We start from the raw sequence: 56,299 nt of genomic DNA, 5'->3' as shown, positions 1-56,299 counted from the left end.
GCGAGAGCGAGGACGACCTGCGCCTGCGCCGCGGCAAGTAGCGCCGCCGGCGGCGCGGGGTCGCCGCCCCGTCGCTGCCCCCTTATCGGGGGGCGCAGCCGATGCAGATGCTGCGCATGAGCTTGTCGTTCTCCGCCTCGCGCGGCGTCCGCACGCGCCGGTCGTCCGGCGTCTCGGCACCGGCGCCGCGGCTCGGCGGCATGACGCGGCCGACCGACGAGGTGTTGGGGGCGGTCGCCGTGGAGGCGGGGCCGCCGCCGGTGCCGGTCTGGGCCTGAGCCAGCGCGGGGCCGGTCGCCTGGACCGGCAGGAGGATCGCGAGGCCGAGGGCGGTGAGGGGGCGGGTCATAGGTGCGGAACTCCGTGCCGGGCCATAACGCGGGTGTGACCGTCCGGTTCGATCGGGCCGCGCGATCCCCACCTTTGTTCGCCTTTGCAGAAGCGATGCGGCGCCGTATCAGGGGCCGCGTTCCCGCCGCCGCCATCCTGATGCGTCGAAACTCGGAGCCGCCGCGACGATGCGGGACCCCAACGCGATCGACTTCTGGCGCGGCTTCGCCCTGATCACGATCTTCATCAACCACATCCCGGGCAACACCTTCGAGCGCTACACCTTCTCGCAGTACGGCATCTCGGACGCGGCCGAGCTGTTCGTGTTCCTGGCCGGCTGGTCGATCGGGATCGCCACCCGCGGGCGCGACGGCAACCCGGAGCCGCCGGGCCGGAGCGTGGTGCGGCTCCTCGCCCGCACGGTCGAGGTCTACCGGGCGCAGCTGACCGTGATGCTCCTGGCGCTCGCGATCATCGCGGGGGCGGCGCTGCTGCTCGACAACCCCCTGATCCTCGAGTGGCACAATGCCGGCGGCTTCTTCGCGGACCCGATCCAGTCGGTCTGCGGGATGGCGCTGCTGACCTACCAGCTCGGCTACTTCAACATCCTGCCGCTCTACGTGCTGCTGATCGGCATCGCGCCCGTCTTCGTCCTGGTCGGCCGCTTCAGCCTGCTCGGGGCCCTGGGCCTGTCCGTGAGCGTCTATCTGGCGAGCCTCGTCTTCGGGTGGAACGTCCCGTCCTGGCCGGGCGAGGGCGACTGGTTCTTCGATCCGCTCTGCTGGCAGCTCCTGCTCGTCCTGGGCTTCGTCCTGCAGGGCTGGAACCTCCGCTCCGACGCCCTGCGCCGCTGGTCGCGGCGCCTGATCCCGGCGGGCGTCGTGATCGTTCTCCTCGGGATCGTGCTCGCCGTGACGGAGATCCGCCCGGATCCGATGCTCGTTCCGGAGCCGCGCCTGCTGTTCACGTTCGAGAAGACTTACCTGACCCCGGCGCGACTGGTTCATTTCCTGGGGGTATTGTTAGCGTTTGCACCGCTTTACGCGGTGCTCGCCCCCCGAATCGGCCGCGTCGTCGGTTATCTGAGTCAGATGGGCCGGAATTCACTGGCTGTCTTCTCGATGGGCTCGATCCTGAGCCTGATCGGACAGCTCGTGCGTTTCCAGACGGGCGGCGGCGCGCTGATCGATATGCTGGTCGCCGGCTCGGGCCTCGTCGGGCTGGGGTTTACGGCATGGTTCGTCGAATGGCGCAGCCGCAGCAGATCGTCGCGACCCCGCGCATGACGCGGGCCCGGCTCGCCGCGGCGCTGGCCGCGCTCCTGCTGTCGGGCCCTTCCGGCGGCGCGACCGCGGCCGAGCAGGCCGCCGGCCCCGTGGCGGACGATCCGGCCCTGTCGCAGGAATGCCGGGTCCCGGGGGCGCAGCTCTACAGCGTCGCCCAGCTCGGCGCCGTCAAGGCGGCGCTGGCGGAGAACCGACCGCTCAAGATCCTGGCGATCGGCGGCAGCGCGGCGCCGGGCGCCTCGGCCTCCTACCCGGCCAAGCTCGAGGCCGCGCTGGAACACGCCCTGCCGAAGGTCGACGTCGTGATCGACCACCGCGGCCTGCCGGGCGAGATCGCCTCCGGGGCCGCCGAGCGCCTGCGCACCATGGTGGCCGAGGCCGAGCCCGACCTCGTCGTCTGGCAGGTCGGCACCCACGACGCCATCGCCCGCGTCGACGTGGACGCCTTCGCGAGCGCGCTGGCCGAGGCCGTGGGCTGGATGCGGTCGCACGGGATCGACGTGGTGCTGGTCGACCCGATCTACACGGCCAGCATGGCGGCCGACGTCGACTACAACCGGATCGTCGAGGCCGTCCGGAGCGTCGCGACCCAGCAGGGCGTGCCGCTGGTCCGGCGCTACGAGGCCCTGCAGTACCTGTCGCGCCGCAGCGACAAGGGCGAGGGTCACATGCTCGGCCGCCAGTTCCGGCTCAACGACCTCGGCCTGCGCTGCATGGCCGAGCACGTGGCGCTGACGATCGCCACCTCGCTGATGCGGACGGAGGCGCCCAAGGAGCCCAAGGCGGCCCCGGCCCAGCCGCCCTTAACCGAGCCGCAACGCGCCCCGGGCTAGACCGGACGGCCAGAGATCGGCCTCCCGCCGAGTTCGGGACCGGCGCGGAGCGCGTAGTGTCAGCCACGGCCCTCCCTGTCCTCGCGCTCCGGCACCTCCGGGCGCTGCGCAGCGGCCCGCAGCGGGCGGCCCTGACGGTCTTCGCGATCCGCGTGGGATCGGCCGGCTTCGCCTACGGCGCCCAGGTGCTCGCGGCGCGGCTGATGGGCTGGGACGCCTACGGGATCTTCGCGTCGGTCTGGGTCTGGACCGCGATGCTGGGCCACACCCTGACCCTCGGCCTGTCGCAGGGCGCGTGCCGGTTCGTGCCGGGCGACCAGGCGCAGGGCGACCTCGACCTCGCGCGCGGCTACATCCGGGCCGGCGCCCTCGTGACCGGCGGAGCGGCGCTCGCCGTCGCCTGCCTCGGCGCGGCGCTGCTCGTGCTCGAGCCGAACCTGTTCGCCCCCGCCTACTGGGCACCGATCCTGGTCGCGCTCTGCGTGATGCCGCTCTTCGCGCTCCAGGACTACCTCGAGGGCGTGGCGCGCAGCCAGAACTGGGTCGGGCTCGCCATCGCGCCGCCCTACCTGCTGCGCCAGACCCTGATGATGGCCTGCATGGTCGCGGCGATCCTGCTCGGCGCGCCGCCCCGGGCCGAGGTCGCGATGGCCTGCATGCTGGTCGCCGCCGCGGTCGCGACCGCCCTGCAGGCCGCCCTCCTCGCCGCGCGGCTCCGGCGGGAGCTGCCGGCCGGGCCGCACCGCTACCGGTGGCGCACGTGGCTCGGCACGGGCCTGCCGATCGCCGCGATCGACCTCGCCAATGCCGGCTTCACCTTCGTCGACGTGATCGTGCTCGGCGCCCTGGTGAGCCCGGCCGAGGTCGGGATCTACTTCGCGGCGACCCGCATCCAGCAATTCGTGGTGTTCGTGCACTACGCGGTCAGCGCGGCGACGCTCCAGCGCTACAGCGCCGCCCGGGCGCAGGCCAACCGCTTCCTCCTCGCCGAGCTGGTCCGGCGCCAGGGCCGCCTGACGGCGGCCGCGACCCTCGTGGTCGGCGGCGCGATCCTGGCCGTCAGCCCCCTGCTGCTGGCCATGTTCGGATCGGGGCTCGGCGACAGCGTGCCGATCCTGGGCATCCTGATCGCCGGCAGCGTCGGGGCCAGCCTGTTCGGCCCGGGCGAGGATCTCCTGACCATGCTGGGCGGCGAGCGCCTCTGCGCCGGCATCACGGCGGGAAGCCTCCTCGCCGCCGCCGGCCTGTGCCTCGCCCTGGTCCCGGCCCTCGGGACGCTCGGCGCGGCCGTGGCGGTCGCGGTGGCGAGCGTGGGCCGGGCCGCCCTGCTGGCGCGCGCCGCGGGGCGGATCCACGGGCTGCCGACCCCGGTCTGGGCCGCCGGAGCGGTCCGATGATCGCCGCGAGCCCCCTCCGCGCGCCGTCCGGAGCCGTCGTCACCCTCGGCGACGCGCCGGAGCCGGAGGCCTGGGACGCGCTGGTCGCGGCGGGCGCCGCGGCGCACCCGCACTTCTCCCGGCACGTCATCGAGGCCCATCGGACCGCCGGGCTGCTGCCGGCGGCCCTCCGCTACGTCACGGTCCGCGCGGGCGACCGTCTCGTCGGGCTGCTCCCGTACCGTGAGGCCCGGGACCTGACGGGCCTCGGCGGCCGGGTCCTGCGGCCCTTCCTCTCGCCCTACGTGACCGCCACGGCTCCCCTGGTCGCCGAGGGTCCGGACCGGGCCGCGCACGCGCAGGCCCTGGTGGCCGGCCTCGAGGCCGCCTCCGGCGGATGCCCCTGGCGCTGGCCGCTGCTGCCGACCGGGGAGGGCGCCGTGCCGGAGATGCTCGCGGCGATGCGCGCGCGCGGCTGGGCCATCGGCACGGTGACGGGCTTCGACCGCCCGGTCATGGACCGGCGCGCCGACCACGCGGCGTTCCTCGCCGACCATCCCGGCCGGGCGCGCTTCAAGGATCTGCGCCGCCGGGCGCGCCGCCTGTCGGAGACCGGAACCGTCGCCCACGCGTGCGCCACGGGCGGATCGGACCTCGCCCGCCTCGTCGCGGCCTTCCTCGACCTGGAGCGCGCCGGCTGGAAGGGGCAGGCCGGCACCGCCATGGCCTGCCGGCCCGAGAGCGCCGCGCTGGCCAGGGCGCTGTTCAGCGCGGTTCCGGGCCCGGTCGCCGTCCGGGCCGACGCGCTGACCCTCGACGGCCGGCCTGTCGCCGTCAGCCTCGCCCTGGTCAGCGACGGCACCGCGACCCTGCTGAAGACTGCCTACGACGAGGATCTGCGCGGCCACGCCCCGGGCCTGCTGCTCGAGGCCGAGATCGTGCGGGCCTGCCACGAGACCGGCTTCGCCGACCGGCTCGACTCGGCGACGCTGGAAGGATCGGCGCTGGAAGGTCTCTACCGCGACCGGGTTCCGGTCGCCGAGATCATCGCGGTCCCGCCCGGTCGACAGGTGATCTCGCTGGAGCGGCGCCTCCGGCTCGCCCGGTTCGAGCGGGACGCGCGCGCGGCCGCGAAGCGGGCCCTGCGGCGGCGCTAGGGCCGGTCCCGGTCGGGTTCGAGAGCCTGGACGGAGCCGCTGATCCCGGTCGAGACATCCGCGCCGTGCCCCTCTCCAGCACGGGAGAGGGGTATCGCGCCTCGCTCGGCGCTGGCCCGATCATCGCCGCCGTCGCGCATCGGGCGTGAGCGGGACTACCGGCCCCGGTACAGACTGTCGCCCTGCACCCGATCGTAGACGCCGTGCCCGGTCCGGGCACGATAGGCGCGGCCGGCGATCGCGCCGGGGGTCGGCGGCGTGCCGGGCTGCGCGAAGCTCGTCTCGGGCCGGTAGGCCGGCCCCCAGCCGATCTCCTCGTCGCCCGCGGGATCCTTGCCCGGGAAACCCGTGACGTAGCCCGTGCTCTGCGCGAGCGCGGGCCCGGCGGCGAGCCCGAGCAGGAGCGCAAGCGTGCAGCGGTACGTTGTCCTGGATCGCATCGGCCGTATCCTCCAGTCCGGTCCGCCGGGCGGACCACCTGCGGGGCAAACCCGGATCCGGAACGGAGGGTTTTCCGGCGTGTACTCATGCCGCGGGCGAGACGGCGGGCGGGCTGTTGGGAATTCCGGCCGGCCGCGGGGGCGGGCGATGATCGCGGAGGCGGGCGTCATGGACGACTGGAAGGCGGGGCTCCGGGCGGAAATGCGGGCCATCGACATCGCCACGGGCGAGGCGGCCTCGGCGCAGTTGCCGGACCTGCTGCGACGCCTGAGCCGGCATCAGGCCGGTCTCGGCGGCAACCCGGTCCTGTCGCTGTACCGGCGCTGGCGCATCCGGCGCCTGGCACGCGCCGTGGCGGACGCGCGCTGGCACGCGGAACAGGGCCGCCTCGCACGCCGCGGCGGGCTCGATCCGCGTCCGTGAACGGCCCCGCTCAGGCGGCGGAACGGCCCGCCCGCGGCGCCTCGCGCCTGACAATCGTGGAATCGGCCGTCGCGGAAGGGGCCGAGCCGGCCGGAACGCCGGCCTCCGGGCGCTCGGCCGGCGTGGCCGGCAGGCGGACGAGTACGATGGTGCCCACCGTCTCCTCGGAGCGGATCCGGAGCGAGCCGCCGTGGAGCTCGACCATCGAGCGGGTGATGGCGAGGCCCAGGCCCGAACCCTTGTGGCACCGGGTCATCTGCCGCTCGACCTGCGTGAAGGGCCGGCCGAGGCGGGCGAGGTCGGAAGTCGGGATGCCGATGCCGTTGTCCTCGATATAGAGGTGGGTGCACGCGCCGGCGCGGCGGCCCCGGACGGCGACGCGGCCGCCGGCGGGCGTGAACTTCACGGCGTTCTGCACGAGGTTGGCGAGGATCTGCCGGATCGCCTGCGGATCGGCCAGCAGCTCGAGGCCGGGCACGACGTCGACGCTGACGGTGATCGCCTTCTCGCGGGCGGCCGCCTCGACGGGCGCGAGGGCCGCGCTGATCGCGGTCTCGGCGGAGATCGCCCTGGGGCTCAGGCGCACGCGCCGGGCCTCTAGCCGGGCCATGTCGAGGATGTCGTCGATCATGGACAGCAGGTGCGAACCGCTCTCGCGGATGTCACGGCAATACTCGGTGTAGCGCGGGGTGCCGAGCGGCCCGAGAACCGCGTTCTCCATCACGTCGGCGAAGCCGATGATGGCGTTGAGCGGGGTGCGCAGCTCGTGGCTCATATTGGCCAGGAACTCGGCCTTGGCCTGGTTGGCCGCCTCGGCGGCCGCCTTCTGATCGAGGTAGCGCTCGGCGAGATCCGCGAGCTGCTGGGTCTGGAGTTCGAGGGTGCGGCGGGACCGTTTGAGGTCCTTGACGGTCTCGATCAGCTCGCGCTCGGAGGCGAGGAGCTGCTCCTGATTGCGCTTCAGGCTGGTGATGTCGGTCCCGACCGACACGTAGCCCCCGTCCTTCGTGCGCCGCTCGCTGATCTGCAGCCAGCGGCCGTCGGCGAGCTCCGCCTCGAAGGTGCGGGCGGCCATGCCGGTCAGCGCCATCCCGGCCTCGGGCGATTCCCGCCGGACCTGGGGCAGCACGCCGCGGCCCATCACGTCCGTGTAGCTCCGGCCCGCCTGCGCATCCTCGGGACTCAGGGCGTGGAGGTGGCGGAATTTCGAATTGCACAGGACCAGGCGGTTGCCGGTATCCCAGAGCACGAAGGCTTCCGAGATCGCCTCGACGGCGTCGCGCAGGCGCATGTCGGCCGCGGCGTTGGTCTCCTCCAGGGCCCGCTGCTCGCTGATGTCGTTGGCGATGCCGACGAGGTGGCGGCCGCCGTCGGCGGCGTCGGCCACGACCTCCGCGCGGGCGCGCAGCCAGACGTAGGCCCCGTCGGCGCCGCGCATGCGGAAGGCGTGGTCGATATGCGTCTGGTTGGCCGCGAGCCCCCGGGCGAGGCTGTACAGGTCGCCGTCGTCGGGATGGACCAGGCCGTTGACGTCCCCGAACGAGAGGTACTCGTGCTGCCGCCTGTAGCCGAGCAGCGTGTACATCGAATCGGACCAGTAGATCCGGCCGCGCGCGATGTCCCAGTCCCACAACCCGCAGGCGCCCCGGCGCAGGGCGGTCTCCAGGCGGCCGCGGATCTGCTCGCGGGCCCGGTCGGCGCGGGCGGCCTGGCGGGTCTGCAGGCCGTAGGCCAGTCCGACTCCGACGATCACGATCGCGGCGGCGGCGATCAGGACGATCTGGTCGCGGGTCCGGGCGCTCCAGCCGCGCAGCAGCGGCTCGATGGGCTGGAGCACCGCCACCTGTCCCGCGCCGCCGGGCAGGCTGTGCACCGCGGCGAGCACGCTCTCGCCGCCGGGAAGCTCGAGGGCCATCGCGCCGGCGCGCTCGCCGAGGCCGGAGAGCGGCTCGCTCTCGCCGAGCACCGCCGAGAGGGTCGTGCGGTCGGCCGGCAGCGGCGGATGGGCGGCGACGATGCGGGTGTCGGGGCGGACCACCAGCAGGCGGCGGCCGGGATGCCGCTCGCTCTCGGGCATCAGGGCGCGCAGGTCCTCCGCCACGGTGCCGGCCGGATCCACCGTCCGCGCGGCCAGACGGGCGAAGCCTTCGACCTCGGCCTTCGCGCCCGCCAGGATCTCGGCACGCTGGCCCTGGATATGGAGGGTGGCGAGCCCGACGAGGCAGGCCAGGAACACCGCGAGCGTTCCCGGCACGGCGTAGCGCAGCCAGCGCTCGGCCTGGCCGAGCCGCGGATCCCGGCTCCGCATGGGCCACGAGATCGTGAGACTCGAATCCGCACGCGCGGAGAAGGAAGCGGAAGCCGCCTCCGGCATGGCCGAACCTCGCCCGTGGGAACTGTGATCCGGTGTGGGCACCCGGCCCCCGAAGGCCCCCCGAATCTGACTGAATACAATCACTTCGGGGGGCAGTTTGTCCACGGATTTTTTACCATAAGGGCTTGACGGAACCCAGGTGTTGCCCGGGAGCCCGAGAATCGATTTCTACCGCAGGTTCAGACGGTTAGCCGCCTCCGAGGGTGCGCGCGAGGATGTCGGCGGTGTCCCGGGAAAGCCCCGGGATCGCCTTGATCCCATTCAGCATTTCGACCGCTTTGGCGCCGCGTGATTTTTCCAGCCGGCGCCAGGATCCGAAGGCCGTGAGGAGCCGCGCGGCCACCTGTGGGTTGGTCGAATCGAGCGCCGCGACCGTCTCGGTCACGCGGGCGAATCCCGCCCCGTCCGGTCGGGCGAACTGGGTCGGGTTGCCGAACGCGAAGCTCCCGATCAGCGCCCGCACGCGGTTCGGGTTGGTCATGGTGAAGGCCGGGTGTTCCTGCAGCCGCGCGATCCGGTCGAGGGTGCCGGGCTCCGGGATCTGGGCCTGGAGGGCGAACCACTTGTCGAGGACCAGGGGCTCGTCGGCGTAGCGGGCCGCGAACTCCGCGAAGGCGGCCTCGCGGGTCTCTCCCGGGATCAGCGCCAGCGTGCCGAGGGCGGCGAGCCGGTCGGTCATGTTGGTGGCCTCGGCCAGCCGCGCGGCGGCGCGGGCGGCCCCCTCCCGGGGATCGCCGGCGGCGACCAGGTCGAGGGACGCGTTGCGGAGCGACCGGCGCCCCGCCGAGGCGGCGTCGGGGCTGTAGGGCGCACCGGCCACCGGCGCGAGCGCCGCGTCGATCGATTCGAGCCGCGGCCGCAGGGCCTGGCCCAGACGCGCCCGCAGGTTGAATCGCGCCCGGTGGATCGCGTCGGGATCCACGTCGGCCGGCACCGCGTCGGCGGCCTCGCCCTCGCTCGGCAGCGCCAGGACCAGGGCCGCGAAGGCCGGGTCGGCCAGGGCCTCGTCTTCGAGGAACTGGCCGAGTGCCGCGGCGAACGCCTCCGTCCGATCGGCGTCTGGCTCGAGGATCAGCCGCAAAGCGACGTCCTGCGCGGCCTGCCAGCGGTTGAACGGGTCGCTGTCCTGCGCGAGGAGCCGCATCCGCTCCGCGTCGGTCAGGGCGAGGTCGAGCCGGACCGGGGCGGAGAAGTCGCGCAGGAGCGAGGGGACCGGTTCCTCGGCGACCGCGTCGAACACGATCTCGGCCTCGGGGCGGTCGAGCACGTAGACGCCGTCCGGCACGTCCGGGCAGGTCGCGCCCACCAGCGGCCCGGACGCCCCGACGAGACCGAGGGCCACGGGGATCACCAGGGGCGGCCCGCCGGGCTCCGCGCCGCCGCCGGGCAGGCTCTGGGCGAACCGGAGGGTGTAGCGGGCGGCGGCCGGATCGTACGCGGCCGCGACGGCGAGGCGGGGCGTGCCGGGACGCTCGTACCAGCGGGCGAAGGCGCCGAGATCGCGCCCGGTCACCGCCGCGAAGGCCGCCAGGAAGTCGTCGACGGTGGCGGCGCGGCCGTCATTGTCGGCGTAATACCGGTCCATGCCGGCCCGGAAGGCCTCGGGACCGATCAGCGTCCGCAGCATCCGGACGATCTCGGCGCCCTTGTCGTAGACGGTCGCCGTGTAGAAGTTGTTGATCTCCGCGTAGGCCCGCGGCCGCACCGGGTGCCGCAGCGGCCCGGCATCCTCGGGGAACTGGCGCGCCCGCAGGGAGCGCACCTCGGCGATGCGGTGCACCGGCCGGGAGCGCATGTCGGAGGAGAATTCCTGGTCTCGGAAGACCGTGAGGCCCTCCTTCAGGCAGAGCTGGAACCAGTCCCGGCACGTGACGCGGTTGCCGGACCAGTTGTGGAAGTACTCGTGCGCGATGATCGCCTCGATCGCCGCGTAGTCGCCGTCGGTCGCGGTCTCGGGACTCGCCAGGACGTATTTGTCGTTGAAGATGTTGAGGCCCTTGTTCTCCATGGCGCCCATGTTGAAGTCGGACACCGCGACGACGTTGAACACGTCGAGGTCGTAGGCGCGGCCGAAGGCGGTCTCGTCCCAGGCCATGGAGCGGATGACGGCGTCGAGGGCGTAGCCCGCCCGGTCCTCCTTGCCGGGCTCGACGTAGACCGCGCAGGTGACGGGGCGGCCCTCCATCGTGGTGAAGCGCGTCTCGACCTTCCCGAGCCGGCCGCCCACGAGGGCGAACAGGTAGGCGGGCTTCGGGTGGGGATCGTGCCAGATCGCGAAGTGGCGGTCCGGCCCGGCCGCGCCGGTCTCGACGGGATTGCCGTTGCCGAGCAGGACCGGCGCCTCGGCCCGGTCGGCCTCGATGCGCGTGGTGTAGACCGACAGCACGTCCGGCCGATCGAGGAAGTAGGTGATCCGGCGGAAGCCGTCCGCCTCGCACTGGGTGCAGTAGACGCCGTTCGACCGGTAGAGGCCCATCAGCTTCGTGTTGGCGGTCGGATCCACCTCCGTGACGAGACGCAGCGCGAAGGGCCGCTGCGGCGGATCGCGGAGGATCAGTCCGGACGGCGTCGCCGCGTAGGCGTCGGGCGCCAGCGGCGCGCCGTCGAGCGCGACCGAGACCAGCCGGAGATCGTCGCCGTCGAGGGTGAGCGGCGCCGCCGGCACGCCGGCGGGGTTCGGCCGCAGCGTCAGCGTCGCGTCGATGCGGGTCGCGTGCGGGTCGAGACGGATGTCGAGGTCGACGCGATCGATCAGGTAGTCGCTGGGCCGGTATTCCTCGAGGCGGATCAGCGGCGGCGTCTCGGTGCGCATTCGGCTCACTCCGGGTGCGGGGCGGGCCCGTTCTGGTCCCTCGGAGCGCGCGGCGCAACGATCGGAGCCGTCGAAACGGCCGGCGTGGCGCGGTCCTCGCCCGGCTCAGAGCCCCGGGGCGGGGCGGCCCTCCGCGCGGAGCGGCCGCTCGAGGCCGACCCTGTCGAGCGTGGCGGACAGGCGGGCGCGGACGAACGGCTCGGCCCAGCGCATCACGGCGTAGCTCAGCAGGAGCATGGCGCAGCACGCGGCCACGAGCGCCGCGTAGGGCGGAACCCCGCCGCCGCCGAGGCGGTGGATCAGGGCGGCACCGTTGACGTTGTGCAGGAGGTAGAGCGGGTAGGTCATCAGTCCGATCCGTCGGGCCAGCGCGCAGCCCCGCTCGCCGAGCCGCACGCGGAGCCACGCGTTGCCGCGCACGCTGGCCACGATCATCAGGACGCAGCCCGCGAAGACGAGGCGCGGGAGGAGCGGATCCTCGCTGCGGCCCATCTGGAACAGGAACGACCCGGCCGCGTCACCGATCTCGACGAGCGCCCCGACGGCGCAGACGGCGATCACGCAGAGCCGACCGGCCGTCGGCCCCTTGACGAGCGACAACCACAGGAAGACGCCGAGCGCGAAGAAGCAGCCGTGGCGCAGGAGCGTCAGCTCGGCCACGCGGTTCGCCGCCAGGGCGGGGAGGTTCGGCGCGGCCAAGGTCGCGACCCAGAAGAGGGTGCTCACACCGCCGACCACGGCGCAGACCGGGCCGATGCTCCGGAATCGCCCGAGCCGCAGCAGCGCGAAGACGAGTGCGTAGAAGGCGATCTCCACGCCGAGGGTCCAGTAGACGCCGTCCAGCCACGGCTCGACCGGAACGAACAGGACGCAGTCGAGATAGGCCCGCAGCACGTGCCGACCGGACCCCATGCGGCCGATGGCGAGCGAGACCAGGGCGGTGAGCGTGGCGCAGATCCAGACCGCCGGCACGAGGCGCAGGATGCGGCTGCGCAGGAAGGCGCGCGCGGTCGCGTGCTCGGCCGAGTAGGCGATCACGAAGCCCGAGATGACGAAGAACAACTCGACCCCGATCCATCCGAACCACGTCCAGGCGAACAGGCCGGGGTAAGCTGCGGCGGAGTCGAAGGCGCGCCCGGCCGTCGAGAGCGGCGCCTGCCACGCGTAGGCGCCGAGATGAAAGACCATGACCAGCATTGCGGCTAGGAAGCGTGCCGCATCGAGACCGATCATCTGTGCATCATGCCTGCCGCCCTCGGATCCCTGCGTCCTCATCACGGCCCCCGACGTTCGAAACCGCTCTCATCATCCCACCGAGTAAGACGAATCCGTCGCAGCCGGGCTACATCTTGCTGGGTAAGACGCGCCCATACTTTCGGCCGAAGGGTCTCTCTTCCGGCGGATCGGGAGTTCGCGGCGGGGCCGACGGGACGCACGCGGCGCAAGGCCCGCCGCCGGGCCGAGGATGCCGGGGGCTGCCGAAACGCCCGCCCGGTCGGCTCGACGGGGCCCGACCGCGCGAACGCCCGGGCCCGATTGTCCCAAGTCTGTATCGGACGGCCTTCTCACCGCCGGAGCGGCCGCTAGCTAGCGGGGCGAGTCAGCCGGAGCGGGCCGGTGGCCCGTCTTCGAAGAGGACAGGACAGGATCCGATGGAATTTCTGCACACTATGGTCCGGGTCGCCGACCTCGACCGGGCACTCGCCTTCTACGTCGACACGTTCGGCCTGAAGGAGGTGCGCCGCGTCGAGAACGAGAAGGGCCGCTTCACCCTCGTCTTCCTCGCCGCGCCCGGCGATGTTGAGCGGGCCTCGGCGACCAAGTCGCCCCTGATCGAGCTCACCTACAACTGGGATCCGGAAACCTACTCGGGCGGGCGCAATTTCGGCCATCTCGCCTATCAGGTCGACGACATCTACGGCTTCTGCGCCAAGTTGCAGGAGAAGGGCGTCACCATCAACCGGCCGCCGCGCGACGGCTACATGGCCTTCGTGAAGTCGCCGGACGGCATCTCCATCGAGATCCTCCAGAAGGGCGGCGCCAAGGAGCCGCAGGAGCCGTGGAAGTCGATGGAGAACACCGGCACCTGGTAGCGGGCCCGCGCCCTTGACCCGGACGGCCCCGCGGGCGCATCTGCCCGCGGATCAGCCGGCCGGGCAGCCGCTCCGGACGCGCGAGCGTTCGGGGAGGAAAGTCCGGGCTCCATGGAGAGACGGTGCCGGATAACCTCCGGCGGGGGCGACCCCAGGGACAGTGCCACAGAGAGCAGACCGCCCCGGATCCGTCCGGGGTCAGGGTGAAAGGGTGCGGTAAGAGCGCACCGCGGACGCGGCAACGCGGACGGCACGGCAAACCCCACCGGGAGCAAGACCGAATAGGGGCGGCGCGCCCTTCGCGAGAAGGGCAGGCCCGCTCTCCAGGCCAGTCGCCCGGGTTGGTTGCTCGAGGCGATCGGCGACGATCGTCCCAGAGGAATGGCTGCCACGCCGGCGCGCGCGAGCGCTCCGGCCCTACAGAACCCGGCTTACAGGCCGGCTGATCCACTTCCCGATAAGACTTGCACCTGCAAGGCTTTATCGCCCCGCCGGCGTTCCCGCGCGGACGGCCGGCGCGCCGAAGATTCCGCGGCGGTAAAAACCTTCGGTTAACCTTGCCGGGTTCAGATCGGTCCGCGCGGCAGTGCCAAGCTTGTGCGTTGACGATCCTCCGAGGCCCATGATACCCGGCATCCTCCCGTCAACGGCGTGTATCGGATCGCCGGGCGCACCCTGCCATCGCGCAGGTCCCGTCCGTGCGCGGCGTCTTGCGCGCTCCGCATCCGGTGCCGTTCCCGTCACGCGCGCCGCGCTCGCGCGGCCCGGCACAGGGCACCATGAGACGCACGAGCCGCATCCGCGCCCGGGTTTCCGGGACGCGCCGACAATCCGCCCATCCGCGCGTGCCACGGCCCGCCGCCGAGTGGAGGCGGCCATGAGCCGGCGCCGCCCCTCTCCCGAGAGTCCGCCCCGCCACGACGGCGCCGAGGCGCCGTCCGAGCCGCACGTCCCCGTCCTCCTCGCGGAAGTCGTCGACGCGCTCGGCACCGCGGGCGGGATCGCGGTCGACGGCACGTTCGGTGCCGGCGGCTACACCCGCGCGCTCCTCGCGGCGGATCCGGCCCTGCAGGTCGTCGCGATCGATCGTGATCCCACGGCCATCGCGGGCGGACAGGCGCTCGTCGCGGAGTCCGGCGGGCGCCTGCGCCTCCTCTCCGGCCGCTTCGGCGACCTCGACAGCCTCCTCGCGGAGGCCGGCATCGCGCAGGTCGACCGGGTCGTCCTCGATATCGGCGTCTCGTCGATGCAGCTCGACGCGCCGGAGCGGGGCTTCTCGTTCCGCAGCGACGGCCCCCTCGACATGCGCATGGCCTGCGACGGGCCGAGCGCCGCCGACCTCGTGAACGAGGCCGACGAGACCGTTCTGGCCGACATCATCTACCATTTCGGCGAGGAGCGGCGCTCGCGCGCGGTCGCCCGGACCATCCTCGAGGCGCGCCGCCGCGGGCGGATCGAGACCACCGCGCAGCTGGCCGAACTCGTCGCCGGCGTGGTCCGGACCGAGCCCGGCAGCCACATCCACCCGGCGACGCGGACCTTCCAGGGCCTGCGGATCGCCGTGAACGATGAGCTCGGCGAGTTGGTCCGTGCCCTGCACGCGGCCGAGCGCGTGCTCAGGCCCGGCGGCCGGCTCGCCGTCGTGACGTTCCACTCGCTCGAGGACCGCATCGTCAAGCAGTTCTTCGCGGCACGCAGCGGCCGCTCCGCGCAGGGCTCCCGCCATCTGCCCGGGGGCCCGGTCGAGACCGTCCGCAGCTTCCGTCCCGTCACGAAGGGCCCGGTCCTGCCGGGCGAGGCCGAGACCGCCCGCAACCCGCGCGCGCGCTCGGCCAAGCTCCGGGCCGCGGAGCGCACCGAATCCGACGTTCCCGAGCCGCTGGCCGCGCTGACCGCGCTGGCGAGCCTGCCCGACGCGGCCCGCGGAGGCCATCGCCGATGATCCGCCTCCTGAACCTGCTGGCGGTGGCCGGCCTCGTCGCCTCGGCGATCTACGCCTACTCGATCAAGTACGACACGCTCTACCAGGGCGGTCAGGTCTCGAAGCTCCAGACCGCCCTGCACAAGGAGCGGCAGGCGATCGCCGTGCTGCGCGCCGAGTGGCAGCTCCTGACGCGGCCCGACCGGCTCCAGGCGGCCGTCGACAAGCATCTCGCCCTGGAGCCGATCGGCACCAGCCACCTGGCGCGCCTCTCGGATCTGCCCGCCCGGCCGGAGCGCGGCGACGAGATCGGCCGTCTGCTCGCCGCCACGGCGACGCCCAAGGACAAGGGCGCGATCGAGCCGCGCACGACCGGCTCGATCACCCGCATCGTCACTACGACCCGCACCCCGACGACGGCTTCGAGGTAAACCCCCGTGTCCGATCACGCCGACGAGACCCTAGACCCGGCGGTCGAACCCGCCGTGTCGGACCACGAGGCGGCGCTGCTCGAAGCCGCCGCGCTGGCGCATGCCGCCGGCGCGCCGCGCCCCTTGGAGGAGGAGGCGCGCGAGCCCGAGCCGCGCGCCGACCGCGCCAAGGCGCTCCTGCGCAGCATGTTCCGGCTGGCGATCGAGCGCTCCCACCTGCGGGTCGCGATGGTCGGGCTGGTCTTCGTCGGCGTGTTCGGGACGATCTCGGCCAAGCTCCTGATGATGGCGATCTTCGGGGAGCCGCCCAGCCAGGAACACCGGGTCGCGGCCGCGTCCTCGACCGCCTTCCGGCCCGACATCATCGACCGCAACGGCGAGATCCTGGCCACCGACATCCGCACGGTCTCGGTCTTCGCCGAGCCGGGCAACATCTACGACAAGGACGAGGCGGTCGAGCTGCTCACCGCCGTCCTGCCGGAACTCGACGCCTCCGAGCTGCGCGCCAAGCTGACGCAGCGCAAGGACAAGAAGGGCGCGGGCTTCGTCTGGGTGAAGCGCGAGCTGACCCCGAAGCAGCAGGCCGAGGTCCACCGGCTCGGCATCCCCGGCATCGGCTTCCTGCCCGACCACAAGCGGGTCTACCCGAACGGCGTCGCGGCAGCCCATATCCTGGGCGCGACGAACCTCGACGGCATCGGCATCGCCGGCATGGAGAAGTACATCGACTCCACCGGGCTGCAGGCCCTCAACAGCTTCGGGCTGATCAACAAGCAGGCCGACCTGAAGCCGGTGCAGCTCTCGCTCGACCTGCGCGCGCAGTTCGCCGTGCGCGACGAGCTGGCCTGGGGCATCGACCACTTCAAGGCCAAGGCCGGCGCCTCGATGATCCTCGACGTGAAGACCGGCGAGGTCATCGCGCTCGTCTCCATGCCGGATTTCGACCCGAACGACCCCAAGGACGCGCTCTCGCCCGACCGCATCAACCGGATGAATGTCGGCGTCTACGAGATGGGCTCGACCTTCAAGGCGATGACGCTCGCCATGGCGCTCGATTCCGGCAAGTACAACGTCAACTCGACCTTCGACACCCGGGGCGGCGTGCTGAACTGGGGCCGGCAGAAGATCCACGAGTACCACGGCACGAACCGCGTCATCACCATGCCGGAGGTGTTCACCCACTCCTCCAACATCGGCTCCGCCAAGATGGCGCTCGGCGTCGGCGTGCCCGGCCACAAGGCCTTCCTGAAGAAGATGGGCCTGCTCGACCGGCTGCGCACCGAGCTGCCGGAGAGCGCGGCGCCGATCGTCCCGTCCCGCTGGACCGAGATCAACACCATCACCATCGCGTTCGGCCACGGCATCGCGGTGGCGCCGATCCAGGCCGCGGCCGCGGTGGCGGCCATCGCCAACGGCGGCGACCTGATGACGCCCACGTTCCTCAAGACGACACCGGAGGCGGCGCGGGCGCGGGCCACGCACGTCCTCTCGGGCCAGACCTCCGAGGCGATGCGCTACATCATGCGGCTCAACGCGGCCGAGGGCTCGGCCAAGAAGGCGGCGGTCCCGTACTACTTCGTGGGCGGCAAGACCGGCACCGCCGAGAAGGTTATCGGCGGCCGCTACATCCACAACCGCCTGTTCACGACCTTCATGGCGGCGGCGCCGATGAACGATCCGAAGTACCTGTTCGTCACGATCATGGACGAGCCGCAGGGCCTGCCGGAATCGGGCGGCTACGCCACGGCGGCCTGGAATTCCGGCGTGGTCACCGGCAAGGTGATCGAGCGCGTCGCGCCGATCCTCGGCCTGCCGCCGCAATTCGAGCCGCCGGTGAGGCCGTTCCCGCAGATGGTCAAGCTCAACGCCTACCACGTCAACCAGCTGGGCGGCCCGTGAGATCGGATCGATGAGGGTGCAGCGATGAGCGCGCGGCTCGCCGACCTCTTCCCCGAGGCTGCTGGCCCCGCCGCGGACCTGACCGTCTCGGACCTCACGGCCGACAGCCGGCAGGTCGCGACCGGCACGGTGTTCGTCGCCGTTCCCGGCACGAAGGCCGACGGCCGACGTTTCGCCGCGCAGGCCGCGCAGCGCGGCGCCGCCGCGGTCGCGGGGGAGGGGACTCGTCCCGCCGACCTGCCCGACGCGGTCGCCTGGATCCCGGTCGCCGACGCGCGCCGGTCGCTCGCCCTCGCGGCGGCCCGCCTCGCGGGCCCGCAGCCCGAGACCGTGGTGGCGGTCACCGGCACCGCCGGGAAGAGCTCGGTGGCCGACTTCGTCCGCCAGATCCTGGCGCGCCTCGGCCGCGACTCCGCGAGCCTCGGCACCGTCGGCATCGTCACCAATCGCGGCGCGCAGTACGGCTCCCTCACGACCCCGGACCCCGTGACGCTGCACCGGACGCTGGCGCAACTCGCCGCGGACGGCGTCACCGATCTCGCCATGGAGGCGTCCTCCCACGGGATCGAGCAGCGCCGGCTCGACGGCGTGCGCCTCGACGCGGCCGGCTTCACCAATCTCGGCCGGGACCATCTCGACTATCACGCGAGCCTCGAGGAGTACCTCGCGGCCAAGCTACGCCTCTTCACGGAGCTACTCCCGCCGGGCGGCCCGGCCATCGTCAACGCCGACGGCGCCTACGCCGAGCGCGTCATCGCCGCCGCCGAGGCCGCCGGCCGGCCGGTCCGCACGGTCGGGCGGGGCGGCCGGGACCTGCGGGTCGAGGCGGTCCGCACGGAGGGGTTCGCACAGGTCGCCCGGATCCTGTTCGCGGGCCGGACCCGGGAGCTGCGCCTGCCGCTCGTCGGCGAGTTCCAGGTCGAGAACGCCCTGGTGGCGGCCGGCCTCGCGCTGGCTACCCCGGCGGGGGCGGCCGATCCCGACGGCGTCCTCGCGGCCCTCGACCATCTCACCGGCGTCCCGGGCCGCATGGAGCGGATCGGCGAGGCGCGGGGCGGCCTCTGCCTCGTCGACTACGCGCACAAGCCCGAGGCCCTGGAGAGCGTGCTCGCCGCGCTTCGCCCCTTCGCGTCGGGCCGGCTGATCGCGGTGTTCGGCTGCGGCGGCGACCGCGACCGGGGCAAGCGGCCGCTGATGGGCGCCATCGCGCAGCGGCTCGCCGACGTCGTCATCGTCACGGACGACAACCCGCGCACCGAGGACGCGGCCGCCATCCGCCGGGCCATCCTGGACGCGGCACCGGGCGCCGAGGAGATCGGCGACCGGTCGGAGGCGATTCACAGCGCCGTCGACCGGCTCGGGCCGGGCGACGTGCTGGTCGTGGCCGGCAAGGGTCATGAAACCGGCCAGATCGTGGGAGATCGCACGCTGCCGTTCTCGGACCACGCGGTCCTGCGCGCCGCGATCGCCGCGGCGGCCTGAGGACGACGGGGGACCGACGATGACCGCACTCTGGACGCGGGAGGAGCTGGAATCCGCGACGGGCGGCCGGTTGGCCGGCGCCGGGCGCGCGATCGGCGGCGCCTCGATCGACACCCGCACGCTCCAGCCCGGCGACCTGTTCTTCGCGATCCGCGGCGACACCCGCGACGGCCACGACTTCGTCCCCGACGCCCTGGGGCGCGGCGCCGGCGCCGCCGTGGTGAGCGCCGCGCGCGCCGAGGCGCTCGCGGTCCACGGCCCCGTCCTGGCGGTGCCCGAGGGGGGCGCCGACCCGGTTCTCACCGCGATGGTGCGCCTCGGTGCCGCCGCCCGGGCCCGGACGCGCGCGCAGGTCGTGGCGGTCACGGGCTCGGTCGGCAAGACCGGGACCAAGGAGGCCCTGCGCCACGTCCTGTCCGAGCAGGGCGAGACCCACGCCTCGGCGGCCTCCTACAACAACCACTGGGGCGTGCCCCTGACCCTGACGCGGATGCCGCGCTCCGCGCGCTACGGCGTGTTCGAGATCGGCATGAACCACGGCGCCGAGATCGTGCCGCTGACCGCGCAGGTCCGGCCGGACATCGCGCTGATCACCACGATCGCGCCCGCCCATATCGAGCATTTCGCCTCGCTGGCCGCGATCGCGGACGCGAAGGGCGAGATCTTCTCCGGGCTCCAGCCCGGCGGCGTCGCCATCCTGAACCGCGACGCCCCGCATTTCGACCGCCTGGCCGCCCACGCCCAGGCCTCCCGGGCGGGCCGGGTGGTGACCTTCGGCGAGCACGCGGATGCCGACGTCCGCGCCCTGAGGATCGTGCTGCGGCCCGACCTGTCGGTGATCGACGCGGTGGTGATGGGCCAGCCCGTCACTTACAAGCTCGGCACCGCCGGCCGGCACGCGGCGCTGAACTCGCTGGGCGTCATGGCGGTGGTCCACAGCCTCGGGGTCGACCTCGCCCGCGCGGCCCTGTCGCTCGGCGGCCTGACGCCGCCGGCGGGACGCGGCGAGCGCACCGCCCTCGAGATCGGCGGCGGCACCGCCTACCTCGTGGACGAGAGCTACAACGCCAATCCCGTCGCCGTCCGCGCGGCGCTGGCGACCCTGGCGGGGATCGAGACCGGGCCCCGCGGCCGCCGGATCGCGGTGCTGGGCGACATGCTCGAGCTCGGCGCCGCCGCGCCCGACCTGCATCGCGGCCTGGCGGAGGCGATCGAGGCGGCCCGGGTCGACCTCGTCTTCACGGCCGGTCCGCTGATGCGCCACCTGTTCGAGGCCCTGCCGGTGAGCCGCCGCGGCGCGGTGGCCGACACCGCGGCCGACCTGCTCGAGCCGCTCGCCCGGACCCTGCGGTCCGGCGACGCCGTCATGGTGAAGGGCTCGAACGGCAGCCGCATGGGCCGGATTGTCGAGGCGCTGAAAGCCCGCTACGCGGTCGATCCGACCCGGCGGACCCAGGCCGTCCCGTGACCGGCACGCCTGCGCGTGCGGCGCCGTCCCCCGAAACCTGAGCCTGAACAAGGGGGCCGAGCGCCCGGATGCTGTACCTTCTCTCGGACCTGAGCAGCAGCTTCACGCCGCTCAACGTGTTCCGCTACATCACCTTCCGCACCGGCGGCGCGCTGTTCACGGCGGGCCTGTTCGTGTTCTGGTTCGGGCCCTGGATCATCTCGCTGCTGCGGATCCGCCAGGGCAAGGGCCAGCCGATCCGCGAGGACGGGCCGCAGACCCATCTGCTGACCAAGCGCGGCACGCCGACCATGGGCGGCCTGATGATCCTGGCCGGCGCCGTCGTGGCGATCCTGCTCTGGGCCAACCCGCGCAACCACTACGTCTGGGTGACGCTGACCGTCACCCTCGGCTTCGGCGCGATCGGCTTCTACGACGATTACCTCAAGGTCACGAAGCAGTCGCACAAGGGCTTCTCGGGCAAGTTCCGCCTCGCCCTCGAGGCGCTGATTGCCATGGCGGCCTGCGTGACCATCGCGGTCTACTCGCCCGCCGCGCTCCAGAACCAGCTCGCGTTCCCGGTGTTCAAGGACGCGCTCCTGAACCTCGGCTGGTTCTACCCGCTGTTCGGCGCCTTCGTGATCGTCGGGGCGGGCAATTCCGTGAACATGACCGACGGCCTCGACGGCCTCGCGATCGTGCCGGTGATGATCGCCTGCGGCACGTTCGGCTTCATCGCCTACCTCGTCGGCAACTCGTTCACCGCCAGCTACCTGCAGGTGAACTACGTCCGCGACACGGGCGAGCTCGCCGTCGTCTGCGGCGCGGTCATCGGCGCCGGGCTCGGCTTCCTCTGGTTCAACGCGCCGCCGGCCCAGATCTTCATGGGCGATACCGGCTCCCTGGCGCTGGGCGGCCTGCTGGGCTCGATCGCGGTGGCGACGAAGCACGAGATCGTCCTGGCGATCGTCGGCGGCCTCTTCGTGCTGGAGATGATGTCGGTGATCATCCAGGTCGCGTCGTTCAAGCTCACGGGCAAGCGCGTCTTCCGCATGGCGCCGATCCACCACCATTTCGAGCAGAAGGGCTGGAAGGAGCCGCAAGTCGTGATCCGGTTCTGGATCATCGCGGTGATCCTGGCGATGGCCGGCCTGGCGACGCTGAAGCTGCGCTGAGAAATCGTGCTAGAGGGGCGACCTGAGAGGTCGATCCGATCCTCGCCCTCGTCCTGAGGCGCGGCCGCGGAGGGGAGCCTCGAAGGAGGCTTCCGGCCGGCCGCGCGATCCCGGGAGCCCGCCTTCGGGGTCGCCGATGCGGGGCGCCCGGGAGGAGGGTCCGCTTCGGGTCGGCCGGGTCCGGTCGCCGCATCCAGAGTTCCGCATGACACCCGTCACCGTCTTCCAGGACAAGACCGTCGCTCTGTTCGGGCTCGGCGGCTCGGGGCTCGCCACGGCGCTGGCGCTGAAGGCCGGTGGCGCGGGCGTGCAGGCCTGGGACGACAATGCCGACAGCCTCGCCCGCGCGCGGGAGGCCGGCATCGAGACGCGGGACCTGCGCGCGGCCGACTGGTCCGCGTTCGCCGCCTTCGTGCTGAGCCCGGGCGTGCCGCTGACCCATCCCGAGCCGCACTGGAGCGTCCGGCTCGCCCGGGGTGCCGGCGTCGAGATCATCGGCGACATCGAGCTGTTCTGCCGGGAGCGGCGGGCGCAGGCGCCGGGGGCGCCGTTCGTGGCGATCACCGGGACCAACGGCAAGTCGACCACTACGGCGCTGATCGCCCACGTGCTCGCGCAGGGGGGCCGCGACGTGCAGATGGGCGGCAACATCGGCACCGCGATCCTGTCGCTGGAGCCGCCGGCCGCCGGCCGCGTCCACGTGATCGAGATGTCGTCGTTCCAGATCGACCTGACGCCGAGCCTCGACCCGAGCGTCGGCGTGCTGATGAACATCACGCCGGACCATCTCGACCGGCACGGCACGATGGAGCAGTACGCGGCCATCAAGGAGCGCCTGATCCAGGGCGCCGACCTCGCGGTGGTCGGCGTCGACGACGCCCCGAGCCGCGCCATCGCGGACCGCCGCGGCGCCGACCTCGTGCGCGTCCACGTGCCCCACGGCGACGTGCTGTGCACCGACGCGCTGACGGTGCGCGACGGGATCGTCCGGGAGCCGGACGGGACGGCCCTCGCCGACACCAACGGGATCGGCTCGCTGCGGGGGGCGCACAACTGGCAGAACGCCGCGGTGGCGGTGGCCGTCGCGCGGGCCCTCGACCTGTCGCCGGAGCAGATCCAGGCTGGCCTGACCTCGTTCCCGGGCCTGCCGCACCGGATGGAGGAGGTCGGGCGGCGCGGCCACGTGCTGTTCGTCAACGATTCCAAGGCGACGAACGCGGATTCTACCGAGAAGGCCCTCACCGCCTTCCGGGACATCCACTGGATCCTCGGCGGCAAGGCCAAGGAGGGCGGGATCTTCCCGCTGGTGCCGTATTTCGAGCGGGTCGCGCACGCCTACCTGATCGGCGCGGCGTCGGACGCCTTCGCGGCGACCCTGGAGGGCGCCGTGCCCTACACGCGCTGCGAGACCCTCGAGAACGCCGTCCCGAAGGCCGCCGAGAACGCCGCCGCCTCGGGCGCACCGGAGCCGGTGGTGCTCCTGTCGCCGGCCTGCGCGTCCTACGACCAGTTCCGGAACTTCGAGATCCGCGGCAACCGCTTCCGCGAGCTGGTGCAGGCGCTGCCCTGAGGCAGCGCCACTTCAGCGCGCCGGAACCTCAGCGCGCCAGAACCTTGGCGGCGTCGCGGGTGGTGTCGACCGCATGCGAGACGTTGGCCACCGACTGGACGATCGCCCCGATGTTGCCGGTGATCTCCGTGACGGCCCCCGCGGCGCTCTGCATGCTCTCGGCCAGATCCCGGGTCACGGCACTCTGCTCCTCGATGGCGGCCGCGGTGGCCACCACGGTCTCGCGCATCACCGAGACCGAGGACCCGATCGAGCTGAGAGCCTGCACGACCTCCTGCGAGACGCGCTGCACGCTGGCGATCTCGCCGTTGATCTGACCGGTGGCGCGCGCCGCCTGGTCGGCCAGCGCCTTAACCTCGGAGGCGACGACCGCGAAGCCGCGGCCCGCCGCGCCCGCGCGGGCGGCCTCGATGGTGGCGTTCAGCGCCAGCAGGTTGATCTGGCCGGCGATGTCCTGGATCAGGCCGACGATGCCGGTCATGGCGGTGGCGGTCTCGGCCAGCCGCTTGGTGTGGCCGTCCGCGTCCTGAACGCAGGCATAGGCGGTGTCGGTGGCGCTCTGGGAGCGCACGATGCTCTGGGACATCTCCGCCACCGAGGCCGCCAGCTCCTCGGCGGCGGCCGCCACGGTCTGGACGTTCCCGGAGGTCGAGTCCGCCGCCGATGAGGCCAGCGAGGCCGCCGTGGTCGAGTGCGTCACCGCCTGCTCGATCTCGCCGAAGTTCTGATCGATCAGGGTCCGCAGGTTGGCGAACAGCCGGACCTGATCGCTGATGTCGGTGGCGAATTTCACCACCTTGTAGGGCCGGCCGGCGGCGTCGAGGATCGGGTTGTAGGAGGCCTGGATCCAGACTTCGCGCCCGTCCTTGCCGATCCGCCGGAACTGGGCCGCCTGATAGGTGCCGTTCCGCAGGGCCGCCCAGAAGGCCCGGTAGGCCTCGCTCTCCCGGTAGGCGGGCTCCACGAACAGGCTGTGATGCTGCCCGAGCACCTCGGCGCGGCTGTAGCCCATCGCGGCGAGGAAATTGTCGTTCACCGCGATCACCGTGCCGTCGAGGTCGAAGGCGATGACCGCCTGCACCTTGTCGATCGCGGCGATCTGCCCGGCGCGGTCGGCCTCCTCGGTGCGCTGCTGCGTGATGTCGGTGGCGAACTTCACCACCTTATAGGGCCGGCCGCGGACGTCGAGCATCGGGTTGTAGGAGGCCTGGATCCAGATCGACCGGCCGCCCCGGCCGACCCGCTGGAACTGGCCCGACTCGAAGGTGCCGGAGCGCAGGCGTTCCCAGAAGGCCCGGTAGTCCGGCGCGTCCCGCTGGGCGGGCTCCATGAACATGCTGTGGTGCTGGCCGACGATCTCCGGCAGCGTGTACCCGACGACGTCGAGGAAATTCCGGTTCGCCGACAGGATCCGCCCCGCCAGGTCGAACTCGATCACGCCCTGAACCCGGTCGAGGGCCGCGAGCTTGGCATGCGCTTCACGGACGTTCAGGGCAGAGAACATGGCGCGTCGGCTTCCGCTGGGCGGATCGGGCGCGGCGCACCGCGACCCGCCGGTTCGATACATCCGAAAGTTGCAATGGGAAGATTAACATAGAGTGTCTTTTTACTAGTATTGCGCCGTCCTAATACAGCATCCCAGGGGCCGCCGGCTGCGTGGCCGGCGCGTCCCGACGCGTCCTGACGTGCCCCGACGCGCCCCGACGCGCCCCGACCTGTCGGTCATAAGGCTCCGTTTACCATTCCTGCCGAGGATCCCGGCCGACCCGCGCGGATCGGCATCCGCGCGGCCTGGAGTCGTTGCCCGGCATGATGTCACGCGCGGAACGCACCCCCCTGACGGACTGGTGGTGGACGGTGGACCGCGGCCTGCTCGCGGCGCTGTTCGCGCTGATGGTCGCGGGCCTCGTCTTCCTGATGGGCGGCGGCCCGCCCGTGGCCGAGCGGATCGGCCTGCCGACCTTCTACTTCCTCAACCGGCAGGCGATGTACCTCGCGCCGACCATCGTGCTGATCTGCGCGGTCTCGTTCCTGTCGCTGCGCGGCATCCGGCGGCTCGCGCTCGTCACGTGGATCCTGGGCGTCATCCTGTGCCTGCTCGCCGGCAAGTTCGGGCCCGAGATCAAGGGCGCGCATCGCTGGATCCAGTTCGGCTCCTTCGGCCTGCAGCCCTCGGAGTTCGTGAAGCCGGCCTTCGTGGTCGTCGCCGCCTGGGCCTTCTCGGAGGGCGCCCAGCGCCGCGACATGCCGGGCGGCATCCTGGCGCTGCTACTGCTGCCGATCACCATCGTGCCGCTGCTGCTCCAGCCCGATTTCGGCCAGACCATGCTGATTACCATGGTGTGGTGCGCGCTGTTCTTCGTGGCCGGCCTCCACCTGATCTGGGTGGCCGTCCTCGGCGTGCTGGGCCTCGGAGGTGTGTTCGCTGCCTACCTGTTCTTCCACCACGTGCGCGAGCGCTTCAACAAGTTCCTCGACCGGGATTCCGGCGGCGGCTTCCAGGATTTCTGGTCGCGCGAATCGTTCCGCTCGGGCGGCTGGTTCGGCACCGGGCCGGGGGAGGGCGTGGCCAAGCGCCACCTGCCGGACGCGCATACCGACTTCATCTTCTCGGTCACCGGCGAGGAGTTCGGCGTGATCGTCTGCCTCTGCCTCGTGGCGCTGTTCGCCTTCATCGTCCTGCGCGGCCTCAAGCTCGCGCGGCGCACCGACGACACCTTCTCGCGGCTGGCGATCACCGGCCTGACCACGCTGTTCGGCCTGCAGGCCTGCATCAACATGGCGGTGAACACTCAGCTGATGCCGGCCAAGGGTATGACGCTGCCGTTCGTCTCCTACGGCGGCTCCTCGCTGATCTCGCTGGCGCTCGGCACCGGCTTCCTCGTCGCCCTGACCCGCAAGCGGCCCCGCACCGTCATGCTCAGCCAGAAGCCCCCCGGCACCGCGCCCGCCACCGTCGCCGGGGTGATGCGGTGACCGTCTTCACGCCCACGATCCTGCTCTGCGCGGGCGGCACCGGCGGCCACCTGTTCCCGGCCGAGAGCCTCGCCCACGCCCTGCGCGCCCGCGGCATCCGGGTGGCGCTCGCCACCGACGCCCGGGTCGATGCCATCGCGTCCGAGTTCCCGGCCTCCGAGGTGGTGACCATCGCCTCGGCGACGCCGTCCGGCCGCTCGCCGCTGAAGCGGGCCGGCGCCGTGCTGACCCTCGGCCGGGGCTTCGGCGTGGCCGCGAAGGAGATCCGCCGGATCAACCCGGCCGCCATCGTGGGCTTCGGCGGCTACCCGACCGTGCCGCCGGTGCTCGCCGGCCAGATCCTGCGCGTGCCGACGATCCTGCACGAGCAGAACGCCGTGATGGGCCGGGCCAACGCCTTCCTGGCGCGGGGCGCCCGCACCATCGCCACCGGCTTCAAGGTCGTGCGCGGCGTGCCCGACAAGGCCAAGGCCCCGCGGATCCACACCGGAAATCCGCTCCGCCCGGCGGTGATCGAGGCGGCCAAGGTCCTGTATCCCGCTTTCGGCGCGGGCGACGCCCTGCGGCTCCTGGTGTTCGGCGGCAGCCAGGGCGCGCGCGTGATGGGCGAGGTCGTGCCGGAGGCGATCGCCCGCCTGCCCGACGCGCTGCGCGCCCGGCTGCACCTCGTCCAGCAGGTCCGCCCCGAGGACCTGACGGCCGTTCAGAACCGCTATCTCGCCATGGGGCTCGCCGGGATCGAGGCGGCGCCGTTCTTCAAGGACCTGCCGGCGCGGATGGCCGCGAGCCACCTCGTGGTCTCGCGCTCGGGTGCTTCCACGGTATCGGAACTCGCGGCGATCGGCCGCCCGGCGATCCTCGTGCCGCTGCCAGGCTCCCTCGACCAGGACCAGGCCGCCAACGCCGCGACCCTCGACGCGATCGGCGCGGCGCTGGCGGTGAAGCAGCCGGATTTCACGCCCGAACGGCTCGCCGCGGAGCTGACCGCCTGCTTCGAGACGCCGGCAAAATTGACCGCGGCGGCCGATGCGGCCAGAAGCGCGGGCATCCACGACGCCGCCGAGCGGCTGGCCGAGGTCGTCGTCGAGACGGCCGCCCGCACCTGATTTCTTGAGGGATTCCGCACCGGCGGTCCCGCCACCAGACGGTTCGACCCATGAAGCTGCCCGACAAGCTCGGCCCCATCCACTTCATCGGCATCGGCGGCATCGGCATGTCCGGCATCGCCGAAGTGATGCACAACCTCGGCTACACGGTGCAGGGCTCGGACGCCTCCGACAACGCCAATGTCCGCCGTCTCGCCGAGAAGGGCATGCGCACCTTCGTGGGCCACGATGCCAAGAACGTCGAGGAGGCCGCCCTCGTCGTCGTCTCGACCGCGATCCGGCGCGACAACCCCGAGTTGCAGGCCGCCCGCGAGCGACGCCTGCCCGTGGTGCGACGGGCCGAGATGCTGGCGGAGCTGATGCGCTTCAAGTCCTGCGTGGCGATCGCCGGCACGCACGGCAAGACCACGACCACGTCGCTCGTCGCCACGCTGCTCGACGCCGGCAACCTCGACCCGACCGTGATCAACGGCGGCATCATCAACGCCTACGGCACCAACGCCCGCATGGGGGCGGGCGAGTGGATGGTGGTGGAGGCCGACGAGTCCGACGGCACCTTCCTGAAGCTGCCGGCCGACGTCGCGATCGTCACCAACATCGATCCCGAGCATCTCGACCATTTCGGCTCGTTCGACGCGATCAAGGACGCGTTCCGGCGCTTCATCGACAACATCCCGTTCTACGGCTTCGCGGTGATGTGCATCGACCACCCGGTGGTGCAGGACCTCGTCGGCCACATCGAGGACCGGCGGATCATCACCTACGGCGAGAACCCGCAGGCCGACGTGCGCCTGATCGACGTGGACCTGCGCGGCGGCCAGAGCCGCTTCCGGGTGATGATCCGCGACCGCCGTCCGGGCTACCGGATGGAGATGGAGGATCTCGTCCTGCCGATGCCCGGCAAGCACAACGCCCTCAACGCCACCGCGGCGCTCGCCGTCGCGCACGAGCTCGGCGTGAAGCCGGACGCGATCCGTCAGGCACTCGCCGGGTTCGGCGGCGTGAAGCGGCGCTTCACCCGCACCGGCGAGTGGAACGGCGCGACGATCTTCGACGATTACGGACACCATCCGGTGGAGATCAAGGCGGTGCTCAAGGCCGCCCGCGCCTCGACCGAGCACGGGGTGATCGCCGTGGTGCAGCCGCACCGCTACACCCGGCTGCAATCGCTGTTCGACGATTTCTGCACCTGCTTCAACGATGCCGACACGGTCATCGTGGCGCCGGTCTACGCGGCCGGCGAGCAGCCGATCGAGGGCTTCGACCGCGACAGCCTCGTGGCCGGCCTGCGCTCCCGCGGTCACCGCGACGCCCGGGCCCTGGAGCGGCCGGAGGAACTCGCGGGTATCATCGCGGACCTCGCCAAGCCCGGCGACTACGTGGTGTGCCTCGGCGCCGGCACGATCACCCAGTGGGCCTACGCCCTGCCGGACGAACTCGCCGCGCGGGGACGGTAGGCGCGGTGCGTCAGCCCGCCCCGGGAGGCCTCTCGGGTCGGCGGCCCCCTCGACCGTCCACTTCGGGCTGCGCTCCGAGGATGAACCCGGCGGTGACTCTCCGGACCCCGGCCTCGCAGCGTCCGCTGCCACCCCGATGCGACGACACCAGGATCGCCGCATCCCTCTCCCCGCGGGCGGGGCGAGGGGAGACACACAGATGACCGCCTCTCTGCACGATCGCATCCGGGCCGCCGCGCCCGACCTCCGCGGGCGCCTGCTCGCCGACCAGCCGCTCGCCGACCTCACCTGGTTCCGGGTCGGCGGACCGGCCGAGGTGCTGTTCACCCCGGCCGACGAGGAGGATCTTGCCCGCCTCCTCGCCGCTCTGGATCCGGACGTGCCGGTCACGGTGATCGGGCTCGGCTCGAACCTGATCGTGCGGGACGGCGGCGTGCCGGGCGTGGTCGTGCGCCTCGGCGGCAAGGCCTTCGGCAGCATCGCGGTCGACGGCGACACCCTGACCGTCGGTACCGCGGTCCCGGACATGCGCCTCGCCAAGGCGGCGGCCGAGGCTGGGCTCGACGGGCTCGCCTTCTACCGCGGCATCCCGGGTTCGATCGGCGGAGCGCTGCGCATGAACGCGGGCGCGCATGGTGGCGAGACCACCGACGTGCTGGTCGAGGCCCGCGGCATCGACCGCGGGGGCGCGCTGCGCACCTTCAGCCACGCCGACATGGGCTTCTCCTACCGGCACTCGGACGCCCCGGAGGACGTGATCTTCACGCGCGCCGTCTTCCGCGGGCGGCCCGGCGACCGGGTCGCCATCGAGGCCGAGATGGAGCGGGTCACCGCCGCCCGCGAGGCCGCGCAGCCGATCCGCGAGCGGACCGGCGGCTCGACCTTCGCCAACCCGGACGGCGGCAAGGCGTGGCAGCTCGTCGACGCCGCCGGCTGCCGCGGATTGAGGCGGGGCGGCGCCCAGGTCAGCGAGATGCACTGCAACTTCCTGATCAATACCGGTACTGCGAGCGCGGCCGATATCGAGGGGCTCGGCGAGGAGGTCCGCCGCCGCGTCCGGGAGACCAGCGGGGTCGCATTGCGCTGGGAGATCCGGCGCATCGGCCGCCCCGCCGGCACGACGTGAGAGCGGTGTTCCGGACGGACCGGTGCGCTCAGATCCTGATTGAAGCCGACCTATTCGAGGTGCCCTGATGTCCAAGCACGTCGCCGTCCTGCTGGGCGGCACCTCCGCCGAGCGCGAGGTCTCCCTCAGTTCCGGCAAGGCCTGCGCCGACGCGCTCGAAGGGGAGGGCTACCGGGTCACCCGGGTCGATGTCGGCCCCGACATCGCCGCGGTGCTGACGGCGCTCCGGCCGGACGTGGCCTTCAACGCGCTCCACGGGCCGGACGGCGAGGACGGCACCATCCAGGGCCTGCTGGAGATCCTCAAGATCCCCTACACCCATTCCGGCGTCCTCGCGTCGGCGCTCGCCATGAACAAGGAGCGGGCCAAGACCGTCATGCGCGCCGCCGGCGTCGACGTGCCCGAGGGCCGGATCGTTAACCGTCGTGAGGCCGCCAGGACACACCCCCTGCCGCCACCCTACGTCGTGAAACCGATCGCGGAAGGCTCATCGGTGGGTGTGATCATCGTGCGCGACGGCCGCTCGCACCCGCCCCAGATCCTCGCCTCCGAGGAGTGGACGTTCGGCGAGCAAGTCCTTGCAGAACCTTACATTGCTGGCCGCGAACTCACCTGCGGCGTGATGGGCGACAAGGCCCTCGGGGTGATCGAGGTGAAGGCCGCCACAGGCGATTGGTACGATTACGACGCCAAGTACGCCCCGGGGGGCTCGGTGCACGTGCTCCCGGCCGAACTTAAACCAAATGTTTACCAGCGTGTCCAAGAACTGTCGTTAACGGCGCATCAAGCACTGGGCTGTCGGGGCGTCAGCCGTGCCGACCTTCGCTACGACGACACACCGGGTGGAACCGGTCTGCTCGTGGTGCTGGAGGTCAACACGCAACCCGGCATGACCCAGACGAGCCTTGTGCCGGAGATGGCGGCCCATGCGGGCCTGAGTTTCGGTGAGCTCGTCCGATGGATGGTGGAGGACGCTTCCCTGAATCGCTGAGCGGCGACGCCGCCGGCCGGAGCGGTCCCGCGCGCCTCGCCTGCGCGATCCTGGGCCGGCTCACCGGCCGCGGCATGTCCCGGTCGCTCTCGGTTCGTCGGGCTCGCCCGAGTCAGCGCCTGAGCGAGCGCCTGCCCCGCGGCGCCGGGATCGTGGCGGTCTCCGTCTCCGCCGCCGCCGTGGCGCTCGCCGGTTTCGTGGCGAGCGGCCGCTACGACGCGTTCGTGGCCGAGCAGGGCCGCCCCCTCGACATCGCCGCGCGCGTCGCCGGCTTCGGCGTCGAGCGCGTCACCATCTCGGGCATCTCCCGCATGTACGAGCGCGAGGTCCTGGCGGCCGCCGGGATCGACTGGCGCTCCTCGGTTCCCTTCCTCGACGTCAACGACGTGCGCGAGCGGCTGCTCCGCGTGCCGCTGATCGCGCAGGCCTCGGTCCGGAAGATCTACCCCAACGAGATCGCCATCACCCAGGTGGAGCGCGAGCCCGCGGCCCTCTGGCAGAAGAACGGCGAGATCAGCGTGATCGCCGCCGACGGCACCGTCATCGACGCCATGCGCGACGACCGCTACGCCAGCCTGCCCCTGGTGGTCGGCGAGGACGCCAACACCAAGCTTCCGGAGTACCTCGCCCTCATCGCCGCCGCGGGGCCGCTCGCCGAGCGGATCAAGGCCGGCACCTACGTGTCCGGCCGGCGCTGGACCCTCAAGTTCGACGGCATCGACGTGCGCCTGCCGGAGGTCGATCCGGCCGCGGCGCTCGCCCGCCTCGTCCGGTTCGAGCGCGAGGCCCACCTGCTCGAGAAGGACGTCATCGCGGTGGACCTGCGCATGCCGGACCGCCTGGTGGTGCGCCTGACCGAGGAGGCCGCCGCCGCCCGCGCGGAAGCCCAGAAGGCGAAGAAGAAGGGCGCGGCCAGCTGATGCCCTTCCTGTCGATCTCCGCCCGTCCCGCATCCCGCGCCCGGTAGCGTCAATGCACAGCCAACACGGCCTCACGCCGCGCTTGAAGCCGCTCTCCGCCCGGCGCTCGACCACCCTCTCGGTGCTCGACATCGGCACGAGCAAGGTGGTCTGCCTCATCGCCGAGCTGCAGCCCGCCGAAGCGCTCACGACGCTCCGCGGCCGCACGCACCTCGCGCGCATCATCGGCATCGGCCACCAGCGCTCCCTGGGCCTGAAGGGCGGCGCCATCGTCGATCTCGCCGCGGCCGAGAGCGCGATCCGGCAGGCGGTCCACGCCGCCGAGCGGATGGCCAAGGTCGAGGTCCAGTCGGTCATCGTCAACATGTCGGGCGGCCGGCTCGCCTCGCAGCATTTCCAGGCGCGGGTGAACGTCCGCTCGGGCACCGTCACGGGCAGCGACGTCGAGCGGGTGCTCGAGACCGCCAGCGCTCACGGCGTCAGCCCCGGCCGGGCCGTGCTGCACGCGCTGCCCACCGGCTACGCCCTCGACGGGCAGGGCGCCGTCATCGACCCGTCGGGCATGATCGGAGAGGCGCTCAGCGTCGACCTGCACGTGGTGACCAGCGAGCTCGCGGCCGCCCGCAACGTCATGCTGGCGGTGGAGCACTGCCACCTCGGCGTCGAGGCGGTGATCGCCACGCCCTACGCGGCCGGCCTCTCGGCGCTGGTCGACGACGAGGCCGAGATGGGCGTCTGCGTCGTCGACATGGGCGGCGGCACCACCAGCGTCGGCGTGTTCTCCGGCGGCCACCTCGTCCACGTGGACGCCCTGGCGGTCGGCGGCCACCACGTCACCATGGACATCGCCCGCGGCCTCTCCACCCGCATGGCGGCGGCCGAGCGGCTGAAGACCCTCTACGGCTCGGCCCTCTCCACTCCCTCCGACGACCGCGACATGATCGCCGTGCACGGCGTCGGCGAGGACGAGGGCGAGGCGCCGGCCCACATCCCGCGCTCGCAGCTCGTGCGGATCATCAAGCCGCGCGTCGAGGAGGTGGTCGAGCTGGTGCGGGACCGCCTGCGCGACGCGGGCTTCGCCGCCCAGGCCGGGCGGCGCGTCGTCCTCACCGGCGGCGCCAGCCAGCTCGTCGGTCTGCCCGAGGTCGCCCGCCGCGTCCTCCAGGGTCAGGTGCGGATCGGACGGCCCCTCGGCATCCGGGGCCTGCCGGAAGCCGCCAAGGGTCCGGCCTTCTCGGCGGCGGTCGGCCTGCTCGTCTACCCGCAGGTCGCCCATGCCGAGCATTTCGAGCCGCGGGGGCACGGCGCCTTCGCGGCGACCGGGACCGACAACTACCTGAACCGGGTCGGCCGCTGGCTCCGGGACAGCTTCTAGGTTTCACGCCCGCCCGCTCGCGCGGGGGGTTCGAAGGGATCCGGCGCCCAGGCGTCGCACGGACAGCACAGTTAGCGAGAGGCTCGACACCATGGCCATCACCCTCCAGGCGCCGGACATCCGGGAACTGAAGCCCCGCATCACCGTCTTCGGCGTCGGCGGCGCCGGCGGGAACGCCGTCAACAACATGATCGAGTCGGGCCTGCTGGGCTGCGAGTTCGTCGTGGCCAACACCGACGCGCAGGCGCTCACCTCCTCGAAGGCCGAGCGGGTGATCCAGATGGGCCTGGGCGTCACCCAGGGCCTCGGCGCCGGATCGCACCCGGAGGTCGGCTCGGCCGCCGCCGACGAGGTGATCGACGAGATCCGCGACCAGCTCTCCGGCGCCCACATGTGCTTCATCACCGCCGGCATGGGCGGCGGCACCGGCACCGGCGCCGCGCCGGTCATCGCCCGGGCGGCCCGCGACATGGGCATCCTGACGGTCGGCGTCGTGACCAAGCCGTTCCAGTTCGAGGGCATGCGCCGCATGCGGACCGCCGAGTCCGGCATCCAGGAGCTGCAGGCCGCGGTCGACACCCTGATCGTGATCCCGAACCAGAACCTGTTCCGGGTCGCCAACGAGAAGACCACCTTCGCGGACGCCTTCGCGATGGCCGACCAGGTGCTCTACTCGGGCGTCGCCTGCATCACCGACCTGATGGTGAAGGAAGGCCTCATCAACCTCGACTTCGCCGACGTCCGGGCGATCATGCGCGGCATGGGCAAGGCTATGATGGGCACCGGCGAGGCGTCCGGCGAGAAGCGCGCCAACCGCGCCGCCGAGGCCGCCATCGCCAACCCTCTGCTCGACGACGTCTCGATGAAGGGCGCCCGCGGCCTGCTGATCTCGATCACCGGCGGCTCCGACCTGACCCTCTACGAGCTCGACGAGGCCGCCACCCGCATCCGCGAGGAGGTCGACCAGGACGCCAACATCATCCTGGGCGCCACCTTCGACGAGAGCCTCGACGGCATCATCCGCGTGTCGGTGGTCGCCACCGGCATCGAGCCGGCGCTGATCTCGGCGAACTCGCCCAACAACCCGGCCATCGCCGAGACCGAGCAGCGCATCGCCGAGGTCGCCGAGCGCCTGCGCGCCGAGGCCCGCTCGCGCGCCGCCTCGCCGGTGCCGAGCATCCGCACCGAATCGGTCGCCCCGGCGCCGATGCCCGCCCCGGCCCCCGCGCCGCTCGCGGCCCCCGAGATGCGCCCCGAGTCGCGGATCGACAGCCGCATCGAGGCCGCCGCGCCGATGACCCGCGACGACGTCGTGCTCGCCCCGGTCCAGGCGCGCGCCGCGGCGCCGTTCGTCCCGGCCCCCGCGCCGCAGCGCGTCGAGGCGGCGCCCGCCGTCGAGGCCGGCCCGTTCGTGCCGCCGCGTCCGGCCGCCCCGACGGGCACGCCGCTCGCCCGCGCCCCGCGGATGCCGCAGATCCACGAGCTGCCGCCGATCGCCCAGACGCAGATCATGGCGAACCGCGCTGCCGAGGAGGCCGCCCCGGAATCCAAGCGGACCTCGCTGCTGCGCCGGCTCGCGACGGTGGGCTTCGGCGGCCGCCGCGAGGACATGGACGGCGCCCCGGCGGCCCGGCCGGCCTCGCCCGCCGCCCCGCAGCCGCATATGGCCCAGTCGCACATGGCCCAGCCCCACATGGCCCAGCCTCACATGGCCCAGCCCCACATGGCGCAGCCCCACGTGCCGCCGGCCCCGCGCGCTCCGGCCGCCCCCGCGGTCCCGCAGTACCGCCCGGCCCAGGGCAACCTCGACGGTCAGGGACGGGCCGCGCCCCAGCCGCGGATGATGGACGACGATCAGCTCGAGATCCCGGCCTTCCTCCGCCGTCAGGCGAACTGACCGGGCCGGGTCTCCGGCACGGCCCGGGGCTGGCGGGAAACCGCCGGCCCCTTCGCGCTGCAGCAAAGCAACTCATGGTTGTTGCGGTGAGAAATAGGGCTCGACGAGGCTGTGCGCCGCGGCTCTCGAGCCGCGGCGCATGGTGCATCCGCGCCACAGAACGGCCGCGGGTTAGTCACGCATTAACCAACCTTTAAGCCTTTGGTGGAGCAGCGCTTTGTGGTTACGAACCGCTAAGCGTGTCTGTAACAGACCGTAAGAATCCGTGATTTGGCTGCCCTGTGCGGCGCAGCTATAGAAACCATGTGATCGAGACGACACGCAGCAGGACACAACCTGATCGCGTGGGCTAGGGCATCAAGCAGCGGACGGATCAGTCAGTTTCTCCTCACCCCCAGTCGGGGTGGCGGAAATGATCGCGCCCGGGGGCTAAGGAATGCGAACGCATAAACAGACGACCCTCAAAGGGCCGGCGACTCTCTCGGGGATCGGAGTTCACTCCGGCAACCCCGCCGAGATCACCATCCGACCCGCTCCGGCCAATCACGGCATCGCCTTCCTCCGCACCGGCACCACCCACGGCAACGACCGCCTGATCAAGGCGCATCACGCCCTCGTCTCCGCCACCGAACTCTGCACCGTCCTGGGTGACGTCGAGACCGGCGCGGTCGCCACCGTCGAGCACCTGATGTCCGCCCTGTACGGGCTGGGCGTCGACAACGCTCTGGTCGAGATCGACGGCCCCGAGATGCCGATCCTCGACGGGTCCGCGCTCCCCTTCGTCCAGGCGATCGACCAGACCGGCATCGCCACCTGCGACACGCCGCGGCGCTGGCTCAAGATCCTCCGCCACGTCCGCATCGAGACCGGGACATCCTTCGCGGAACTGCGCCCGATCGACCGCGGCTTCCGCCTCGACGTCGAGATCGACTTCGAGAGCCCGGTGATCGGCCGTTCCCGCAAGGCGATGGACCTGTCGCCCGCGACCTACCGCCGCGAGATCGCCGGCGCCCGCACCTTCGGGATGATGCGGGACGTGGAGCGCTACTGGAAGGCGGGCTTCGCCCTCGGCGCCTCCCTGGAGAACACCGTGGCGGTCGGCGAGACCGCGGTGGTCAATCCCGAGGGCCTGCGCTTCCAGGACGAGTTCGTCCGCCACAAGATCCTCGACGCCATCGGCGACCTCGCCCTGGCGGGCCTGCCGATCCAGGGAGCCTACCGCTCCTATTGCGGCGGCCACCGGATGAATGTCGGGGTGCTGTCGGCCCTGTTCGCCGACCGGGCGAACTACGCCATCGTCGAGGCGCAGGGCTCGCGCCGCGAGACCGTGCTGTCCGAACTCGGCGCCGGCCTGGGCCTCGCCGCCTTCGCGGGCGACCTGTAGCCCCTGTGACCGACGGGCCACAGCCCGCAACCGATCCTGACTGCCGCAGCCTTGCCGCTTTCGTGCCCGAATCGAACGGCACGGTTTAACGGTCCGTGAACGGCGGGCACGGCCCGGGGCGGGCCGGATCCACCCACGCGATGGCATGACGGCGCGCAACGGCGCCGGTTCCGGGAAAGAGCGCCAGATGCCTGTCACCATTCGTCATCGCCGGGCAGCGGCCTTCGCGGCGCCCCTCGTGGCCGTCCTCGGCCTGGGCCTCGGCGGCTGCGACTTCGACCCGACGAGCATCTTCGCCGAGAAGTACAAGCCCGAGGTCGTGCCGGACGTTCCGGCCGACAAGCTGTACAGCGACGGCCTCGCCAAGCTCGAGGACAGCGACTACGAGGGCGCGGTCAAGAAGTTCGACAGCCTGGACAAGCAGTACCAGTACTCCGATTGGTCCCGGAAGGCGCTGCTGATGACGGCCTACGCCAATTACGAGGGCCAGAAGTACGACGACGCGATCAGCGCCTCGAAGCGCTACCTGCAGCGCCATCCGGCCAGCAAGGATGCGGCCTACGCGCAGTACCTGATGGCGATGTCGAACTATAAGCAGATCCCGGACGTCACCCGCGATCAGGAGCGCTCCGAGAAGGCCCTCGTCGCGCTGCAGGAGCTGGTGCAGAAGTACCCGACCTCCGAATACGCCGCGGACGCGAAGGCGAAGATCCAGATCACCCGAGATCAGCTCGCCGGCAAGGAGATGGAGATCGGCCGCTTCTACCTCGAGAAGCGCAATTTCCCGGCGGCGATCAACCGCTTCCGCGACGTGGTCGCCAAGTATCAGACCACCCGGCACGCCGAGGAGGCGCTCGAGCGCCTGACCGAGGCCTACTGGGCGCTCGGCATCACCCAGGAGGCGCAGAACGCCGCCGCGGTGCTCGGCCACAACTTCCCGGAGAGCTCCTGGTACAAGGACGCCCACGCGCTGCTGGCGCAGGGCGGTCTCGAGCCCCGCGAGGAGAAGAGCTCGTTCCTCTCGAAGATCTACCGGACCGTCACGGGCAAGACCGCCTCGGCCCAGTAAGCCGCCGCGCCCGCGCGGGGACCGCCCACGAAACCTCGAGGCCCGGAGCCGCCGCTCCGGGCCTTTCCCATTGCGGCGCCCGGCGCGTTGCACCAACCGCGCGGTGCGACGCATTTTTGGGGTGAATCCGCGCCGCGGCGGCCTTATGTCTGCGGTCCCATCCTGAGGAATCCCCGTCGCCGCATGCTGGCGCAGCTCGCGATCCGCGACATCGTCCTGATCGACAGGCTCGAACTGAATTTCCGATCAGGACTCAGCGTCCTGACTGGGGAAACGGGCGCGGGCAAATCGATCCTGCTCGACGCCTTCGCCCTGGCGCTCGGCGGCCGCGGCGACGGCCGCCTCGTCCGCCACGGCGAGGCGCAGGGCGCGGTCACGGCGGTGTTCGATCTGCCCCTCGACCATCCGGCGCGCCGGATCGCGGCCGAGGCCGAGATCGACACCGAGGGCGACCTGATCCTGCGCCGGACCCAGATGGCGGACGGCCGGACCCGCGCCTTCGTCAACGACCAGCCGGTGGGCGTGCAGGTCCTGCGGGCGATCGGCGCGGCTCTCGTGGAGATCCACGGTCAGCACGATGACCGGGCGCTGGCCGACCCCGCCTCGCACCGGGCGATCCTCGATGCCTTCGGCGGCCTCCAGACCCAGCTCGCGAAGGTCGCCGCCGCGTCGCGGACCGTGCGGCATGCCCGCACCGAACTCGCCGAGCACCGCGCCCGCGTGGAGGCGGCCCGCAAGGAATCCGACTTCCTGCGCCACGCCGTGGAGGAGCTCGCCGCACTGGCGCCGCTCGCCGGTGAGGAGGCCCAGCTCGCCGAGCGCCGCACGATCATGCAGCAATCCGAGAAGGTCGCGCGCGAGCTCAACGAGGCGCTCGAGGCCGTCGGCGGCCCCCATTCCGGCGTGCCGCACCTCTCGGCCGCCCTGCGCAAGCTGGAGCGGCGCGCGGCGCAGCTGCCGGCCCTGGTGGACCCGTGCGTGAACGTCCTCGACGCCGCGATGGTCGCCCTCGACGAAGCCCGTGCGGTCCTCGAGGCGGCTGTGGCCGAGACGGAGTTCGATCCCCGCGACCTGGAGCGCGTCGAGGAGCGGCTCTTCGCCCTGCGCGCCGCGTCCCGCAAGTACGACGTCGCGGCCGACGACCTCGCCGCCCTGGCGGAGCGCTACGCCGGCGACGTTGCGGCGATCGATGCCGGCGAGGCGGCTCTGGCCGGGCTGGAGCAGGCGCTCGCGACGGCGGAGGCCGCCTACGCCGAGGCGGCCGAGAAGCTCAGCGCCGGGCGGCGCCGGGCGGCCAAGCAGCTCGACGCGGCCGTGAAGGCCGAGCTGCCGCCGCTCAAGCTGGAGCGCGCCCGCTTCATCACCGAGATCGCCACGGACCCGGATTCCCGCGACCCGGCCGGCACCGACCGGGTCGAGTTCTGGGCCCAGACCAATCCCGGGACCAAGCCCGGCCCGATGATGAAGGTCGCCTCGGGCGGCGAGCTGTCGCGCTTCATGCTGGCGCTGAAGGTCGTGCTGGCCGACAAGGGCTCGGCCCCGACGCTCATCTTCGACGAGATCGATACCGGCGTGGGCGGTGCGGTGGCGGACGCCATCGGGATGCGGCTCGCCCGGCTGGCGGCGACCGTCCAGGTGGTCGCGGTCACCCACGCGCCGCAGGTCGCCGCGCGGGCGGAGACGCATTTCCTGATCGCCAAGGCCCCCGTGAAAGGGGCCGGCCGCGTCGCCACGCGGGTGGCGAGCCTGCCGGTCGCCGAGCGCCGCGAGGAGATCGCCCGGATGCTGGCTGGCGCCACCGTCACCGACGAGGCCCGGGCGGCGGCCGCGCGACTCCTCCAGGGCGCCGACGCGTGAACCGGCGTCAACCTTAACCGTTGGTTGAAGGTAACAATTCGTTAACTATTCATCGCGAGAATGCTGCCATCCCGGTACCGCGGCAGGGTTGGGCGGTCGAAGGGCGGGAGGAGCCATGAAGCCGTCAGTCGTCGACTCCGATGGGTCTCTGCCCGCGGGACAGCCCCTGAAGCGGGCGGTCGACATCCGCCAGCTCGGCCTCACGCTCCGCACGGTCTACGAGGGCAGCGTCGACACGCAGCCGATCACCGACACGCATGTCGAGCTGCTCCTGCGCCTGCGCCAGAAGGAGCGGGAGCTGCGCCGGGCTGTCTGACCCGGGGCGGCGGCCTCACCAGCGGCGCGCCCCCGGCCGGCGACGGTACTCGGCCGCACGAATCAGCGTCAGCACGCGGTCGAGGCTCACCAGCAGCTCCGCCTCCTCGACGCGCGCCGCGGAGGCCGCGTCCGGGTCGGGGCTGAATTTCTGCCGGGCCTGCGCCAGCGCGAGCGCCCGCTCCACGGCCTCCCGCTCGGCGTGCAGGGCCAGCCAGGCCGGATCGGATTCCGTCGCCGCATCCACCTCGTCGCCGCCCACGATCCGCGCGTCCTTCTGCTGCCGGCTGCCGCTCCTGGCAGAGAGGAACGCGCGAGAGGCCGGAACCGTGCCGCGCCCGGCCGACGCGCGGTGTCGTCCCCCGTGTCGTCCCCCCCGTCATCCCCCGTGTCATCCCGGTGTCATCTACTTGTCGTAACCGCCCGGCCATCGGGCGGCCGGCGCTGGGTCTCTTCGGAAGATCGGCCGCAGGGCTCTGCCGCGGGCACGGGCCCGCCGGCGGGGCAGCGCAGGCTCTAGCCCGACGGCAACGGAGATTCCTTTGAGACCCTTCGCTTACGCGCTCGCCGTCGGCCTCGCGACGGTTCAGCTGGCGTCCGCGGCGCTCGCCGCCGATATCACCGGCGCCGGCGCCACCTTCCCGTTCCCGGTCTACTCGAAGTGGGCCGAGGCCTATCGCAAGGAGACCGGCTCGGGCCTCAACTACCAGTCGATCGGCTCCGGCGGCGGCATCAAGCAGATCCAGGCCAAGACGGTCGATTTCGGCGCCACCGACGCGCCCCTGAAGCCCGAGCAGCTGGCCAAGGACGGCCTCGTCCAGTTCCCGACCGTGATGGGCGGCGTCGTGCCGGTGGTGAACATCCCCGGGATCGAGCCCGGCAAGCTGAAGCTCACCGGCGACGTGCTGGCCGACATCTACGCCGGCAAGATCGCGAAGTGGAGCGATCCGCGCATCGCCAAGCTCAATGACGGGTTGAAGCTGCCCGACGCCAACATCACCCCGGTCTACCGCTCCGACGCGTCGGGCACGACCAACATCTTCACCACCTACCTGTCCCAGGTCTCCGAGCCCTGGAAGAAGGAGTACGGCGCGGCCACGACGATCTCCTGGCCGGTCGGTCAGGGCGGCAAGGGCAACGAGGGCGTGACCGCCACCGTCAAGCAGGTTCCGAACGCCATCGGCTACGTCGAGTCGGCCTACGCCAAGCAGAACAAGCTCTCCTACGCCCTGCTGCAGAACAAGGCCGGCCAGTACCCGCAGCCCGACGACAAGGCGTTCCAGGCCGCGGCGGCGAGCGCCGACTGGAAGGCGACCCCGGGCTTCGGCATCTCGCTGACCAACCAGCCGGGCGAGGCGGCGTGGCCGATCACGGCGGCGACCTTCATCCTGGTCCACAAGGACGCCGCCGACCCGGCCAAGTCCGCCGCCGTGCTCAAGTTCTTCGACTGGGCCTACAAGAACGGCGACACGCTCGCCACCGACCTCGACTACGTCCCGCTGCCGGACAACGTCGTCGAACTGATCCACCAGGAGTGGAAGGACGTGAAGGGCAAGGACGGCAAGCCTGTCCTCAACATGTGAGCGTGGCGGGGAGGGGGTGAGAACCTCCTCCCTCGCTTCCGGGAACGCACCGCGCTACCACGCCCCCCTTCGCAGAGAACCGCGGATGCCCGCTTTGACCGAATCGATCGCCCTCGGCCGAACCCGTTCCGCGACCGCGCGGAAGGCGCCGAGCCGGAGCCTCGACACGCTGTTCCGGACCTGCTCGTACGGCGCGGCCCTGCTGGTGCTGCTCGTGCTCGCCGGCATCCTCGGCTCGATCCTGTACGGCGGCTGGCCCGCCTTCCGCGAGTTCGGCTTCGGCTTCCTGACCTCCAGCGCCTGGAACGTCGGGACCGAGCAGTACGGTGCCCTGGTCGCGGTGATCGGGACCGTCGCCTCCGCCTTCCTGGCCCTGCTGATCGGCGTGCCCGTCTCGCTGGGCATCGCGGTCTACCTCACCCAGCTCTGCCCGGGCTGGGCCCGCAAGCCGGTCGCCATGACGATCGAGCTGCTCGCGGCCGTGCCGAGCATCATCTACGGCATGTGGGGCCTGTTCGTGTTCGCGCCGCTCCTGGCGCGCTACGTCCAGATCCCGGTCTCGAACCTCGTGGAGGGCATGCCGATCGTCGGCACGCTGTTCTACGCCCGGGTGCCGTCGGGCGTCGGCGTCTTCACCGCCGGGATCATCCTGGCGATCATGATCGTGCCGTTCATCGCCTCGATCGCCCGGGACATGCTCGACCAGATCCCGACCGTGCTGCGCGAGAGCGCCTACGGCATCGGCTGCACCACCTGGGAGGTCGTGCGCCACGTGCTGGTGCCGCAGGCGGCCGTCTCGATCATCGGCGCGATCATGCTCGGCCTCGGCCGGGCGCTCGGCGAGACGATGGCGGTGACCTTCGTGGTCGGCAACGCCAACCGGCTCTCGGCCTCGATCTTCGACCCGAGCTCGACCATCGCGTCGCGCATCGCCAACGAGTTCAACGAGGCGGACGGCCTCCAGCTGAACGCGCTGATGGCGCTGGGCTGCATCCTGTTCGTGATCACCTTCGTGGTGCTCATCATCGCCCGGCTGCTGACGCGCCGCGTCCAGGCCGCCTGAGGAGCACGCGCGATGGTTTCCTCCAGCACGATCGCCGCCACCGCCCAGCGCCGCCCCGGCCGGGTCCGCCAGGGGCGCCGCGTCGCCGACCGGACACTGCGCATCGCCTGCACCGGCGCCACCGTGGTGGGTGCCCTGGTCCTCGGCTCGATCCTGGTGATGCTGATCGTCCAGGGCGTGCGCGGCTTCACGCCGACCCTGTTCACCAACCCGACCCCGGGCCCGGGCTCGGAGGGCGGCGGCATCGCCAACGCCATCCTGGGCAGCCTCGTTCTGACCGGGATCGGCATCCTGATCGCGACGCCGGTCGGCGTCATGGCCGGGACCTTCCTGGCCGAGTACGGGCGCGGCTCGAAGCTGGCCGCCCTGATCCGCTTCCTCAACGACGTCCTGCTCTCGGCGCCGTCGATCCTGATCGGCCTGTTCGTCTACACGCTGATGGTGCGGCCGATGGGCACCTACTCGGGCTGGGCCGGCGGCGTGGCGCTGGCGATCATCGCCGTGCCGGTGATCGTGCGCACCACCGAGGACATGCTGCGCCTCGTGCCCGGCACCCTGCGGGAGGCCGGCGCGGCGCTCGGCGCGCCGCCCTCGACGGTGATCATGAGCGTGACCTGGCGGGCGGCCTCGGCCGGCATCGTCACCGGCATCATCCTGGCCCTCGCCCGCATCGCCGGCGAGACCGCGCCGCTGCTGTTCACCGCGCTCAACAACAATTCCTGGTTCTCGGCCAACCTGATGGGCGGCGTCGCGAACCTGCCGGTGATGATCTACCAGTTCGCCCTCTCGCCCTACCCGAACTGGCAGGGCCTGGCCTGGGCGGGCGCGCTCCTGATCACCACCACCATCCTGGCGCTGTCGATCATCGCGCGCCTCGTGATCAAGCCGCAGGCCTCGCGCTGAGCCCCCTTTCGAGGACACGACGATGAACGCCGCCTCCGCGATCCCCACGGTCGAGTTGAACCGCAACCGCGCCGAAGAGGGCGGCCCCGTGCGGATCGCCGTCAAGGACCTGAACTTCTACTACGGCAGCTTCCACGGGCTGAAGGACGTCAACCTCAACTTCCACGACCGACAGGTGACGGCGCTGATCGGCCCCTCCGGCTGCGGCAAGTCCACCCTGCTGCGCTGCTTCAACCGGATCTACAGCCTCTACCCGGAGCAGCGCGCGGAGGGCGAGATCCTGCTCGACGGCGAGAACATCCTCAGCCCCTCCGTCGACCTGAACGAGCTGCGCTCGCGCATCGGCATGGTGTTCCAGAAGCCGACGCCGTTCCCGATGTCGATCTACGACAACGTGGCCTTCGGCCTGCGCCTCTACGAGAAGCTGCCGAAATCCGAGCTCGACGGCCGGATCGAAGAATCGCTGCGCAAGGCCGCCCTCTGGGACGAGGTGAAGGACAAGCTCCGGCAGCCCGGGACCGGCCTGTCGGGCGGCCAGCAGCAGCGCCTGTGCATCGCCCGGACGGTGGCGCAGAAGCCGGAGGTGATCCTGTTCGACGAGCCGACCTCGGCCCTCGACCCGATCTCGACCGGCCGCATCGAGGAGCTGATCGAGCAGCTGCGCGACGAGTTCACCATCGTGATCGTCACCCACAACATGCAGCAGGCGGCGCGCATCTCGCAGTTCACCGCCTTCATGTATCTGGGGCAGCTCGTCGAGTTCGGTCCGACCAACCGGATGTTCATGAACCCGACGGAACGCCGCACGCAGGACTACATCACCGGCCGCTTCGGCTAGTCTGCCGGGCCGCTCCGGTCCCGGGACCGCCGCTCGCGTCTCCGGCGCGCCGGCGGGTCCCGCAAGCCTCCCGGAGGGCCGTCCCCGGGACCCCATCGAAGGATCCGCCATGCCCGGCCATATCGTCACCTCCTACGACACCGACCTGGAGAACCTGCGTCGCTCGATCTCGGAGATGGGCGGCGTCGCCGAGAAGATGACCGCGGAGGCGACCGACGCCCTCGTGCGCCGGGACGACACGCTCGCCCAGGCGGTGATCCTCGCCGACAAGCGCCTCGACGCGCTGCAGCGGGACATCGAGGAGCGCGCCGTGCTGCTGATCGCCCGGCGCCAGCCCCTGGCGATCGACCTGCGCGAGACCATCTCGGCGATCCGCGTCTCCGGCGATCTGGAGCGGATCGGCGACCTCGCCAAGAACGTCGCCAAGCGCGTGGTGGCGATCTCCGACCAGGCGCCGGCCCAGAAGATCGTGCTCGGCGTGCGCCACATGAGCGACCTCGCCGAGGGTCAGCTGAAGGACGTGCTCGACGCCTACGGGAGCCGCGACGTCCAGGCGGCCCACGACGTCTGGGAGCGCGACGGTGAGATCGACGCCCTGTACAATTCCCTGTTCCGCGAGCTCCTGACCTACATGATGGAGGATCCGCGCAACATCTCGTTCTGCACGCACCTCCTGTTCTGCGCGAAGAACGTCGAGCGCATCGGCGACCACACCACCAACATCGCCGAGACGATCCACTACCTCGCCACGGGCGAGACGCTGGCGGGTGACCGGCCGAAGAACGACGCGTCGAACTACGCGACCGTGGACGGCGTGCAGGCGCCGTGAGGCGCCGACCCCGCCGCCTTCCTGTGGGCGCGGCCGGGGTCACTCTCCGTGCGGGTTGAGGCGGGGCGGCGCCTCCTGCACCATCCGGGGACCGCCCGCAGAACGAGTCTTCGAACGTGAGCATGCAAGTCCTGATCGTCGAGGACGAGGAGGCCCTGAGCACGCTGCTCCGCTACAACCTGGAGGCCGAGGGCTTCCTGGTGGATTCGGCGGCGCGCGGCGACGACGCCGAGCTGCTCCTGGCGGAGCGGATCCCGGACCTCGTCCTGCTCGACTGGATGCTGCCCGGCCTCTCGGGGATCGAGCTGTGCCGCCGGATCCGGGCGCGCCGGGAGACCGAGCGCCTGCCGGTGATCATGCTCACCGCCCGGGGCGAGGAGGGCGACCGCGTCCGCGGGCTCGGCACGGGCGCCGACGACTACATCGTCAAGCCGTTCTCGGTCCCGGAGCTGCTGGCCCGGATCCGCGCGCTCCTGCGCCGGGCCAAGCCCGCCCACGTCTCGGACCGGCTGGCGGCCGGCGACCTGGAACTCGACCGCACCGGCCACCGCGTCCGCCGCGGCGGCGAGGAGCTGCATCTGGGTCCGACGGAGTTCCGGCTCCTGGAATTCCTGATGCTGGCGCCGGGCCGGGTCTTCTCCCGCGAGCAGCTCCTCGACGGGGTGTGGGGCCACGACGTCTACATCGACGAGCGCACCGTCGACGTCCATGTCGGGCGGCTGCGCAAGGCGCTGAACGGCCCGCGCCAGACCGACCCGATCCGCACGGTCCGGGGCTCGGGCTACGCCTTCGACGAGACCTTCTCGCTGGAGGCCTGAGGCGGCTCGAAGGGCTGTCGGAGCGCCTCACCGCTCCGGCGCACCGTCATCGCGAGCGGAGCGAAGCGACCCAGGGCGGCGGGACGCCGGTGCGCGCGGCGCTGCTGGGTCGCTTCGCTCCGCTCGCAAAGACGGTGGGACGGGCCCGCGAAGATTCGCGCGTCCCGGCCTCCAGGGACTCAGCGCGCCAGCGCCGCGCTCCGGCCCGAGGCGGCCGGCACCGCCTCCAGCGCCGCCAGGACCGTCCCCTCGGTGAGGATCTGCGGCAGCACCTGGGGCTCTCCCGTCGCGGTATAGAGCAGGTAGAGCGGGACGCCGCTGCGCCCGTGCTTCTCCAGGAGGCGGGTGATCTCGGGGTTCTGGTTGGTCCAGTCGCCCTTCATGTAGGTCACGCCGCGCTCGGCCATCGCGGCCCGCACGGCCTTGGTGTTGAGCGAGGTCGCCTCGTTGACCGCGCAGGTGATGCACCACGCGGCGGTCATGTCCACGAAGACGGGGCGGTGCGCGTCGAGCAGGGCGTCGAGGCGCGCCTGCGTGAACGGCTCGATCCCGTCGGCGGCGGCCTGCGCGGCCGGCGCGGCGCGGTCCCGGGGCAGGGTGACGGCGAGGGCCCCGACGGCGATCAGCGCCAGCGCGGCGGCGGCCTGCGCGACCCGGCCGGCCCGCGGCGGGGCGGCGCGGCCGTGCTCCCAGGCCCAGGCGGCGAAGCCGACGAGGACGAGGCCGATCAGCGCCGCCAGCAGCCCGCGCGGGTCGACCTGCTGCGCCAGCACCCAGATCAGCCACGCGACGGTGGCGTAGACCGGGAAGGCCAGCACCTGCTTGAGGGTCTCCATCCAGGCGCCCGGCCGCGGCAGCGCCCGCAGGGCCGGCGGCCAGAGGGTCAGGAGCAGGAAGGGCAGGGCGAGGCCGAGGCCGAGGCTCGCGAAGACGGCGAGCGCCACGCCGGCGCTCTGGGTCAGCGCGAAGCCCACCGCCGAGCCCATGAACGGCGCCGTGCAGGGCGTCGCCACCAGGGTCGCGAGCACGCCGGTGAAGAACGAGCCGCTCAGGCCGCCGCGCCGGGTGAGGCCGTCGCCGAGGCCGGCGAGCCGGCCGCCGACATGGACCGCGCCCGAGAGGCTCAGGCCCATCGCGAACAGCAGGTAGGCGAGCCCCGCCACGATGGCGGGCGACTGGAGCTGGAACCCCCAGCCGATCGCGGCCCCGCCGCTCTTCAGGCCGATCAGCGCGGCGGCGAGCGCCAGGAAGCTCGCCAGGACGCCGGCCGTGTAGGCGAGGCCGTGGAGCCGCAGCCGGGCCGGCCCCTCGCCCGCGTGCCGCACGAGGCCGAGCACCTTGATCGACAGGACCGGGAAGACGCAGGGCATCAGGTTGAGGATCAGGCCGCCGAGGAAGGCGAAGGCCGCGGCGGTCGCCAGCGTCAGCGCGTCGAAGTCGGCGGCGGCCGGCGCGGTCGCGGGCGGCGCGGTCGGGGCCGGCGCCGCGGCGGCCGGGAGCACCGGCTCGTCGCCGTACGCGAAGGCGAGCCGGCGGGTCCCGGCGGCGTCGACCTCCTCGACCGTCAGGACGCCGGGCAGCGCGGCGGGCACCGGGTCGGTCGGGCTGCTCCGGGCGAGGGTCAGGTGCAGGCCGGTCCCGTCGACGCTCATCACCTGCGCGGCGGCGTTGTCGATCGCCGTCTCGGCGTAGGGGAAGTACGCGGCGTTCCGGACCGCCTCGGGCTTGAGGCCGGCCGCGGCGAAATCGAGGCGCAGGGTGTCGCCCTGGCTCGACAGGCTCAGGGGCCAGAGCGCCGGCACGGGGAGCGCGGCGCGGGCGCGCGCGAACAGCGCGGCGTTGGCCGGGTCCGGCTCGGCCTTGCCGACCGGCAGGGTCAGGGCGAGATCGGCCGAGCCGGGCACGCACTCGGTCTCGCAGACGAGGTAAGTCAGCTTGGCCTGGATCCGCACCGGGTCGGCCGGGTCGAGGCTCGGCGGCGGCGTCACCGGGACGAGGAGCGTGACCTCACCCTCGTAGCCGTAGTTCATGAGAGTCGCGATCGGGATGCGCTCCGGCGCCGGCCACCGGATCGCGCCGGCGCTGAAGCCGGCCGGCAAGGTCCAGGTCACCTCCGGGGGCAGGCCGGAATCGCCCGGGTTGCGCCAGTAGACGTGCCAGCCGGGCTTGACCTGCATCCGCACCACCAGCGTGAAGGGCTGCGCGCCGGCGACCGCGGCGGACTCGGCCACGAGGCTCGCGCGCACGAGGTCCGCGGGCGTGCGGAACCCCTGTGCCGCGGCGGCCGAGAGGCTCGCGGCGAGGGCCAGGATCAGGAGGGCGAGGCGGCGGATCATGCTGTCCCTTCGCGCGCGGGGCGGTCGCGGTTTCACGCGCGGCGTGTCGGGCTCGGCGCGGGCGTTTCCATGGCGTCCGGTCTTACCATGGCGTCGGGTCTTACCATGGACCGCGTTCGGGATCCCCTGCGGCCGGCTCACCCCTCGAGCGGCGCCGTCGCCCGCTCGAGCCAGTCGCACGTCGCGGTGTCGAGCCCGGGCGCCAGGGTCTCGCGGACCCTCGCATGATAGGCGTCGATCCAGGCCCGCTCCCCGGGTTCGAGCAGGTCCGGCCGGATCAGCCGGCGGTCGTAGGGAGCGAGCGTCAGCGTCTCGAAGCCGAGCATCGGGCGCTCCCCCCCCGCGATCGCGCGGGCCTCGACCAGGACGAGGTTCTCGATCCGGATGCCGTAGGCGCCGCGGGCGTAATAGCCCGGCTCGTTCGACAGGATCATGCCGGGCTCGAGCGCCACCGTGCCGGTCTTGGCGATCCGCTGCGGCCCCTCGTGCACCGACAGGAAGGCGCCGACGCCGTGACCGGTGCCGTGGTCGAAGTCGAGGCCCGCCTGCCAGAGCGGTGCCCGCGCGAAGGCGTCGATCTGGGCGCCGGTCGTGCCGACCGGGAACACCGCCCGGGCGATGGCGACGTGCCCCTTCAGCACCCGCGTGAACCGGTCGCGCATCTCCGGGCTCGGCGCGCCGACCGCGACCGTCCGGGTGATGTCGGTGGTGCCGTCCGGGTACTGCGCTCCCGAATCGATCAGGAACAGCTCGCCCGACTGGACCGCCCGGTCCGTGGCGCGGCTCACCCGGTAGTGGACGATCGCGCCGTTCGGTCCGGAACCCGAGATCGTGGGGAACGAGACCTCGCGCAGGTCGCCGCCGGCGGTCCGGAAATCCTCCAGGGCCTCGACGGCGGCGATCTCGGTGAGGCCGCCGGCCACGGCCGCACCGTCGAGCCAGGCGAGGAAGCGCGCGACGCTCGCCCCGTCCCGGACATGGGCCGCGCGGGCGCCCGCGATCTCGGCGGCGTTCTTGACCGCCTTCATGCCGGTGATCGGGTCCTTGCCGACATCGGCCGTGCCGCTGGCGGCCTCGATCTTCTCCTTCAGGGCGACGGCGCCGGTCGCGGCGTCGAGGCGGACGCGCACGCCCGCCAGGGATGCCAGCCCGTCGTCCAGGTCCGCCCGCGGCAGGATCTCGGCGATCGGCGCGAGTTCCGCCCGCAGGGCCGGATCGATGTTCGGAGAGACGAGGTACAGCCGGGCCCGTCCCTCGCGCGGCAGGATGGCGTAACCCAGCGCCAGGGGCGTGTGGGCGACGTCGGACCCGCGCAGGTTGAAGGCCCAGGCCAGGTTGTGCGGGTCGGAGATCACCAGGGCATCGCAGCCGCCCTCGGCGAGCGCCGCCCGGATCCGGGCGAGCTTGTCGGCGGCCCCCTCGCCGCACAGCGCGTCGGGATGGACCACCACCGGACCGGCCGGCGGCCGCGGCCGACCGGCCCAGACCGCGTCGACGAGGTTCGGCACCGCCCGCACGGTCCCGCCGGCGCGGGTCACGGCCCGCTCCAGGCGCGCCAGACCGTCCGGGGTGTGCAGCCAGGGATCGTAGCCGAGCACCTGATCCCGCCGCAGGTTGGCCCCGACCCAGGCCTCCGGCGTCGATTCGGCGAGCGGCACCACCGTGACGAGGCCGGTATCGACCTGCTCGGGCGCCTGCAGGGTGTAGCGCCCGTCGACGACCAGCGCCGCGGACTCCATCAAGATCAGGGCCGTGCCGGCCGAGCCGGTGAAGCCGGTGAGCCAGGCCAGCCGCTCGGCGTCGGCCGGAACGTATTCCGACTGGTGCTCGTCGGCCCGCGGCACGACGAAGCCGTCGAGTCCGGTCTCGCGCAGCGCCGCCCGGAGGGCCTCGATCCGCTCGGCGCCCTTCCGATGGCTCGGGTCGTCGAAGCTCTGGAAGCGCTGGCGCTGTCGGGACGGACGGGTCTCGGTCATGCGGCGAGCCTAGCGCCCGCCGCTCCCGCGTCGCAACACCCTGTTGTCATGAGAAAGAGGTTGGTCGGAGGTCGGTTGCGGTGCTTAAAGATCGTTAGCAATCTTATCACGCCGCGGATTCTCGCTTATTACTCAGACATGCCACGCCGCGTTTACTACCGGATCAGCGACAGACCCGACGGCCGCTTCGACGCCGTCGTGACGATCGAGCCCGACACGGTCGTCCGCCGCGACGGCTTCGATTCGCTCGCCGAACTCGAAGAGTGGATCGACGGCCTGCGCGCGTTGATGGCGGCGCTCGGCGCGCCGGTGTCGCAGGCGGACGCACCGGGGTCGCCGGCCGAGACCGCGGGCGCGCCTGACCGGCCGGGCCGGCTACGCACCGCGCGCTGATCAGCCGTCCGTGATCGGCAGGTCCGGCGCCCGGTCCGCCTGCGCCCCATCGTAGCCCTCGAGCCAGGCCCGGCGCGCGGACGAGTCGGCCGGATAGGGGCAGGCATCCTTGGGCCGCCCCTGCGCCCGGGCGCGAGCGCCCTCGGCGATGGGGTCAGCGGGCGGATCGTGGAGCGACGTCTGGCTCATGGCCGGACAACACGCCGGCGGACGGGGAGTTCGGGGCGATGCCGCGCGGGTCAGCGCCGCGGACGCTGCGCCGCACCGCCGCGCGTCAGGACCAGAGCGACCCACCCCTCGATCACGCCGCGCCGCACGAGGGAGAAGCCCTGGAGGCGGTAGGCGGAGAGCACGCCGGGCACATCGCGCTCGATCAGGCCGGACAGGACCAACACGCCCTCGGTGGCGACGACCCGCGCCAGGGTCGGCGCCAGGAGCCTGAGTGGCCGGGCCAGGATGTTGGCGAAGACGAGATCGAAGTGGCGCGGCCGGTCGGCGAGGCGGTGGCGGACCCCGGGCCCCTCGTAGAGCTTGAGATAGGGGCCGAGCCCGTTGGCGCGGGCGTTCTCGCGGGCCGTGCGCACGGCCTCCGCGTCGAGGTCGCCGGCCACCACGGGCTGCCGCAGGGCCTTGGCGGCCGCGAAGGCGAGGATCCCGGTTCCCGTGCCGACATCGAGGACGTGGACCGGGCGCCGGCGCTTGAGTTCCGAGACCAGGGCGCGGAGGCAGCCCAGCGTCGTCCCGTGATGCCCGGTCCCGAAGGCGAGGGCGGCCTCGATCTCGATGGCCAGATCGTTGCCCCGGACCGAGTCGCGGTCGTGCGAGCCGTGGACGAGGAACCGGCCGGCCCGGACCGGCTTCAGGCCCTCCAGCGACGCGCGCACCCAGTCCTGCTGGTCGATCGTGCGGAACTCCGCCGCGTCCGCCGCGTCGCCGATGACCGGGCGGATGAGCTCGCGGACGTAATCCTCGTCGGGCGCGTCCGCGAAGTAGGCCTCAAGCCGCCACGTGCGCCCGTCCTCGTCCTCGAAGGCCGCCACCGCGGTCTCCGTGGGATCGAACATCTCGCCGAGGAGGTCGGTCATCGTGCGGGCCGAGCGTTCGTCGGTCAGCAGACGCAGGACGTGGGACGGGCGATGGGGCGGCAGGCCTTCGAGCATGGTGCCCGGCTGTAACGCCGGGGCGCGCCGCAGCCCAGGGGCTGGCGCGAAAAAATCCGGGCCCGGCAAGGGTGAGGCCGCGGGGCAGGGCGGCGGAGCGGACCGGCGGCCCCGCCCGTTGTTGCCGGACGGTCACAAGCGCCAATACTTATCTTCTGCGCGACTCAAATCAGTGTCCACAGCCATCACGTGTGCTTAAACAATCTCGGCTTACCCAAGGCCGGACCCTCAACTCGGGCGCGCCGCACTTCCCGGAGCGGCGCGCCTGTTTTGACAGACGATCGTGCTGCCATGACCGCGCCTCTCCTCATCAGCGTCGCCTTCGCGGCCGTGACCGCGGGCGCCGCCACGCTCTGGGCCTTGCTGGTCGCGAACGGCATGAACGGCATGCCGGAGGCGCGCCCGACCGAGCGGCACGACATCCGGACCTGGTGACGGCGCGACACCGATTCGCGCGAGCGGGCGCCCAGGAATGAGGCAGGTTGTTCGCGCGTTAACCAAATGATGTACGGCAGCTGCGGAACTGGCCGACTTGCGCGGCGTTTTTGCCGGCTTTTTACGTGAATCACGATTGAGCAGGGTGCGTACAGCGTGACCAAGTCTCGGCGTTCCGGCCCCCGCGGGCCCGTGGTCGTCAACGGCGCGGCCGTGCCTGCCCGACCACGCGAGCGGATCTTCGGCGGTCCCGCACCGGACGGGCCGCTCCCGGGCCATCTCCTCGTCCTGCTGAGCCGCCTCCACCGCGCCGAGGCCGAGCCCAAGGACCGGCCGGAGGCCAAGCTCGGCTGACGCGCGGTCACCCGGGTCGGCCGGGCCTTGGCCGACCGCCCGCGCGCGCCTATGATCCCCGTCGTTCCCCGCCGTATATAGCGGGTCGCGACCGGAGAGATCTGCGTGATGCCCCTGACTCGACGGATCCTGGTCGCCTGCGCGCTCGCGGCGCTGGTCCTCGCGCCGACCGACAGGGCCGCGCGGGCGGACGAGCCGGTCGTCGTGTTCGCGGCCGCGAGCCTCAAGAACGCCCTCGACGACGCCGCGGCAGCCTGGACGAAGGCGACCGGCAAGACCGCGCGGATCTCCTACGCCGGCTCGAACGCCCTCGCGAAGCAGATCGAGGCGGGGGCGCCGGCGGACCTGTTCATCTCGGCCGACCTCGCGTGGATGGATTACGTCGACCGGGCCGGGCTGCTGAAGGCCGGCTCGCGGATCGACCTCCTGCGCAACGCCCTGGTGCTGATCGCCCCGGGGCCGAAGGACAGCGCGGCGGATCCGCAGGTGGCCCTGGCGCCGAACCTCGGCACCACGCTGACGCGGATCCTCGGCGGCGGGCGGCTGGCGATGGCGACGATCGACGCCGTTCCCGCCGGCAAGTACGGCAAGGCCGCCCTGGAGAAGCTCGGCGCCTGGGACGCCGTGAAGGGGCAGGTGGCCCAGGCCGAGAACGTGCGCGCCGCCCTCCTGCTGGTCGCCCGGGGCGAGGCGCCGCTCGGCATCGTCTACGCCACCGACGCGGCCGCGGACCCGAGCGTCCACGTTGTGGCGACCTTCCCGGCCGACAGCCACCCGCCGATCGTCTATCCGGCGGCGGTGACCCGGGAGTCGCGCAACCCGGATGCCGGGACGCTGCTCGGCTACCTGCGCGGCCCGGAGGCCCGGGGCTCCTTCGAGCGCCAGGGCTTCACGGTGGCCGCGCAGCCCGGCGCCAGCCAGTAGCGGCGCGCCGCCCCCTTGCTCGGGCTCACGCCGGACGAGTGGACCGCCGTCGGCCTGAGCCTGCGGGTGGCGACGGTGGCGACGCTCGCGAGCCTCGTGCCCGGACTCGCCGTGGCGTGGCTGCTGGCGCGGCGCCGGTTTCCCGGCCGCGCCCTGCTGGACGGGCTGGTCCACCTGCCGCTGATCCTGCCCCCGGTCGTGACCGGCTACCTGCTGCTGCTGGCCTTCGGCCGGCGCGGCCCGCTCGGCGCGCCCCTCGCCGAGATCGGCGTGGTCTTCTCCTTCCGCTGGACCGGGGCAGCGCTGGCCTGCGCGGTGATGGGCTTCCCGCTCATGGTGCGGGCGATGCGGCTGTCGATCGAGGCCGTGGACCGGCGCCTGGAGCAGGCGGCCGGGACGCTGGGCGCGAACCCCTTCGCGGTGTTCCTGACGATCACGCTGCCCCTCAGCCTGCCCGGGTGCCTCGCGGGCGCCGTGCTGGCCTTCGCCAAGGCGATGGGGGAGTTCGGCGCGACCATCACGTTCGTCTCGAACATCCCGGGCGAGACCCAGACCCTGCCGTCGGCGATCTACACGCTGACGCAGGTTCCGGGCGGGGAGGGGCCGGCCCTGCGCCTCACCCTGATCTCGATCGCGCTGTCGGTCGCGGCCCTGCTGGTGTCGGAATTCCTGGCGCGGCGGGCCGGTCGGCGCCTGGGGGCGGGCTGAATGGCGACCGATCCGGGGCGGGACGCCCGCTCAGGCATACGCGTAGGGCCCGCCCTGCTGCAGGGCCCTCTGGTAGGCCGGACGGGCGTGGATGCGCGCGAGCCAGTCCGCGACGCGCGGGCCCGCGCCCGTGCCGCGCGCCGCGAAGGCCTCCAGCGGGAAGCTCATCAGGATGTCGGCCGCGGTGAAATCGGCGCCGCAGAAATACGGGCGGCCGGCGAGTTCCGTCTCCCAGAAGGCCGCGTGCCGGCGCAGGTCCGGATCGACGAAGCCCCGCAGCACCGTGTCGGCGATCCGCCGGACGAGGGGCCGCAGCGGCCAGGGACTGCCCGGCGCCAGCCGCACGAAGACCAGCTTCAGCAGCAGCGGCGGCATCGCCGAGCCCTCGGCGTAGTGCGACCAGTAGACGTAGCGCCGCCGCTCCTCCGTCCCGGGCCCGGGCACCAGCCGCGCGCCGGCCAGATCCGTCAGGTAGGCGACGATCGCGCCGGTCTCGGCGACCACCGTCCCGCCGTCGGTGATCACCGGCGCCTTGCCCAGCGGGTGGACGGCCAGGAGTTCGGCGGGCGCGCGCAGGGTCCGCGGATCGCGGGCGTGGCGGATCACGCGGTAGGGCAGCTCCAGTTCCTCCAGCAGCCAGAGCACGCGCTGCGAGCGGCTGTTCTCGAGGTGGTGGACCGTGATCATCGCGGGCAAGTCCGGGCCGGCGCCGGGACGCGCCGGGGCTCCTGTTACGCGAGTCTGTCCGCGTGAGCATCCAGGTCGACGTCCAGCTCCGGCGCGGCGCCTTCGCGCTCGCGGCCGCCTTCGAGGCCGGGCCGGGGCTGACCGCCCTGTTCGGGCGCTCGGGCTCGGGGAAGACCACGCTGATCGACCTGATCGCCGGCCTCGCGCGGCCGGACCGGGGCCGGATCGTCGTCGGCGGCACCCCGTGGGTGGACACCGCGTCCGGCCTGGTGCTGCCGTCGCACCGGCGCCAGGTCGGCGTGGTGTTCCAGGACGCGCGGCTGTTCCCGCATCTCAGCGTCCGGACCAATCTCGGCTACGGCCGGGTCTTCGCGCGGCGCCGCGCCGACCCGGCGGCCTTCGCGGCCGTGACCGACATGCTCGGCATCGACCATCTCCTCGACCGGCGGCCCGCAGGTCTCTCGGGCGGCGAGCGCCAGCGGGTGGCGATCGGCCGAGCGCTGCTGGCGAGGCCGCGCCTCCTGCTGATGGACGAGCCCCTGGCGGCCCTGGACGAGGCCCGCAAGGCCGAGATCCTTCCCTACATCGAGCGCCTGCGCGACGAGGCCGGCGTGCCGATCCTCTACGTCAGCCACGCCGTCTCCGAGGTGGCCCGGCTCGCCAACACGGTGATCGTGCTGGAGGCCGGGCGGGTGGCCGCCGCCGGCCCCGCGGAGACGATCCTGCGCCGCGCCGATCTCGTGCCGATCCACGAGGCCGAGGCCGGCGCGCTCCTCGACATGGTCGTCGAGGCCCTCGACGCCGCCACCGGGCTCACGCGCCTGACGGGCGCCGCCGGGAGCCTGCTGGTGCCGGGCCTGTCGCGCCCGGCCGGGACGCGGCTGCGGGTGCGCATCCCCGCCCGCGACGTGCTCGTCGCCACCGAGCCTCCCCGCGGCCTCAGCGCCCGCAACGTGCTGGCCGGCCGGATCTGCGGCCTGACGGCGGCGGGCGCCGAGACGGCGGTGGAGATCGACTGCAACGGCGCCCGTCTCGTGGCGCGCGTGACCGGCGCGGCCGTCCGCGAACTCGGCCTCGCCCCGGGGCGCGAGGTCCACGCCATCGTCAAGAGCGCGTCCTTCGATCCGGCGGGGATCGGCCTGCTGCGGCCGCCGCTGGCGATCTGAGACCGCGACGCGGCTCGGCGCGACGAGCCGGTCGAGCCCGGGAGGCGCACCCGGGACGCGAACCACTCGCTTTGGTTGTAAAATTGAGCATTAAAACAACCATTAGTTAGAACATCGCCGCCACGATGGATCGTGCAGTGGTCGTGCTGCGCGAGTCGCGGAGGGCGATGCGATGGGCATGCGGCGCTTGCGCTGGCGGAGCGCGCCGAACGGGTGGACCTGCCGGCGCGGCAGTTCCGCGGTGGAGTTCGCCCTCGTGGCACCCGTGCTGTTCCTGCTCTTCGCCGGGATCGCGGTGTTCGGGATCTGCCTCGGCGCCGCCCACAACCTCCGCCAGATCGCCGCCGAGGCGGCCCGCGCCTCCGTGGCCGGCGTCACGGATGCCGAGCGCGCGAACCTCGCCCAGTCCATGGTGAACCGGAGCCTGAGCGCCGGCGCGATGTTCCGGCCGGGCAGCATCGTCGTGCAGGTCGGGCCGGATCCCAGCGACGCGACGGTGTACACGGTCACCGTCACCCTCGACGCCAACACGCTCGGCATCAACGCCTTCGCGCGCCTGCTGCCGATGCTCCCGACCGTGCTGCGCAGCACCGTCAGCGTCCG

General features: G+C 72.3%; 51 protein-coding genes and 1 other RNA gene (2 of these 52 running past the window's edge). 40 read left to right on the top strand and 12 right to left on the bottom strand.

Translation table 11 applies throughout. From position 1 onward, the window contains the following. A protein-coding gene (rfbA, locus tag ASG32_RS31855) for a glucose-1-phosphate thymidylyltransferase RfbA (RefSeq protein ID WP_056534087.1) crosses the window boundary here: on the top strand, positions 1-41 show its 3' end. 859 nt of this gene lie to the left of the window's left edge; only the last 41 of its 900 coding nucleotides appear in the window; its start codon lies off the left edge, out of view; it ends in the stop codon at positions 39-41. A 41-nt stretch (positions 42-82) separates the two neighbouring features. On the opposite strand, the gene ASG32_RS31850 is transcribed toward rfbA, so the two are convergent. Continuing rightward, positions 83-349: a hypothetical protein gene (locus ASG32_RS31850; protein ID WP_199866188.1), complete on the bottom strand. Its 267-nt coding sequence runs from the start codon at positions 347-349 to the stop codon at positions 83-85. A 169-nt stretch (positions 350-518) separates the two neighbouring features. Here ASG32_RS31850 and ASG32_RS31845 point away from each other — a divergent pair, with 169 nt between their 5' ends. Genes ASG32_RS31845 through ASG32_RS31830 form a run of 4 tightly spaced genes read left to right on the top strand, consistent with a single transcriptional unit; the run spans position 519 to position 4,982 of the window. Next, positions 519-1,616, top strand: coding sequence for an OpgC domain-containing protein (locus ASG32_RS31845; protein ID WP_020094109.1), 1,098 nt, complete (start codon positions 519-521; stop codon positions 1,614-1,616). Beyond that, a complete protein-coding gene (locus tag ASG32_RS31840) occupies positions 1,577-2,449 on the top strand; it encodes a GDSL-type esterase/lipase family protein (RefSeq protein ID WP_056534084.1) in 873 nt (290 codons plus the stop codon). Before ASG32_RS31845 ends, ASG32_RS31840 begins: the two co-directional genes overlap by 40 nt. Before the next feature lie 56 nt (positions 2,450-2,505). Then, entirely contained in the window at positions 2,506-3,846 is a 1,341-nt protein-coding gene (locus tag ASG32_RS31835) for a lipopolysaccharide biosynthesis protein (RefSeq protein WP_056534081.1), read from the top strand. Continuing rightward, complete coding sequence (locus tag ASG32_RS31830) at positions 3,843-4,982, top strand: GNAT family N-acetyltransferase (protein WP_056534078.1); 1,140 nt, start codon at positions 3,843-3,845, stop codon at positions 4,980-4,982. Before ASG32_RS31835 ends, ASG32_RS31830 begins: the two co-directional genes overlap by 4 nt. 155 nt (positions 4,983-5,137) lie before the next feature. Here ASG32_RS31830 and ASG32_RS31825 read toward each other — a convergent pair whose 3' ends face one another. Then, positions 5,138-5,422 (bottom strand): hypothetical protein, encoded by a 285-nt coding sequence (locus ASG32_RS31825; RefSeq protein WP_056534075.1) that lies wholly within the window; start codon positions 5,420-5,422, stop codon positions 5,138-5,140. A 169-nt stretch (positions 5,423-5,591) separates the two neighbouring features. Between ASG32_RS31825 and ASG32_RS31820 the strand changes: the two genes are divergently transcribed. After that, complete coding sequence (locus ASG32_RS31820) at positions 5,592-5,846, top strand: hypothetical protein (RefSeq protein WP_026605077.1); 255 nt, start codon at positions 5,592-5,594, stop codon at positions 5,844-5,846. 10 nt (positions 5,847-5,856) lie between these two features. On the opposite strand, the gene ASG32_RS31815 is transcribed toward ASG32_RS31820, so the two are convergent. From ASG32_RS31815 to ASG32_RS31805, 3 genes are all read right to left on the bottom strand, one after another. After that, positions 5,857-8,154, bottom strand: a complete 2,298-nt coding sequence (locus ASG32_RS31815; protein ID WP_244492336.1) for a PAS domain-containing sensor histidine kinase — start codon at positions 8,152-8,154, stop codon at positions 5,857-5,859. 253 nt (positions 8,155-8,407) lie between these two features. After that, entirely contained in the window at positions 8,408-11,032 is a 2,625-nt protein-coding gene (gene pepN / locus ASG32_RS31810) for an aminopeptidase N (RefSeq protein WP_056534069.1), read from the bottom strand. A gap of 105 nt (positions 11,033-11,137) precedes the next feature. Next, positions 11,138-12,265, bottom strand: coding sequence for an acyltransferase (locus tag ASG32_RS31805; RefSeq protein ID WP_244492335.1), 1,128 nt, complete (start codon positions 12,263-12,265; stop codon positions 11,138-11,140). A gap of 419 nt (positions 12,266-12,684) precedes the next feature. Here ASG32_RS31805 and ASG32_RS31800 point away from each other — a divergent pair, with 419 nt between their 5' ends. The 9 genes from ASG32_RS31800 (at position 12,685) to murD (ending at position 23,050) form a co-directional block, all read left to right on the top strand. Further along, the gene (locus tag ASG32_RS31800; RefSeq protein ID WP_056534063.1) at positions 12,685-13,125 is read left to right on the top strand and encodes a VOC family protein; all 441 of its coding nucleotides are present in this window, start codon (positions 12,685-12,687) and stop codon (positions 13,123-13,125) included. A gap of 51 nt (positions 13,126-13,176) precedes the next feature. Further along, positions 13,177-13,575, top strand: an RNA gene (gene rnpB / locus ASG32_RS31925) — RNase P RNA component class A. Between the two features lie 427 nt (positions 13,576-14,002). After that, positions 14,003-15,067 (top strand): 16S rRNA (cytosine(1402)-N(4))-methyltransferase RsmH, encoded by a 1,065-nt coding sequence (gene rsmH / locus ASG32_RS31795; protein WP_056534060.1) that lies wholly within the window; start codon positions 14,003-14,005, stop codon positions 15,065-15,067. Then, positions 15,064-15,477 carry a hypothetical protein gene (locus ASG32_RS31790; RefSeq protein WP_056534058.1) on the top strand — a complete coding sequence of 138 codons (414 nt, stop codon included), beginning with the start codon at positions 15,064-15,066 and terminating at the stop codon, positions 15,475-15,477. Before rsmH ends, ASG32_RS31790 begins: the two co-directional genes overlap by 4 nt. 6 nt (positions 15,478-15,483) lie before the next feature. Further along, positions 15,484-17,376 (top strand): penicillin-binding protein 2, encoded by a 1,893-nt coding sequence (locus ASG32_RS31785; RefSeq protein WP_056534056.1) that lies wholly within the window; start codon positions 15,484-15,486, stop codon positions 17,374-17,376. A gap of 24 nt (positions 17,377-17,400) precedes the next feature. After that, positions 17,401-18,858 carry a UDP-N-acetylmuramoyl-L-alanyl-D-glutamate--2,6-diaminopimelate ligase gene (locus tag ASG32_RS31780; protein ID WP_056534053.1) on the top strand — a complete coding sequence of 486 codons (1,458 nt, stop codon included), beginning with the start codon at positions 17,401-17,403 and terminating at the stop codon, positions 18,856-18,858. 19 nt (positions 18,859-18,877) lie between these two features. Continuing rightward, complete coding sequence (locus ASG32_RS31775; protein ID WP_056534051.1) at positions 18,878-20,326, top strand: UDP-N-acetylmuramoylalanyl-D-glutamyl-2,6-diaminopimelate--D-alanyl-D-alanine ligase; 1,449 nt, start codon at positions 18,878-18,880, stop codon at positions 20,324-20,326. A 68-nt stretch (positions 20,327-20,394) separates the two neighbouring features. After that, positions 20,395-21,480: a phospho-N-acetylmuramoyl-pentapeptide-transferase gene (gene mraY / locus ASG32_RS31770; RefSeq protein WP_020094123.1), complete on the top strand. Its 1,086-nt coding sequence runs from the start codon at positions 20,395-20,397 to the stop codon at positions 21,478-21,480. A gap of 205 nt (positions 21,481-21,685) precedes the next feature. Further along, the gene (gene murD / locus ASG32_RS31765; protein WP_056534154.1) at positions 21,686-23,050 is read left to right on the top strand and encodes a UDP-N-acetylmuramoyl-L-alanine--D-glutamate ligase; all 1,365 of its coding nucleotides are present in this window, start codon (positions 21,686-21,688) and stop codon (positions 23,048-23,050) included. Between the two features lie 28 nt (positions 23,051-23,078). Here murD and ASG32_RS31760 read toward each other — a convergent pair whose 3' ends face one another. After that, positions 23,079-24,554, bottom strand: a complete 1,476-nt coding sequence (locus ASG32_RS31760) for a PAS domain-containing methyl-accepting chemotaxis protein (RefSeq protein WP_020094125.1) — start codon at positions 24,552-24,554, stop codon at positions 23,079-23,081. A gap of 305 nt (positions 24,555-24,859) precedes the next feature. Between ASG32_RS31760 and ASG32_RS31755 the strand changes: the two genes are divergently transcribed. The 12 genes from ASG32_RS31755 to ASG32_RS31700 all read left to right on the top strand — a co-directional run bounded on the left by ASG32_RS31755 (position 24,860) and on the right by ASG32_RS31700 (position 39,524). Further along, positions 24,860-26,026: a putative peptidoglycan glycosyltransferase FtsW gene (locus ASG32_RS31755; protein WP_056534049.1), complete on the top strand. Its 1,167-nt coding sequence runs from the start codon at positions 24,860-24,862 to the stop codon at positions 26,024-26,026. Continuing rightward, entirely contained in the window at positions 26,023-27,132 is a 1,110-nt protein-coding gene (gene murG, locus ASG32_RS31750) for an undecaprenyldiphospho-muramoylpentapeptide beta-N-acetylglucosaminyltransferase (protein ID WP_056534047.1), read from the top strand. The genes ASG32_RS31755 and murG overlap by 4 nt, the downstream gene beginning before the upstream one ends. Positions 27,133-27,182: 50 nt before the next feature. Beyond that, positions 27,183-28,589 carry a UDP-N-acetylmuramate--L-alanine ligase gene (murC, locus tag ASG32_RS31745; RefSeq protein ID WP_024830018.1) on the top strand — a complete coding sequence of 469 codons (1,407 nt, stop codon included), beginning with the start codon at positions 27,183-27,185 and terminating at the stop codon, positions 28,587-28,589. 199 nt (positions 28,590-28,788) lie between these two features. Next, positions 28,789-29,715, top strand: coding sequence for a UDP-N-acetylmuramate dehydrogenase (murB, locus tag ASG32_RS31740; protein ID WP_056534045.1), 927 nt, complete (start codon positions 28,789-28,791; stop codon positions 29,713-29,715). 67 nt (positions 29,716-29,782) lie between these two features. After that, complete coding sequence (locus tag ASG32_RS31735; RefSeq protein WP_020094130.1) at positions 29,783-30,706, top strand: D-alanine--D-alanine ligase; 924 nt, start codon at positions 29,783-29,785, stop codon at positions 30,704-30,706. Then, a complete protein-coding gene (locus tag ASG32_RS31730; RefSeq protein ID WP_056534043.1) occupies positions 30,673-31,626 on the top strand; it encodes a cell division protein FtsQ/DivIB in 954 nt (317 codons plus the stop codon). The genes ASG32_RS31735 and ASG32_RS31730 overlap by 34 nt, the downstream gene beginning before the upstream one ends. 52 nt (positions 31,627-31,678) lie before the next feature. Further along, positions 31,679-33,001 carry a cell division protein FtsA gene (gene ftsA, locus ASG32_RS31725; RefSeq protein ID WP_012319319.1) on the top strand — a complete coding sequence of 441 codons (1,323 nt, stop codon included), beginning with the start codon at positions 31,679-31,681 and terminating at the stop codon, positions 32,999-33,001. Positions 33,002-33,092: 91 nt separating this feature from the next. Further along, on the top strand, positions 33,093-34,898 hold the full coding sequence (ftsZ, locus tag ASG32_RS31720) for a cell division protein FtsZ (RefSeq protein WP_056534042.1): 1,806 nt from the start codon (positions 33,093-33,095) through the stop codon (positions 34,896-34,898). A 436-nt stretch (positions 34,899-35,334) separates the two neighbouring features. Continuing rightward, the gene (lpxC, locus tag ASG32_RS31715; protein ID WP_020094133.1) at positions 35,335-36,282 is read left to right on the top strand and encodes a UDP-3-O-acyl-N-acetylglucosamine deacetylase; all 948 of its coding nucleotides are present in this window, start codon (positions 35,335-35,337) and stop codon (positions 36,280-36,282) included. Positions 36,283-36,469: 187 nt separating this feature from the next. Next, positions 36,470-37,351 (top strand): outer membrane protein assembly factor BamD, encoded by an 882-nt coding sequence (locus ASG32_RS31710; RefSeq protein ID WP_056534151.1) that lies wholly within the window; start codon positions 36,470-36,472, stop codon positions 37,349-37,351. Positions 37,352-37,534: 183 nt separating this feature from the next. Next, complete coding sequence (recN, locus tag ASG32_RS31705; RefSeq protein WP_056534038.1) at positions 37,535-39,208, top strand: DNA repair protein RecN; 1,674 nt, start codon at positions 37,535-37,537, stop codon at positions 39,206-39,208. Between the two features lie 115 nt (positions 39,209-39,323). Then, positions 39,324-39,524 (top strand): hypothetical protein, encoded by a 201-nt coding sequence (locus ASG32_RS31700; protein ID WP_056534035.1) that lies wholly within the window; start codon positions 39,324-39,326, stop codon positions 39,522-39,524. A 15-nt stretch (positions 39,525-39,539) separates the two neighbouring features. Here ASG32_RS31700 and ASG32_RS31695 read toward each other — a convergent pair whose 3' ends face one another. Then, positions 39,540-39,785, bottom strand: a complete 246-nt coding sequence (locus ASG32_RS31695; RefSeq protein ID WP_020094137.1) for a hypothetical protein — start codon at positions 39,783-39,785, stop codon at positions 39,540-39,542. Positions 39,786-40,065: 280 nt separating this feature from the next. Here ASG32_RS31695 and pstS point away from each other — a divergent pair, with 280 nt between their 5' ends. From pstS to phoB, 6 genes are all read left to right on the top strand, one after another. Beyond that, complete coding sequence (gene pstS, locus ASG32_RS31690) at positions 40,066-41,106, top strand: phosphate ABC transporter substrate-binding protein PstS (RefSeq protein WP_020094138.1); 1,041 nt, start codon at positions 40,066-40,068, stop codon at positions 41,104-41,106. An 85-nt stretch (positions 41,107-41,191) separates the two neighbouring features. Beyond that, entirely contained in the window at positions 41,192-42,169 is a 978-nt protein-coding gene (gene pstC, locus ASG32_RS31685) for a phosphate ABC transporter permease subunit PstC (protein ID WP_026605081.1), read from the top strand. 12 nt (positions 42,170-42,181) lie between these two features. Beyond that, complete coding sequence (gene pstA / locus ASG32_RS31680) at positions 42,182-43,072, top strand: phosphate ABC transporter permease PstA (RefSeq protein ID WP_056534031.1); 891 nt, start codon at positions 42,182-42,184, stop codon at positions 43,070-43,072. A gap of 22 nt (positions 43,073-43,094) precedes the next feature. Further along, on the top strand, positions 43,095-43,910 hold the full coding sequence (gene pstB / locus ASG32_RS31675) for a phosphate ABC transporter ATP-binding protein PstB (RefSeq protein WP_020094141.1): 816 nt from the start codon (positions 43,095-43,097) through the stop codon (positions 43,908-43,910). 109 nt (positions 43,911-44,019) lie between these two features. Next, positions 44,020-44,739 carry a phosphate signaling complex protein PhoU gene (gene phoU / locus ASG32_RS31670; RefSeq protein WP_020094142.1) on the top strand — a complete coding sequence of 240 codons (720 nt, stop codon included), beginning with the start codon at positions 44,020-44,022 and terminating at the stop codon, positions 44,737-44,739. A 122-nt stretch (positions 44,740-44,861) separates the two neighbouring features. Beyond that, complete coding sequence (gene phoB, locus ASG32_RS31665; protein ID WP_042671704.1) at positions 44,862-45,557, top strand: phosphate regulon transcriptional regulator PhoB; 696 nt, start codon at positions 44,862-44,864, stop codon at positions 45,555-45,557. A gap of 179 nt (positions 45,558-45,736) precedes the next feature. On the opposite strand, the gene ASG32_RS31660 is transcribed toward phoB, so the two are convergent. Together ASG32_RS31660 and ASG32_RS31655 are read right to left on the bottom strand one after the other, a co-directional pair. Beyond that, the gene (locus ASG32_RS31660) at positions 45,737-47,893 is read right to left on the bottom strand and encodes a protein-disulfide reductase DsbD domain-containing protein (protein ID WP_199866187.1); all 2,157 of its coding nucleotides are present in this window, start codon (positions 47,891-47,893) and stop codon (positions 45,737-45,739) included. A 137-nt stretch (positions 47,894-48,030) separates the two neighbouring features. Further along, the gene (locus ASG32_RS31655; RefSeq protein WP_056534029.1) at positions 48,031-49,869 is read right to left on the bottom strand and encodes an aminopeptidase P family protein; all 1,839 of its coding nucleotides are present in this window, start codon (positions 49,867-49,869) and stop codon (positions 48,031-48,033) included. A 198-nt stretch (positions 49,870-50,067) separates the two neighbouring features. Here ASG32_RS31655 and ASG32_RS31650 point away from each other — a divergent pair, with 198 nt between their 5' ends. After that, complete coding sequence (locus ASG32_RS31650) at positions 50,068-50,262, top strand: hypothetical protein (RefSeq protein ID WP_244492334.1); 195 nt, start codon at positions 50,068-50,070, stop codon at positions 50,260-50,262. Here the strand turns inward: ASG32_RS31650 and ASG32_RS31645 are convergent, their stop codons facing one another. Next, positions 50,263-50,451, bottom strand: a complete 189-nt coding sequence (locus tag ASG32_RS31645) for an Rmf/CrpP family protein (RefSeq protein WP_056534024.1) — start codon at positions 50,449-50,451, stop codon at positions 50,263-50,265. A 50-nt stretch (positions 50,452-50,501) separates the two neighbouring features. Next, on the bottom strand, positions 50,502-51,422 hold the full coding sequence (locus ASG32_RS31640; RefSeq protein WP_056534021.1) for a 50S ribosomal protein L11 methyltransferase: 921 nt from the start codon (positions 51,420-51,422) through the stop codon (positions 50,502-50,504). Between the two features lie 291 nt (positions 51,423-51,713). On the opposite strand from ASG32_RS31640, the gene ASG32_RS34675 reads away from it, so the two are divergent. The 4 genes from ASG32_RS34675 (at position 51,714) to modB (ending at position 53,843) form a co-directional block, all read left to right on the top strand. Next, entirely contained in the window at positions 51,714-51,857 is a 144-nt protein-coding gene (locus ASG32_RS34675; RefSeq protein ID WP_020094149.1) for a hypothetical protein, read from the top strand. Positions 51,858-52,013: 156 nt separating this feature from the next. Continuing rightward, a complete protein-coding gene (locus ASG32_RS31635) occupies positions 52,014-52,211 on the top strand; it encodes a hypothetical protein (RefSeq protein WP_026605083.1) in 198 nt (65 codons plus the stop codon). A gap of 108 nt (positions 52,212-52,319) precedes the next feature. Beyond that, a complete protein-coding gene (modA, locus tag ASG32_RS31630; protein ID WP_056534018.1) occupies positions 52,320-53,135 on the top strand; it encodes a molybdate ABC transporter substrate-binding protein in 816 nt (271 codons plus the stop codon). A 15-nt stretch (positions 53,136-53,150) separates the two neighbouring features. Continuing rightward, positions 53,151-53,843 (top strand): molybdate ABC transporter permease subunit, encoded by a 693-nt coding sequence (gene modB / locus ASG32_RS31625; protein ID WP_020094152.1) that lies wholly within the window; start codon positions 53,151-53,153, stop codon positions 53,841-53,843. A gap of 30 nt (positions 53,844-53,873) precedes the next feature. On the opposite strand, the gene ASG32_RS31620 is transcribed toward modB, so the two are convergent. Further along, positions 53,874-54,530, bottom strand: a complete 657-nt coding sequence (locus tag ASG32_RS31620) for a glutathione S-transferase (protein ID WP_056534145.1) — start codon at positions 54,528-54,530, stop codon at positions 53,874-53,876. A gap of 62 nt (positions 54,531-54,592) precedes the next feature. On the opposite strand from ASG32_RS31620, the gene modC reads away from it, so the two are divergent. Continuing rightward, the gene (gene modC / locus ASG32_RS31615; protein ID WP_056534013.1) at positions 54,593-55,696 is read left to right on the top strand and encodes a molybdenum ABC transporter ATP-binding protein; all 1,104 of its coding nucleotides are present in this window, start codon (positions 54,593-54,595) and stop codon (positions 55,694-55,696) included. Between the two features lie 172 nt (positions 55,697-55,868). Next, a protein-coding gene (locus ASG32_RS31610; RefSeq protein WP_056534011.1) for a TadE/TadG family type IV pilus assembly protein crosses the window boundary here: on the top strand, positions 55,869-56,299 show its 5' portion. The gene runs 16 nt beyond the window's last position; 431 of the gene's 447 nt are visible here — the first part of the coding sequence; its start codon is at positions 55,869-55,871; the stop codon falls past the right edge of the window.

Source organism: Methylobacterium sp. Leaf361 (assembly GCF_001424445.1).
Lineage (GTDB): Bacteria > Pseudomonadota > Alphaproteobacteria > Rhizobiales > Beijerinckiaceae > Methylobacterium.
The sequence above is the reverse complement of the archived record's forward strand: the minus strand, read 5'-3'. Positions and strand labels throughout refer to the sequence as shown.

Coding starts and splice junctions, on each gene's coding strand:
- ASG32_RS31850 (WP_199866188.1), bottom strand. CDS start 349: ATGACCCGCCCCCTCACCGCCCTCGGCCTCGCGATCCTCCTGCCGGTC.
- ASG32_RS31845 (WP_020094109.1), top strand. CDS start 519: ATGCGGGACCCCAACGCGATCGACTTCTGGCGCGGCTTCGCCCTGATC.
- ASG32_RS31840 (WP_056534084.1), top strand. CDS start 1,577: ATGGCGCAGCCGCAGCAGATCGTCGCGACCCCGCGCATGACGCGGGCC.
- ASG32_RS31830 (WP_056534078.1), top strand. CDS start 3,843: ATGATCGCCGCGAGCCCCCTCCGCGCGCCGTCCGGAGCCGTCGTCACC.
- ASG32_RS31825 (WP_056534075.1), bottom strand. CDS start 5,422: ATGCGATCCAGGACAACGTACCGCTGCACGCTTGCGCTCCTGCTCGGG.
- ASG32_RS31820 (WP_026605077.1), top strand. CDS start 5,592: ATGGACGACTGGAAGGCGGGGCTCCGGGCGGAAATGCGGGCCATCGAC.
- ASG32_RS31815 (WP_244492336.1), bottom strand. CDS start 8,154: ATGCGGAGCCGGGATCCGCGGCTCGGCCAGGCCGAGCGCTGGCTGCGC.
- pepN (WP_056534069.1), bottom strand. CDS start 11,032: ATGCGCACCGAGACGCCGCCGCTGATCCGCCTCGAGGAATACCGGCCC.
- ASG32_RS31805 (WP_244492335.1), bottom strand. CDS start 12,265: ATGATCGGTCTCGATGCGGCACGCTTCCTAGCCGCAATGCTGGTCATG.
- ASG32_RS31800 (WP_056534063.1), top strand. CDS start 12,685: ATGGAATTTCTGCACACTATGGTCCGGGTCGCCGACCTCGACCGGGCA.
- rsmH (WP_056534060.1), top strand. CDS start 14,003: ATGAGCCGGCGCCGCCCCTCTCCCGAGAGTCCGCCCCGCCACGACGGC.
- ASG32_RS31790 (WP_056534058.1), top strand. CDS start 15,064: ATGATCCGCCTCCTGAACCTGCTGGCGGTGGCCGGCCTCGTCGCCTCG.
- ASG32_RS31780 (WP_056534053.1), top strand. CDS start 17,401: ATGAGCGCGCGGCTCGCCGACCTCTTCCCCGAGGCTGCTGGCCCCGCC.
- ASG32_RS31775 (WP_056534051.1), top strand. CDS start 18,878: ATGACCGCACTCTGGACGCGGGAGGAGCTGGAATCCGCGACGGGCGGC.
- mraY (WP_020094123.1), top strand. CDS start 20,395: ATGCTGTACCTTCTCTCGGACCTGAGCAGCAGCTTCACGCCGCTCAAC.
- murD (WP_056534154.1), top strand. CDS start 21,686: ATGACACCCGTCACCGTCTTCCAGGACAAGACCGTCGCTCTGTTCGGG.
- ASG32_RS31760 (WP_020094125.1), bottom strand. CDS start 24,554: ATGTTCTCTGCCCTGAACGTCCGTGAAGCGCATGCCAAGCTCGCGGCC.
- ASG32_RS31755 (WP_056534049.1), top strand. CDS start 24,860: ATGATGTCACGCGCGGAACGCACCCCCCTGACGGACTGGTGGTGGACG.
- murC (WP_024830018.1), top strand. CDS start 27,183: ATGAAGCTGCCCGACAAGCTCGGCCCCATCCACTTCATCGGCATCGGC.
- murB (WP_056534045.1), top strand. CDS start 28,789: ATGACCGCCTCTCTGCACGATCGCATCCGGGCCGCCGCGCCCGACCTC.
- ASG32_RS31735 (WP_020094130.1), top strand. CDS start 29,783: ATGTCCAAGCACGTCGCCGTCCTGCTGGGCGGCACCTCCGCCGAGCGC.
- ASG32_RS31730 (WP_056534043.1), top strand. CDS start 30,673: ATGGATGGTGGAGGACGCTTCCCTGAATCGCTGAGCGGCGACGCCGCC.
- ftsA (WP_012319319.1), top strand. CDS start 31,679: ATGCACAGCCAACACGGCCTCACGCCGCGCTTGAAGCCGCTCTCCGCC.
- ftsZ (WP_056534042.1), top strand. CDS start 33,093: ATGGCCATCACCCTCCAGGCGCCGGACATCCGGGAACTGAAGCCCCGC.
- lpxC (WP_020094133.1), top strand. CDS start 35,335: ATGCGAACGCATAAACAGACGACCCTCAAAGGGCCGGCGACTCTCTCG.
- ASG32_RS31710 (WP_056534151.1), top strand. CDS start 36,470: ATGCCTGTCACCATTCGTCATCGCCGGGCAGCGGCCTTCGCGGCGCCC.
- recN (WP_056534038.1), top strand. CDS start 37,535: ATGCTGGCGCAGCTCGCGATCCGCGACATCGTCCTGATCGACAGGCTC.
- ASG32_RS31700 (WP_056534035.1), top strand. CDS start 39,324: ATGAAGCCGTCAGTCGTCGACTCCGATGGGTCTCTGCCCGCGGGACAG.
- pstC (WP_026605081.1), top strand. CDS start 41,192: ATGCCCGCTTTGACCGAATCGATCGCCCTCGGCCGAACCCGTTCCGCG.
- pstA (WP_056534031.1), top strand. CDS start 42,182: ATGGTTTCCTCCAGCACGATCGCCGCCACCGCCCAGCGCCGCCCCGGC.
- pstB (WP_020094141.1), top strand. CDS start 43,095: ATGAACGCCGCCTCCGCGATCCCCACGGTCGAGTTGAACCGCAACCGC.
- phoU (WP_020094142.1), top strand. CDS start 44,020: ATGCCCGGCCATATCGTCACCTCCTACGACACCGACCTGGAGAACCTG.
- phoB (WP_042671704.1), top strand. CDS start 44,862: ATGCAAGTCCTGATCGTCGAGGACGAGGAGGCCCTGAGCACGCTGCTC.
- ASG32_RS31660 (WP_199866187.1), bottom strand. CDS start 47,893: ATGATCCGCCGCCTCGCCCTCCTGATCCTGGCCCTCGCCGCGAGCCTC.
- ASG32_RS31655 (WP_056534029.1), bottom strand. CDS start 49,869: ATGACCGAGACCCGTCCGTCCCGACAGCGCCAGCGCTTCCAGAGCTTC.
- ASG32_RS31645 (WP_056534024.1), bottom strand. CDS start 50,451: ATGAGCCAGACGTCGCTCCACGATCCGCCCGCTGACCCCATCGCCGAG.
- ASG32_RS31640 (WP_056534021.1), bottom strand. CDS start 51,422: ATGCTCGAAGGCCTGCCGCCCCATCGCCCGTCCCACGTCCTGCGTCTG.
- ASG32_RS34675 (WP_020094149.1), top strand. CDS start 51,714: ATGACCGCGCCTCTCCTCATCAGCGTCGCCTTCGCGGCCGTGACCGCG.
- modA (WP_056534018.1), top strand. CDS start 52,320: ATGCCCCTGACTCGACGGATCCTGGTCGCCTGCGCGCTCGCGGCGCTG.
- ASG32_RS31620 (WP_056534145.1), bottom strand. CDS start 54,530: ATGATCACGGTCCACCACCTCGAGAACAGCCGCTCGCAGCGCGTGCTC.